The sequence below is a fragment of the Tatumella sp. UBA2305 genome, from assembly GCF_002345795.1.
Lineage (GTDB): Bacteria > Pseudomonadota > Gammaproteobacteria > Enterobacterales > Enterobacteriaceae > Tatumella > Tatumella morbirosei.
Genome location: NZ_DDVT01000018.1, coordinates 1 through 57,671, shown reverse-complemented (window position 1 = coordinate 57,671; position 57,671 = coordinate 1). Strand labels below are relative to the sequence as shown.

The 57,671-nt window shown below is 51.7% G+C and carries 47 protein-coding genes (1 of these 47 running past the window's edge); 15 read left to right on the top strand and 32 right to left on the bottom strand.

What is annotated here, in order from left to right:
• The 5 genes from fabY to B3Z23_RS11210 all read right to left on the bottom strand — a co-directional run.
• Positions 1–864: the 5' portion of a fatty acid biosynthesis protein FabY gene (fabY, locus tag B3Z23_RS11230; protein WP_294910243.1), read on the bottom strand. It extends 78 nt beyond the left edge of the window; the window shows 864 of its 942 coding nt (coding positions 1–864); its start codon is at positions 862–864; its stop codon lies beyond the left edge, outside the window.
• A gap of 59 nt (positions 865–923) precedes the next feature.
• Positions 924–1,361 carry a D-aminoacyl-tRNA deacylase gene (gene dtd, locus B3Z23_RS11225; protein ID WP_294909508.1) on the bottom strand — a complete coding sequence of 146 codons (438 nt, stop codon included), beginning with the start codon at positions 1,359–1,361 and terminating at the stop codon, positions 924–926.
• Complete coding sequence (locus tag B3Z23_RS11220) at positions 1,358–2,209, bottom strand: virulence factor BrkB family protein (RefSeq protein WP_294909506.1); 852 nt, start codon at positions 2,207–2,209, stop codon at positions 1,358–1,360. The genes dtd and B3Z23_RS11220 overlap by 4 nt, the downstream gene beginning before the upstream one ends.
• Positions 2,210–2,276: 67 nt before the next feature.
• Positions 2,277–2,882 carry a glucose-1-phosphatase gene (yihX, locus tag B3Z23_RS11215; RefSeq protein WP_294909505.1) on the bottom strand — a complete coding sequence of 202 codons (606 nt, stop codon included), beginning with the start codon at positions 2,880–2,882 and terminating at the stop codon, positions 2,277–2,279.
• A 392-nt stretch (positions 2,883–3,274) separates the two neighbouring features.
• A complete protein-coding gene (locus B3Z23_RS11210) occupies positions 3,275–4,240 on the bottom strand; it encodes a LysR family transcriptional regulator (RefSeq protein WP_294909503.1) in 966 nt (321 codons plus the stop codon).
• 108 nt (positions 4,241–4,348) lie between these two features.
• On the opposite strand from B3Z23_RS11210, the gene B3Z23_RS11205 reads away from it, so the two are divergent.
• Together B3Z23_RS11205 and B3Z23_RS11200 are read left to right on the top strand one after the other, a co-directional pair.
• A complete protein-coding gene (locus B3Z23_RS11205; RefSeq protein ID WP_294909501.1) occupies positions 4,349–5,740 on the top strand; it encodes an MFS transporter in 1,392 nt (463 codons plus the stop codon).
• Entirely contained in the window at positions 5,737–6,114 is a 378-nt protein-coding gene (locus B3Z23_RS11200; RefSeq protein ID WP_294909500.1) for a DUF4440 domain-containing protein, read from the top strand. Before B3Z23_RS11205 ends, B3Z23_RS11200 begins: the two co-directional genes overlap by 4 nt.
• A gap of 75 nt (positions 6,115–6,189) precedes the next feature.
• Here B3Z23_RS11200 and typA read toward each other — a convergent pair whose 3' ends face one another.
• On the bottom strand, positions 6,190–8,013 hold the full coding sequence (gene typA, locus B3Z23_RS11195) for a ribosome-dependent GTPase TypA (protein ID WP_294909498.1): 1,824 nt from the start codon (positions 8,011–8,013) through the stop codon (positions 6,190–6,192).
• Positions 8,014–8,467: 454 nt separating this feature from the next.
• Between typA and glnA the strand changes: the two genes are divergently transcribed.
• The 3 genes from glnA to glnG all read left to right on the top strand — a co-directional run bounded on the left by glnA (position 8,468) and on the right by glnG (position 12,558).
• Positions 8,468–9,877 (top strand): glutamate--ammonia ligase, encoded by a 1,410-nt coding sequence (gene glnA, locus B3Z23_RS11190; protein WP_038016325.1) that lies wholly within the window; start codon positions 8,468–8,470, stop codon positions 9,875–9,877.
• Between the two features lie 214 nt (positions 9,878–10,091).
• The gene (gene glnL / locus B3Z23_RS11185; protein WP_038016323.1) at positions 10,092–11,141 is read left to right on the top strand and encodes a nitrogen regulation protein NR(II); all 1,050 of its coding nucleotides are present in this window, start codon (positions 10,092–10,094) and stop codon (positions 11,139–11,141) included.
• Positions 11,142–11,148: 7 nt separating this feature from the next.
• Positions 11,149–12,558: a nitrogen regulation protein NR(I) gene (gene glnG / locus B3Z23_RS11180; RefSeq protein ID WP_294909495.1), complete on the top strand. Its 1,410-nt coding sequence runs from the start codon at positions 11,149–11,151 to the stop codon at positions 12,556–12,558.
• A 50-nt stretch (positions 12,559–12,608) separates the two neighbouring features.
• Here the strand turns inward: glnG and hemN are convergent, their stop codons facing one another.
• Both hemN and yihI read right to left on the bottom strand, forming a co-directional pair.
• A complete protein-coding gene (hemN, locus tag B3Z23_RS11175) occupies positions 12,609–13,982 on the bottom strand; it encodes an oxygen-independent coproporphyrinogen III oxidase (protein ID WP_294909493.1) in 1,374 nt (457 codons plus the stop codon).
• Between the two features lie 228 nt (positions 13,983–14,210).
• Positions 14,211–14,720 (bottom strand): Der GTPase-activating protein YihI, encoded by a 510-nt coding sequence (yihI, locus tag B3Z23_RS11170; protein ID WP_294909491.1) that lies wholly within the window; start codon positions 14,718–14,720, stop codon positions 14,211–14,213.
• Between the two features lie 508 nt (positions 14,721–15,228).
• On the opposite strand from yihI, the gene yihA reads away from it, so the two are divergent.
• The 3 genes from yihA to B3Z23_RS11155 all read left to right on the top strand — a co-directional run bounded on the left by yihA (position 15,229) and on the right by B3Z23_RS11155 (position 18,891).
• Positions 15,229–15,867, top strand: a complete 639-nt coding sequence (gene yihA, locus B3Z23_RS11165) for a ribosome biogenesis GTP-binding protein YihA/YsxC (protein WP_038016700.1) — start codon at positions 15,229–15,231, stop codon at positions 15,865–15,867.
• Between the two features lie 934 nt (positions 15,868–16,801).
• Positions 16,802–18,148, top strand: a complete 1,347-nt coding sequence (locus B3Z23_RS11160) for a carbohydrate porin (RefSeq protein WP_414716484.1) — start codon at positions 16,802–16,804, stop codon at positions 18,146–18,148.
• 158 nt (positions 18,149–18,306) lie between these two features.
• Positions 18,307–18,891, top strand: coding sequence for an NUDIX domain-containing protein (locus B3Z23_RS11155; RefSeq protein ID WP_294909488.1), 585 nt, complete (start codon positions 18,307–18,309; stop codon positions 18,889–18,891).
• Between the two features lie 58 nt (positions 18,892–18,949).
• Here B3Z23_RS11155 and B3Z23_RS11150 read toward each other — a convergent pair whose 3' ends face one another.
• The 6 genes from B3Z23_RS11150 to B3Z23_RS11125 form a co-directional block, all read right to left on the bottom strand.
• Positions 18,950–20,590 carry a GMC family oxidoreductase gene (locus tag B3Z23_RS11150; protein WP_294909486.1) on the bottom strand — a complete coding sequence of 547 codons (1,641 nt, stop codon included), beginning with the start codon at positions 20,588–20,590 and terminating at the stop codon, positions 18,950–18,952.
• Entirely contained in the window at positions 20,587–21,120 is a 534-nt protein-coding gene (locus B3Z23_RS11145; RefSeq protein WP_294909484.1) for a sugar dehydrogenase complex small subunit, read from the bottom strand. Before B3Z23_RS11145 ends, B3Z23_RS11150 begins: the two co-directional genes overlap by 4 nt.
• The gene (locus B3Z23_RS11140; RefSeq protein ID WP_294909482.1) at positions 21,117–22,523 is read right to left on the bottom strand and encodes a c-type cytochrome; all 1,407 of its coding nucleotides are present in this window, start codon (positions 22,521–22,523) and stop codon (positions 21,117–21,119) included. Before B3Z23_RS11140 ends, B3Z23_RS11145 begins: the two co-directional genes overlap by 4 nt.
• A 110-nt stretch (positions 22,524–22,633) precedes the next feature.
• A complete protein-coding gene (locus B3Z23_RS11135) occupies positions 22,634–23,074 on the bottom strand; it encodes a DUF441 domain-containing protein (protein ID WP_294910240.1) in 441 nt (146 codons plus the stop codon).
• Position 23,075: 1 nt separating this feature from the next.
• A complete protein-coding gene (gene otnK / locus B3Z23_RS11130; RefSeq protein ID WP_294909480.1) occupies positions 23,076–24,356 on the bottom strand; it encodes a 3-oxo-tetronate kinase in 1,281 nt (426 codons plus the stop codon).
• Between the two features lie 21 nt (positions 24,357–24,377).
• Positions 24,378–25,034, bottom strand: a complete 657-nt coding sequence (locus tag B3Z23_RS11125; RefSeq protein ID WP_294909478.1) for an aspartate/glutamate racemase family protein — start codon at positions 25,032–25,034, stop codon at positions 24,378–24,380.
• 240 nt (positions 25,035–25,274) lie between these two features.
• Between B3Z23_RS11125 and B3Z23_RS11120 the strand changes: the two genes are divergently transcribed.
• Positions 25,275–26,525: an alpha-hydroxy acid oxidase gene (locus tag B3Z23_RS11120; RefSeq protein WP_294909476.1), complete on the top strand. Its 1,251-nt coding sequence runs from the start codon at positions 25,275–25,277 to the stop codon at positions 26,523–26,525.
• A gap of 49 nt (positions 26,526–26,574) precedes the next feature.
• On the opposite strand, the gene B3Z23_RS11115 is transcribed toward B3Z23_RS11120, so the two are convergent.
• A complete protein-coding gene (locus B3Z23_RS11115; protein WP_294909474.1) occupies positions 26,575–27,600 on the bottom strand; it encodes a LacI family DNA-binding transcriptional regulator in 1,026 nt (341 codons plus the stop codon).
• A 269-nt stretch (positions 27,601–27,869) separates the two neighbouring features.
• Here B3Z23_RS11115 and B3Z23_RS11110 point away from each other — a divergent pair, with 269 nt between their 5' ends.
• The 3 genes from B3Z23_RS11110 (at position 27,870) to B3Z23_RS11100 (ending at position 31,262) form a co-directional block, all read left to right on the top strand.
• Entirely contained in the window at positions 27,870–29,186 is a 1,317-nt protein-coding gene (locus tag B3Z23_RS11110; RefSeq protein WP_294909472.1) for an MFS transporter, read from the top strand.
• Between the two features lie 173 nt (positions 29,187–29,359).
• Positions 29,360–30,520, top strand: coding sequence for a lactonase family protein (locus B3Z23_RS11105; protein ID WP_294909470.1), 1,161 nt, complete (start codon positions 29,360–29,362; stop codon positions 30,518–30,520).
• Positions 30,521–30,560: 40 nt separating this feature from the next.
• Entirely contained in the window at positions 30,561–31,262 is a 702-nt protein-coding gene (locus tag B3Z23_RS11100; RefSeq protein ID WP_294909469.1) for a hypothetical protein, read from the top strand.
• 45 nt (positions 31,263–31,307) lie between these two features.
• Here the strand turns inward: B3Z23_RS11100 and B3Z23_RS11095 are convergent, their stop codons facing one another.
• The 3 genes from B3Z23_RS11095 to B3Z23_RS11085 all read right to left on the bottom strand — a co-directional run bounded on the left by B3Z23_RS11095 (position 31,308) and on the right by B3Z23_RS11085 (position 34,340).
• The gene (locus tag B3Z23_RS11095) at positions 31,308–32,555 is read right to left on the bottom strand and encodes a purine-cytosine permease family protein (RefSeq protein WP_294909467.1); all 1,248 of its coding nucleotides are present in this window, start codon (positions 32,553–32,555) and stop codon (positions 31,308–31,310) included.
• Between the two features lie 138 nt (positions 32,556–32,693).
• Positions 32,694–33,440 (bottom strand): 5'-nucleotidase, lipoprotein e(P4) family, encoded by a 747-nt coding sequence (locus B3Z23_RS11090; protein WP_294909465.1) that lies wholly within the window; start codon positions 33,438–33,440, stop codon positions 32,694–32,696.
• 180 nt (positions 33,441–33,620) lie between these two features.
• Entirely contained in the window at positions 33,621–34,340 is a 720-nt protein-coding gene (locus B3Z23_RS11085) for a dienelactone hydrolase family protein (protein WP_294909463.1), read from the bottom strand.
• A gap of 400 nt (positions 34,341–34,740) precedes the next feature.
• On the opposite strand from B3Z23_RS11085, the gene B3Z23_RS11080 reads away from it, so the two are divergent.
• Together B3Z23_RS11080 and B3Z23_RS11075 are read left to right on the top strand one after the other, a co-directional pair.
• Positions 34,741–35,994, top strand: coding sequence for a dicarboxylate/amino acid:cation symporter (locus B3Z23_RS11080; protein ID WP_294909461.1), 1,254 nt, complete (start codon positions 34,741–34,743; stop codon positions 35,992–35,994).
• Positions 35,995–36,227: 233 nt separating this feature from the next.
• Positions 36,228–37,352 (top strand): ABC transporter substrate-binding protein, encoded by a 1,125-nt coding sequence (locus B3Z23_RS11075; protein ID WP_414716485.1) that lies wholly within the window; start codon positions 36,228–36,230, stop codon positions 37,350–37,352.
• Positions 37,353–37,476: 124 nt separating this feature from the next.
• Here B3Z23_RS11075 and B3Z23_RS11070 read toward each other — a convergent pair whose 3' ends face one another.
• The 6 genes from B3Z23_RS11070 to B3Z23_RS11045 all read right to left on the bottom strand — a co-directional run bounded on the left by B3Z23_RS11070 (position 37,477) and on the right by B3Z23_RS11045 (position 43,421).
• The gene (locus tag B3Z23_RS11070) at positions 37,477–38,277 is read right to left on the bottom strand and encodes a MetQ/NlpA family ABC transporter substrate-binding protein (protein ID WP_294909457.1); all 801 of its coding nucleotides are present in this window, start codon (positions 38,275–38,277) and stop codon (positions 37,477–37,479) included.
• A gap of 126 nt (positions 38,278–38,403) precedes the next feature.
• Positions 38,404–39,264, bottom strand: a complete 861-nt coding sequence (locus B3Z23_RS11065; protein ID WP_294909455.1) for an ABC transporter permease — start codon at positions 39,262–39,264, stop codon at positions 38,404–38,406.
• Complete coding sequence (locus B3Z23_RS11060; protein ID WP_038016267.1) at positions 39,224–40,078, bottom strand: ABC transporter ATP-binding protein; 855 nt, start codon at positions 40,076–40,078, stop codon at positions 39,224–39,226. The genes B3Z23_RS11065 and B3Z23_RS11060 overlap by 41 nt, the downstream gene beginning before the upstream one ends.
• A gap of 16 nt (positions 40,079–40,094) precedes the next feature.
• Positions 40,095–40,985, bottom strand: a complete 891-nt coding sequence (locus B3Z23_RS11055; RefSeq protein WP_294909450.1) for a TauD/TfdA dioxygenase family protein — start codon at positions 40,983–40,985, stop codon at positions 40,095–40,097.
• Positions 40,986–41,008: 23 nt separating this feature from the next.
• A complete protein-coding gene (locus B3Z23_RS11050; RefSeq protein WP_294909448.1) occupies positions 41,009–42,016 on the bottom strand; it encodes an ABC transporter substrate-binding protein in 1,008 nt (335 codons plus the stop codon).
• Positions 42,017–42,209: 193 nt separating this feature from the next.
• Positions 42,210–43,421: an MFS transporter gene (locus B3Z23_RS11045; RefSeq protein ID WP_294909446.1), complete on the bottom strand. Its 1,212-nt coding sequence runs from the start codon at positions 43,419–43,421 to the stop codon at positions 42,210–42,212.
• Between the two features lie 97 nt (positions 43,422–43,518).
• Here B3Z23_RS11045 and B3Z23_RS11040 point away from each other — a divergent pair, with 97 nt between their 5' ends.
• On the top strand, positions 43,519–44,484 hold the full coding sequence (locus tag B3Z23_RS11040) for an AraC family transcriptional regulator (protein WP_349677220.1): 966 nt from the start codon (positions 43,519–43,521) through the stop codon (positions 44,482–44,484).
• Here B3Z23_RS11040 and B3Z23_RS11035 read toward each other — a convergent pair.
• The 8 genes from B3Z23_RS11035 to B3Z23_RS11000 all read right to left on the bottom strand — a co-directional run.
• Positions 44,478–48,626 (bottom strand): bifunctional nitrate reductase/sulfite reductase flavoprotein subunit alpha, encoded by a 4,149-nt coding sequence (locus B3Z23_RS11035; protein ID WP_294909444.1) that lies wholly within the window; start codon positions 48,624–48,626, stop codon positions 44,478–44,480. The genes B3Z23_RS11040 and B3Z23_RS11035 overlap by 7 nt on opposite strands.
• 21 nt (positions 48,627–48,647) lie before the next feature.
• A complete protein-coding gene (cobA, locus tag B3Z23_RS11030) occupies positions 48,648–49,481 on the bottom strand; it encodes a uroporphyrinogen-III C-methyltransferase (protein ID WP_294909442.1) in 834 nt (277 codons plus the stop codon).
• A gap of 23 nt (positions 49,482–49,504) precedes the next feature.
• Positions 49,505–52,414, bottom strand: a complete 2,910-nt coding sequence (nirB, locus tag B3Z23_RS11025) for a nitrite reductase large subunit NirB (RefSeq protein ID WP_294909441.1) — start codon at positions 52,412–52,414, stop codon at positions 49,505–49,507.
• 53 nt (positions 52,415–52,467) lie between these two features.
• Positions 52,468–53,262: an ABC transporter ATP-binding protein gene (locus B3Z23_RS11020; protein ID WP_294909439.1), complete on the bottom strand. Its 795-nt coding sequence runs from the start codon at positions 53,260–53,262 to the stop codon at positions 52,468–52,470.
• A gap of 10 nt (positions 53,263–53,272) precedes the next feature.
• Positions 53,273–54,151 (bottom strand): nitrate ABC transporter permease, encoded by an 879-nt coding sequence (ntrB, locus tag B3Z23_RS11015; RefSeq protein ID WP_414716483.1) that lies wholly within the window; start codon positions 54,149–54,151, stop codon positions 53,273–53,275.
• Entirely contained in the window at positions 54,148–55,422 is a 1,275-nt protein-coding gene (locus tag B3Z23_RS11010; protein ID WP_294909437.1) for a CmpA/NrtA family ABC transporter substrate-binding protein, read from the bottom strand. Before B3Z23_RS11010 ends, ntrB begins: the two co-directional genes overlap by 4 nt.
• A gap of 361 nt (positions 55,423–55,783) precedes the next feature.
• On the bottom strand, positions 55,784–57,079 hold the full coding sequence (locus tag B3Z23_RS11005) for a nitrate- and nitrite sensing domain-containing protein (protein ID WP_414716482.1): 1,296 nt from the start codon (positions 57,077–57,079) through the stop codon (positions 55,784–55,786).
• A gap of 109 nt (positions 57,080–57,188) precedes the next feature.
• Positions 57,189–57,671: fimbrial protein (locus tag B3Z23_RS11000; RefSeq protein ID WP_294909433.1), on the bottom strand; the 483-nt coding region annotated here is incomplete at its 5' end.

The window sequence follows — 57,671 nt, the reverse complement described above, 5'->3', positions numbered from 1 at the left end:
CGCACCGGTTTCATCATCCCCGGACAGGGAAACATCCAGCCGGACTCTGGCCTTGCGACCGCGGGCCAGACGGTCCAGGTCACCACGCAATGATCCCAAATCCGCCTCAGCACCGGGACGCCCGGTAATCGGTTTACTGTAACGGATATGAGCATCCGCCAGAATAATCGTGCCTCCAAGGTGGCGTTCACGCAACAATAACCAGATCAGCCCCCAACCTGTGAGAGTTGCCAGTGAAAACAAGCTACCGGCGAATAAGGTGTGATGAGGGTTTTGATTACCCGCTTCCGGCATGGTGGTAATAAATTTCCGGCCGGTATATTGAAGTATTCGCACCCCCATCTTCTCACTGAGCGGAATATGATCATACCAGGCTTGCTGTAACTGCCCGCACCAGTCAGCACGATGCAGAATATCATCCATCGTCACTATCGGTTTAATCATCAGGAAGTGACGAATCGGGGTGGTTTGCGCCGCTGTGATCTCGCCCTGATTCACGTAGCCGAGCTTGGCAAAGAATTCGATGGCATCCTCCCTGGCACTGCAGGTCACCCGTTTTACCCCTTCCTGACGAGCGACGGATTCCAGAGTCATGATAAGCAGAGTACCGAGCCCTTTTCCTCTGACCAGCGGATCCACCGCAACAAACCGGATAGAAGCTTCATTATCGGCATTAATATACAGCCTTCCGACTGCAACCGGCTGATCATTTTCATCCACCACCATCTGATGATGTGCTGTGGCATCCCAGGCTTCACGTTCGGAGCCTTCGGGTTGTTTCAGTGGCTTACGCAGCATTTCCCAACGAAAATGAAAGTAAGTTTCCAGTTCCGGTGGCGTTTGAGGGACGCGTAAATGGTACATAAACTGATTCTCCCTGTTGCCGGATGCATTCGCCGGCGGAGCGACAGCCAGAGGTTCATTCATACCTGTAACCAGAAGGTTACCGGTCCGTCATTAACCAGGCTGACCTGCATATCTGTCGCAAACCGACCATTTTCAGTGTGTACGCCCTGCTTTCGACAACAGTCGCTGAAATATTCGTATAACTGCCGTGCCGACTCAGGGGTGGCGCCGCCTGAAAATGATGGCCGCATACCCTTTTGTGTATCCGCTGCCAGGGTAAACTGGGACACCACCAGCAGGCTGCCATTTGCCTGTTGCAGACTCAGGTTCATTTTCCCCTGGTCGTCACTAAATACCCGGTAGCCCAGAACCCGTTCAGCTAAGCGCTGTGCTTTCTTTTCATCATCATCTTTTTCAACCGCCAGCAGAACCAGCAAACCAGCAGCTATCTGCCCTGCAATTTCACCCTCTACAGTGACGCAGGCTCGGGTAACCCGCTGTATTAATGCAATCATGAAGCGTCAGACCCTTCTTTTGGAGATTGTTTTAACTGGCGATAGTGCTCAATAGAGACCGTAATCTCAGCGCCGAGTAATACAATACACCAGGTCCAATACATCCAGAGAATTAATATTGGAATTACCGCCAACACGCCATAAATCATCTGATAGGAAGGAAACATCGTGATATATAACGAAAATGCCTTCTTACCGGCTTCAAATAACACCCCGGCTACTATTGCCCCGGTCAGGGCATCCAGTGCAGCCACCTGACGAGTCGGAACTATGCTGTAAAGCAGCCAGAAAGCCAGTACCGACAGCAGTAACGGGAACACCCGTAATACCGGTTCCAGTAGACGGATAACACCGCTGTCATTGATCCACTGAGCAGAAAGCAGAATGGAGCTCAGTGCCAGGCTGGCCCCTGCCAGTAATGGCCCGAGTGTTAAAACCATCCAGTAAACGGCAAAGGAGAAAACCAAAGGCCGTTTGGTCCGGCTACGCCAGATGGTATTCAGAGCACTGTCAATGGAGTGCATTAGCAATAAAGCCGTAATAATCAGCCCGATAGCCCCGACCGCAGTCATCCGGTTCACATTACTGACAAACCTTTCCAGATAGTCTTCTACCACCGTGCCAGCTGCCGGCACAAAATTACTGAAAATGAAGTGCTTAAACTGCACACTGACTTCTGAAAACACAGGAAACGCGGCAAACAACGCAAAAACAACAGTGGCCAGCGGGACCAGGGCCAGAAGCGACACAAAGGTCAGATTACCGGCATGTACCGTCATATTATCTTCATCTATCCGTCGCCACAGAACGGCCAGCCATCGGAGTGGAATCTTCATCGGTAATCTCATGCTGTTGAGCTCGCTGCTGACTACAGAGACACAGGGTGGCCGAAAAGCCCCGGCCCCGTGAGGATTTTCAGGAATGTACTGCCGATGAGGCAAACCATTGCCCGATAGTCTCTGGTCCGGTCACCAGCACACTGTGGATTCCTGCCTGTCGGGCCGCATCGATATTGGCCTCATTATCGTCAAAGAATACGACCTCGTTGGCAGTCACCCCTTCTTTTTCCAGCACGGCCTGGTAGATCCCGGGTTCAGGTTTACGCATTTTCAACTGCTGTGAGAGATAAACTGCATCCGCGGCTGCGCTAACCTGGGGATACTGCTGAGGCCAGAATTCACAGTGCAGATTATTAGTATTCGATAAAATAACCACCCGGTGTCCCGCAGCGCGTAATGCATTCATCTGCGCCAGCGTGTCATCTCGCAGACCGACAAAAATCGCCTGCCAGCCTGCGGCAAACTGGTCATAACTCAGATTCACTTCCAGTGTTTTGCAGATGAGTTCTGCAAACTGTTGATCCGATATCTCACCACGTTCGTGCTGTTCAAAAGCTTCATCGAAGGTAAAACGATTTTGCAGCAGCGCTAAAGGCACCCCACTTAAGTGGCTCCAGACGCCCAGTGCACGATTAAAATCGATATCAACGATGACGTTACCCAAATCAAAGATGTAGAGCATAGTCGCCTCCCTGGTCACGAGTGATCTATTCAATGTAGCGGCAAATTGTCCGGGTTGACAGAAAAGACAGTCCGGAAAAAAGGTTTCAGATTTCGATAAAGAATAGGGTCCGCCAACTGAGCTGTGACCGGCCATGTAACATCCGAAAATCACACGACAAATCGGGTCACTGAAATAACCTTTTCAGGACAATAGTAGTCCATCCGGTACAATTTCAACAAAACGGGCTGCCGTAAACCGGACATATTTTCATCAACCGGTGGAGCTTGTGACCCGTATATTCTGGCCTTATGCCACCAGTCGATCACTTCAGACAATATGCATGGCAGACCGGACAAAGCATTACCTGCTGGTTTAAACAGGGATAGCAGAGGGTGGCTGACAGACTCAGGCTAATTACCAGGTGACGGCAAGCCTGTCACGTCTTTTGAGACCAACCCGGTGGGTTCATGATTTTTCCCTGCAGCAGCTGAGGCCTGAAAGTAACGTAAAAAATCGATAAATCCCCGAACACGTGCCGGAACATACCGGGTGTCAGGGTAGACAGCAAAAACCCCCTGTGCAGGAAACTGCCACTCCGGCAACACGACTGATAATTTCCTGCAAGCCAGGTCTTCTCTGACCAGCCATTCCGGCAACAACGCAATCCCGCACCCAGCCAACGCAAAAGCCCGTAAGGCAGAGGAATTATTTGCCGATAATTTTGCCGGGTTTTCAATAGTCAGCAGGACCTGTTGCCCTCCGGAACCTTCTAATGTCCAGTGCAGAGCATCCGTTAATCCGTCATGAATAATCCAGTCGGCTTTAGCCAGTGCCTCTAAGGAGTTCACTGAGTAGCGTTCCAGCCAGCATGGAGAGGCTACCGCCAGAATCGCAAAACGATCAATAAGTGCCGCACGGTAACGTGAGTCGGCCAGGGTTCCCAACCGGATAGCCACGTCGAAGCGTTCAGCAATCAGATCGGCCGGTTGCGATGAAGAGGAAAAATGTACGCGGAGCTGTGGATGCTGACTGGAGAATGCCGCCAGGGCAGGCACTACCTGCATCTGACCAAACTCAGGAGTGCTGGTGACTCGTAATTCACCACTGAAGCCGCTGTGAACCATCCGCACATCACTGGCCAGCATTTCTGCCTGCTGAAGCAGTTGCTTGCCGCGCAGATAAAAGGCATCACCGGCTTCCGTCAATGCCAGCCGGCGTGTGGTCCGCAGCAGCAATGAAACCCCCAACTCAGCTTCCAGCTGACGAATATTAAAGCTGACGACCGCTTTCGTCTGGCGCAACGTCGCCGCCGCTGCCGTAAAACTGCCGGATTCCACCACTGCAATAAACATCGCGACACGCTGCAGGCTTAGCATTTATTCCCTCATTATTGTCAAAATAATTTTGACAGTTTATCACCGCCAGCAGCATTTATCCCGTGGAGTGCAAACGGTAAATTGTCTGCTCTTCACGGAGAGACAATCATGACCTATCGCAGCAAAGTGGCAACAGTCTATTTACTGAGCCTGTTCCTTGATCTGATTAATATGTTTATTTCGGCGGTGGCCTTTCCTGACATGTCAGTCAGTCTGCAAGCCCCTGTCGCTCATCTGGCCTGGGTCAGCAATGGTTATATTATTGGTCTGACCCTGATCATGCCGCTCAGCGCCTGGCTAAGCCGACGCTTCGGCCCACGCCGTCTGTTTCTGCTGTCATTAACCATATTTAGCCTGGCAACACTGGCTACAGCCGAAGCCAACAGCCTCGGTGAACTGGTCACCTGGCGGATTTTGCAGGGTTTAGGGGGCGGAGCATTAATTCCGGTGGGCCAGGCGCTCACCTGGCATTTTTATCAGGGCAAAGAACGTACCCGCATTTCTACCCTGGTCATGATGGTCGCGTTACTTGCTCCGGCAGTGTCGCCCGCACTGGGGGGATTGCTGGTAGGCTATGCCGGCTGGCATGCGGTTTTACTGGCCGGTCTGCCGGTATCCTTACTGACCCTGTGCTTTGCTTTTTGCTGGTTACTGAAAGACGAACGACACAGCCGTCAGTCACTGCCTGCGCCGGATACAACAGCAATACTGACCAGTGGCGGCGGATTGATCTGCCTGCTTCTGAGCCTCACCCTGTTGAGTGACAAAGACCATCTGTTGAGCGGTCTGCTGTGGCTGGTTCCGGCCATCATGCTGACCTTGCTGTTTGTCCGTCGTAACCGCCGCCAGACGAATCCGCTACTGGCACTGCATTTATTGTCCAGCCCACTGCTGCGGTTTTCGATGCTGGTCTATCTTTGCACCCCCGGTTTTTTTATTGGCGTCAGCATCATTGCCGTATTCTGGCTGCAACAAATAGCCGGACTGAGCGCAGCGCAGAATGGTGCCCTGATGATGGCCTGGTCTGTGGCTGCTTTTTTCGCTATCCATACCAGCGGTAAGCTATTTCAGCGTTACGGACCCGCGCTGTTAATCATTACCGGCTGTCTGATTCAGGCCACAGGTATTGTCTGGCTGGCGGGTATTAGTCAGGCTACCTCACCTCTGCTCCTCAGTGTGTGCTATGCATTGATGGGATTTGGTGGGTCGTTGTGTAGTTCGACTGCACAAAACAGTGCTATGCAGGAGATTGACAGCCCGGAGTTGGCGGATGCCAGCGCGCTGTGGAACATCAATCGCCAGCTGAGTTTTTGTTTTGGCGTTGCCCTGCTGAGTCTGTTGCTGAGCCTGTTACTGCAAACAGTGAGTCTGCTGGCTGCCTACAGAGCCTGTTTTATCGTGGCCGCCTGCGTGACCTGTATACCCGTGCTGGCCAGCCTGAGACTGGGTTTCCGTCCGGTCCCCACTGATACTGATTCACTAAGAGAACCGAAACTATGAATGACTATATAAATAAAGTGGAACATACCCTGAAATCCCTTGAACTCTGGCTGGGTCTGGGTGAAGGAAATCTCGCCAGTTTAACCGACTGTTTTGCTGACGGATTTACCATGATTACCCCGGCAGGAAGCTCTCTGGATAAAACGGGACTGAGGAATTTCCTTCAGACACAACAGGCCAGCCGCCGCGGGCTACGGATTACTTTCGATCAGCTAAAGATAATCCATGAATGGTCGCAGGGGGCTGTCGTCTATTACCGGGAACAACAGAGCCAACAGGATGCTCCGGAAAATATTCGTTGGGCGACAGCCGTGTTCAGTCGTGAAGGAGAAATAGTTCGCTGGTTACATCTTCAGGAAACCCTGCAAAGCTAAACCACGAGTAAAAAAAAGCCGCCCCGGAAGGGCGGCTTTTTAATCAGTATCACTGCTTAGCTAAGTCGCTGTCAGTTAAGACTCTTTGCTGCCACGTGAAGCACGTTTACGATCATTCTCAGTCAAATGACGTTTACGGATACGTACAGACTGAGGAGTCACTTCTACCAGTTCGTCATCATCGATGAATTCCAGAGCTTGCTCCAGAGTCATTTTGATTGCAGGAACCAGAGTGGTGGCTTCATCAGTCCCGGAAGCACGCATGTTGGTCAGTTTCTTACCAGTCAGGCAGTTCACGGTCAGGTCGTTAGAACGTGAGTGAATACCGATGATCTGGCCTTCATAAACTTCAGCACCGTGACCCAGGAACAGCTTACCGCGGTCCTGCAGGCTGTACAGTGCGAAAGCAACCGCTTTACCCTGACCGTTAGAGATCAGTACACCGTTCTGACGCTGACCCACTTCACCCTGACGCAGATCACCGTAGTGGCTGAAGGTAGAGTAAAGTAAACCCGTACCTGAAGTCATCGTCATGAATTCGTTACGGAAACCAATCAGACCACGGCTTGGGATTTCGTAATCCAGACGCACACGACCTTTACCATCCGGGTCCATGTTTTTCATGTCGCCTTTACGCTCACCCATCGCCTGCATCACCGCACCCTGGTGCTGTTCTTCAATATCAAGAGTAACGTTTTCGTAAGGTTCCTGTTTACGTCCGTCAATTTCACGGAAGATAACTTTCGGGCGGGAAACCGCCAGTTCAAAACCTTCACGACGCATGTTTTCGATAAGCACAGATAAGTGCAGCTCACCACGACCAGACACACGGAAAGCATCCGCGTCTTCGGTCTCTTCAACACGCAGTGCCACGTTATGCACCAGTTCTTTCTTCAGGCGATCAAGGATCTGACGCGAAGTGACGTATTTACCTTCTTTACCACAGAATGGTGAGGTATTTACGCAGAAGAACATGCTCACGGTAGGCTCATCAACAGACAATGGAGTCAGCGCTTCCACGTTCTGTGGGTCACACAGGGTGTCAGAGATGTTCAGTTCACCCAGACCGGTGATAGCAATGATGTCGCCAGCTTCAGCTTCAGTGCTCTCGATACGCTCCAGACCCAAGTGGCCCAGTACTTTACCGACTTTACCATTACGGGTTTTGCCTTCAGCATCAATCACAGTGACCTGCTGGTTCGGTTTGACTTTACCGCGTTTGATACGGCCAATCCCGATAACACCCAGGTAGTTGTTGTAATCCAACTGAGAGATCTGCATCTGTAACGGACCATTTAGGTCAACGTTTGGTGCAGGAACATGCTTGATGATAGCTTCGTACAGTGGCGTCATATCTTCCGCCATATCTGCATGGTCATCACCCGCGATCCCCTGAATTGCCGATGCATAGATGATCGGGAAATCCAGTTGCTCGTCGGTCGCATCCAGGTTAACAAACAGATCAAAAACCTGATCTACGACCCAGTCAGGGCGTGCGCCCGGACGGTCGATTTTGTTAATAACAACAATAGGCTTCAGACCATGAGCAAATGCTTTTTTGGTTACGAAGCGCGTCTGTGGCATTGGGCCATCAATCGCATCCACTACCAGCAGAACCGAGTCTACCATCGACATGACACGCTCAACTTCTCCACCGAAGTCGGCGTGTCCCGGAGTATCGACGATATTAATTCGATAGTCGTTCCACTTAATTGCAGTGTTTTTAGCGAGAATAGTAATCCCACGCTCTTTCTCCAAATCGTTGGAGTCCATCACACGCTCAGTTGCTTCGGTACGGGCGTCAAAAGTACCAGACTGTTGTAACAGCTTATCAACCAGGGTCGTTTTTCCATGGTCAACGTGCGCGATGATGGCGATATTACGCAAATTTTCGATCACAGCTTTGCCTCAGGCATTAGAAATAGCGCGCTATTGTACACGGATTAGTCGAAAGACTGAATATGTTCACAGTATTCCTTGAAACTTTCTCAGTGACTTTTTGCTCCCGCTGATTATCAAGGCAGACTACGTTCATTTTTAGTGCAATATTATCGTTATTCCGGCGACATGCACCATAATGGTGCTATATGATGGCAGGGTTTGGATCATTATGGTGCATCACTCCGGTTCGGTGCCTCCCCTTAACGGGGCACAAAGGCCGCTATAACACCGTTTTCAGACAAAATAAAAAGTTGGCACAGATTTCGCTTTATATTATCTAAGCAAAAACGACAGTTTGAAACGGTTGGAAGCTTGTCGGGAACATTGACCGGAAAATGCGCGGCGCCTCGTGATCCTTTACCAGTACAGGTTCTCTACCCACGACAACAATGAATATTTCAGGAGAGTTAGTATGTCCGTTGAACACGTTCTCTCATTGATGAACGAACATGAAGTTAAGTTTGTTGATCTGCGTTTTACCGACAGTAAAGGTAAAGAACAGCATGTAACCATCCCTGCTCACCAGGTTAACGAAGACTTCTTTGAAGAAGGTAAAATGTTCGATGGTTCTTCCATCGGTGGCTGGAAAGGCATTAACGAATCAGACATGGTGCTGATGCCGGATGCAACTACCGCTGTTCTGGACCCATTCTTCGAAGATCCAACCCTGATCATTCGTTGTGATATCCTGGAACCAGGTACACTGCAAGGTTACGACCGTGACCCGCGTTCAATCGCGAAACGCGCTGAAGATTTCCTGCGTTCTTCAGGCATTGCTGACACTGTACTGTTCGGACCTGAACCTGAATTCTTCCTGTTCGACGATGTGCGTTTTGGCGCTACCATGTCTGGTTCTCATGTGGCTATCGACGATATCGAAGCGGCATGGAACACTGGTAAAGCCTACGAAGGCGGTAACAAAGGTCACCGTCCGGGCGTTAAAGGCGGCTACTTCCCAGTGCCTCCGGTCGACTCAGCTCAGGACATCCGTTCTGCTATGTGTCTGACTATGGAGCAGATGGGCCTGGTAGTTGAAGCTCACCACCACGAAGTGGCTACTGCTGGCCAGAACGAAGTGGCAACCCGCTTTAACACCATGGTGAAAAAAGCTGACGAAATTCAGATTTATAAGTATGTGGTACATAACGTAGCGCACGCTTACGGCAAAACTGCCACCTTTATGCCAAAACCAATGTTTGGTGATAATGGTTCAGGTATGCACTGCCACATGTCACTGTCGAAAGACGGTACTAACCTGTTCTCTGGCGACAAATACGGCGGCCTGTCTGAAACTGCTCTGTTCTACATCGGCGGTATCATCAAACATGCTAAAGCGATTAATGCCCTGACTAACCCAACCACCAACTCTTATAAGCGTCTGGTCCCGGGTTATGAAGCACCGGTCATGCTGGCTTACTCTGCCCGTAACCGTTCTGCGTCAATCCGTATCCCTGTGGTTGCCAGCCCGAAAGCACGTCGTATCGAAGCTCGCTTCCCGGATCCAGCGGCTAACCCATACCTGGCGTTTGCGGCACTGCTGATGGCCGGCCTTGACGGTATCATCAACAAAATCCATCCTGGCGATGCGATGGATAAGAACCTGTATGACCTGCCTCCGGAAGAAGAAGCTGAGATTCCAAAAGTAGCAGGATCTCTGGAAGAAGCGCTGAATGCACTGAACGAAGACCGCAGCTTCCTGACCCGTGGTGGTGTTTTCACTGACGATACTATCGATGCTTATATCGCACTGCGCAAAGAAGATGATGACCGCGTACGTATGACTCCGCATCCGGTGGAATTCGAACTTTACTACAGCGTTTAATCTCTCTTGTAGTTTTGTTGCCGTGGAAAATTTTAGCCCATCTCCGGATGGGCTTTTTTCTCCGCAAATTCAGCATTCAGAGGGATATTTCGGTCAGTCAGCTCAGATTTACTGCCTGTTTATTGTCCGAACACAGCGAAAAACACCAGCGAGTCGCCCGCTTATTTCACAGTCAACAGCAGCGTATTTCACTGGTAAACGCGGAGAATTAAACATGATATCCAACACACAGCCCGATGCAGTGCAGATCTTAAACTCTCTCATCAATAGTGTGTTAGTCGTCGATAACAACCTGGTGATCCATTACGCGAACCCGGCAGCACAGCAATTGCTGGCTCAGAGTTCCCGTAAACTGTTTGGTACGCCGCTCCCGGAACTCACCGGCTATTTTTCCTTAAATATTGAGGTGATGCTGGAAAGCCTGCAAGCCGGTCTGGGCTTTACCGACAGTGAAGTGACCATTGTGGTTGATGGCCGGGCGCATATCATGTCTCTTACCGCTCAGCAGTATCCTGACCAACAGATTCTGCTGGAAATGGCGCCGATGGATAACCAACGTCGTCTTAGCCAGGAACAGATTCAGCACGCACAGCAGGTTGCCGCCCGTGATTTAGTGCGCGGTCTGGCTCATGAAATTAAAAATCCGCTCGGCGGATTACGCGGTGCCGCCCAGCTGCTCTCCAGAGCGCTGCCGGATCCGTCATTAAATGAATATACCAAAGTGATTATCGAACAGGCCGACCGGTTACGTAATCTGGTCGACCGGCTGCTGGGGCCTCAACAACCCGGCATGCACGTTACCCAGAGCATTCACCAGGTCGCGGAACGAATTGTTAACCTGGTGTCGATGGAGCTACCGGATAACGTCACTCTGGTCAGAGATTACGATCCCAGTCTGCCTGAATTGCCGCATGACCCGGATCAGATTGAACAGGTTTTACTGAACGTAGTACGTAATGCATTACAGGCGTTGGGCGAAGCTGGAGGCACAATCACCCTGCGGACCCGTACCGCATTTCAGCTAACGCTGCATGGTGTTCGCTACCGTCTGGTGGCGCGGATTGATGTGGAAGATGACGGACCGGGGATCCCCCAGCAGCTGCAGGATACTTTGTTTTATCCCATGGTCAGCGGGCGGGAAGGTGGTACCGGTCTGGGCTTATCCATTGCCCGTAGCCTGATTGACCAACATTCAGGAAAAATAGAATTTAACAGTTGGCCAGGACATACCGAATTTTCGGTGTTCCTGCCTATTCGCCAGTGAGGTTTCCATGCAACGAGGGATAGTCTGGATCGTCGATGACGATAGCTCCATCCGCTGGGTGCTTGAACGCGCGCTCACTGGAGCCGGTTTGAGTTGTACCGCGTTTGATAACGGGGATGATGTGCTGGAGGCTTTAGCCAGCAAAACACCGGATGTATTACTGTCAGATATCCGCATGCCCGGGATGGACGGGCTGGCGTTGCTTAAACAAATTAAGAAACGCCACCCCATGCTGCCGGTTATCATTATGACTGCACATTCCGATCTGGATGCCGCGGTCAGTGCTTACCAGCAAGGCGCGTTTGATTATCTGCCAAAACCTTTTGATATAGATGAAGCGGTCGCTCTGGTAGAACGAGCCATCAGCCATTATCAGGAACAGCAGCAACCGCGCAACCAGCCGGCCAGCGGGCCAACCACCGATATTATTGGTGAAGCGCCGGCAATGCAGGATGTCTTCCGGATTATTGGCCGTCTGTCACGTTCCTCGATCAGTGTGCTAATTAACGGGGAATCAGGAACCGGTAAAGAGCTGGTCGCCCATGCTTTGCACCGCCATAGTCCGCGGGCCAAGTCACCGTTTATTGCCCTGAATATGGCGGCGATCCCCAAAGACCTGATTGAATCTGAGCTGTTTGGTCATGAAAAAGGGGCATTTACCGGGGCTAACTCGGTGCGTCAGGGGCGGTTTGAACAGGCCGATGGCGGCACACTGTTTCTGGATGAAATTGGCGATATGCCACTGGATGTACAGACCCGGCTGCTGCGTGTACTGGCCGACGGACAGTTCTACCGTGTCGGTGGCTATGCTCCGGTGAAAGTGGATGTCCGGATCATTGCAGCGACTCACCAGAACCTGGAATTACGGGTGCAGGAGGGTAAATTCCGTGAGGACTTGTTCCACCGTCTGAACGTTATTCGAATTCATCTGCCTCCGCTGCGTGAACGCCGCGAAGATATCCCACGGCTGGCCCACTATTTCCTGCAGATTGCGGCGCGGGAACTGGGGGTGGAAACCAAGATATTACATCCGGAAACCGAAGCTGCGCTGACTCGTCTGCACTGGTCTGGTAATGTCCGACAGTTAGAAAATACCTGCCGCTGGCTGACAGTCATGGCAGCCGGTCAGGAAGTTCTGATTCAGGACCTTCCACCGGAGCTGTTTGAAACCAGCCCCCCGGAAACCCCGGTACAGTCATCCCCCGATAGCTGGGCCACGCTGCTGGCGCAATGGGCTGACAGAGCATTACGTTCCGGTCATCAGAATCTGTTGTCCGAAGCGCAACCCGAGATGGAAAGAACACTACTGACTACTGCCCTACGTTATACCCAGGGGCATAAACAGGAAGCAGCCCGTCTGTTGGGCTGGGGAAGGAATACGCTAACCCGTAAACTTAAAGAACTGGGCATGGAATAGCAAATTGCTGGTGCTTTACTGGTCCGCAGACAGTGTCTGCGGACCTTTTATTATATGACCCGTGAAAACTGCTGCTGTCGGCTGGCAGCCCGCAGATAGTGGTCAAAGCACATGCAGATATTTCGGATTAACAACCTGCCACGAGCCGTCACCTGTAACCGGCGTAGTTCAAGCGTCACCAGGCCATCCTCAATAAATGGCCTGAGCAGTCGCAGGTCCTCTGCAAAATATTCTTCAAAAACTATCCCCCACTGTTGTTCCGTCGTCGCAAAATCCAGTCTGAACTGGCAAATCAGCGCCTTAATCACATCGCGCCTCAGACAGTCATCCTGACTCAGGCTGACCCCACGCCACAACCCTCTGCCATTGGCCGTCACACTCTCCTGCCACTGATTAAGCACTTTGTGATTCTGGGAATAGCTGTCACCGATCATACTAATGGCTGAAACACCCAATCCCAGTAAATCTGTGTTTCCGTGGGTCGTATACCCCTGAAAATTACGGTGCAGCACCCCGTTCTGCTGGGCTACTGCCAGTTCATCGTCTGGCAGGGCAAAATGATCCATACCGATAAACTGGTATCCTCCACCGGTCAGTGTGGCGATGGTATCCTGCAGAATCATCAGTTTCTGCCGGGCATCCGGCAAATCCGCCGCATTAATTTTACGCTGGGCAGCAAACATCTCCGGCATATGGGCATAATTAAACACGCTGAGACGATCAGGGCGCAGGGAGAGAATTTTCTGCAGGGTGAAAGCAAAACTTTCCGGTGTCTGCTTTGGCAGCCCATAAATCAGGTCAATATTCCCCGAAGTAAAACCCAGTGATTTCGCCCGATCCATCAGTGCAAAGATAAATTCTTCGTCCTGTTCCCGGTTCACCAGTCGCTGGACCTGCTTATTAAAATCCTGCACTCCCATACTTAGCCGGTTAAATCCTTCGCTTTTCAGGTGGTCAAGGACATCCAGTTCAATTTCCCGGGGGTCCAGTTCCAGCGACATCCCGGCATCGGCAGCGAAAGTAAAATGTTGCCTGAGAATCCCTGTCAGCCGGGATATTTGAGCTGTCGTCAGAAATGTCGGAGTTCCGCCTCCCCAGTGCATCTGAACGACGGTACGCTGACGAAACAGCGGCGCTCTGTGGCGAATTTCTGCCTCCAGTGCATCCAGATAACGATCCGCTTTGTGTGCCTGGCGTGTCACCTGCTTATTACAGCCACAGAAGTAGCAGAGCCGATGGCAAAACGGGATATGCAGATAAAGGGACAGAGGCCGGTGAGGATAACGGTGAACCGCTGTCAGGAAATGATTTTCGCTAAAGCGCTCATCGAATTCCAACGCTGTAGGATAAGAGGTATAACGCGGTCCGGAGTAATTATATTTTTCGATTAATGACTGGTCCCACTCGATACGTGGTAATGACATGTTCACTCCTTCCGCTGACGGGGTCTGAAAGAAGTTCGCGATACTCCGGATAACGGTAAGTTTTTTTTGCGACGCAACCGCGATTTCAATCGTGACAGACGACGTAGTTTAGCGAATAACAACAGCAGAAAACACGCATACAGCAGCGCTAAAATTGATCCTGGCCAAAACATAATGAAATATTCCCGGCTGGGGCACAACATTATACACTGTGCCCGGCCATTAAGGTTAGTTACCCTTCAGTAAGCGGTACATATCCTCTTCTGCTTCGGTATCTTCAGCATCGCTGTCATCATCAAGATCGATACCGAGTTTTTCCATCAGTACTTCAATACGATCCAGGGTGCTGTCCAGCCAGGCCTGATCTTCAGCAGGCAATTTCTCACCGTTTTCCAGTCGATCGAGCAGTGCATCAAGACGTTCACTATTTTCGAGAGCAGACAGTTCCTCACGGGCACTTAATACCGGCGCTGCTTCACGACGTTTCACCGCCGGTTTTGCCGCAACGGCTCCCTCGGCCACTAATGGAACGGGTTTTTTACTGCCCAGCCGCGGATCGGCTGCGTCTTTCGTGCCACGGTTGCCCTGGCCCTGTTTTACTTCAGGGTTGCTGCGGTTACCCGTGGCAAGGCCTTTGTGTTTTTTCTGACGCTGGCGTTCACGGCCTTCGATATTGAGTTCGGCACGGGTTTTGCGTTTTGCAGGCTTGGCGCGCGGGGCTTTGGCAGGTTGTTTCATGGTGTTCAGCCTCAACTGTTTTTCTTTAGTATAGAATTGCGGCGAAATCTAGCAGAAACCAGCACAAGAAAAAAGCGACAGCTTACGCTGTCGCTCATTTCATACTTTCTGTCATTCAGAAAGTCATGTATCTCACATCCGGTTAAGATACTCATCTTATCCATCAGATTCATTCCGTCCTGCTGCCTGTTCCCTGGCAGGGTCTGCTCTGTGTCCTTCCCTGAGCCTGATTTTCCCTGAACCTCTCCCTGAGTGACGTGTAATGTAGTTGATTCTGACAATTCTGCAAGGCAGAAAAAGCAGCAAAAATGCATTCTTTTTCACAAGTTGATTTAGAGTGATGATATTTAAAATAAATTTTAATAGTTGTCATTTTTTTTCAGCCATTGTCTGAGATGACAATAGCTGATCTCTTACAGAGTCTGCTGATGCTCAGGGCACAGGCACTTTCGCTCTATAACAGGTATACTGCGGGTATTATCCTGAAATTTACCTGTGGAGCTCGACCTTGTCTGGATGGAATTATCACGTCACCCATTTTGTCACCAGCGCCCCGGACATTCGCCATCTGCCCACAGACAGTGGAGTAGAAGTGGCGTTTGCCGGGCGTTCGAATGCCGGAAAATCAAGTGCATTAAACACATTAACCAACCAGAAGTCACTGGCACGTACCAGTAAGACACCAGGCCGTACTCAGCTGATTAACTTGTTTGAGGTCACTGAGGGAATCCGGCTGGTAGACCTGCCTGGTTATGGTTATGCAGAAGTCCCTGAAGAGATGAAGCTTAAATGGCAGCGGGCATTAGCAGAATACCTGCAAATGCGGGACTCTCTGAAAGGGCTGGTTATTCTGATGGATATTCGCCATCCGATGAAAGATCTGGACCAGCAGATGGTGCAATGGGCAGTCACCAGCCATATCCCGGTGCTGGTGCTACTGACTAAAGCCGATAAGCTGGCGTCAGGCGCCCGGAAAAAACAACTGAATATGGTTCGTGAAATGAGCCAGGCTTTTGAAGGTGATATTCAGGTCGAGTATTTCTCATCCCTGAAGAAGATGGGAGTGGATAAACTCAGCCAGAAACTTGATGACTGGTTCAGCACTTATTCCACCACGGTCGAAGATTCGGCGCCAGAAGAGTCGTAACCTGAGTAAATCATCCGGTTAATTCTGACATAAATATTTACCATAAAAAACGCCCCGTTCACCTGAATGAACGGGGCGGCTAACATTCAGCCAAATCCGATTACGTGAAGTAAAAGGTCTGAAAGATAGAACATCTTACCTCTGTACCCTACGTCTGAAAATGTACCTGATTTTCACCGGTCAATAAAGCCTTTTCTCAGCATTTTTTTAGTAATTTTGATGTTTTATTTCTATGTAAATCACAAAAAAACATTTAGCTTCTTGTCAAAGACCATAATAAATGCTTATACCTCGTAAAAAACAATAATTTCACCAATCTCAGTCAGAAAATCTTTCTAAAATAAATATTTATCACCTTTACGCTGCCCACTTAAGATTAAAATGCGCCTCATCCCTTTGAAATAAAAAAAACCAACATAATGAAACAAAAGGAATTATTTAAACCAACCCCAAAAAATTACGTCAGATGAACCAATTTATTCAGAGAAAATTAATTTTTAATTAAAATAACTGCTCACCCCTGGTTAAAGGTAAAGTGTTATTTTTGAATAAAAAGTAACAATAAATTAACGTTTATGTTTTTTATTATCTGTTTTGTTGTATAGTGCAGTCTGTTTCGATAATGCCTCGTGATTAAAATGTATCCTGTTGATTATAAAATAATTAAAACCCCCTCTCTCTCCCGGGAAATTTCTGGTCAATGATTAAACAGGGGGAAGATATGCTCATTTATTCGGCAGTAACGCAGCATTCAATAATAATGAAAACCGTCAGACAGGGAGGGTGTATAAAAGAAAACTTTAATCACGGGCATGATTTTGTGGGCTAGCTCTAAAATTTGAATAATTAAATTAATCTGAGCACGATATTCCAAAACAATTTTCTGCATCACTCATAGAGTAAAATCCCCTTACATCTAATAAGAATAATTATCATGAAAAAAAATAAAGCAGTGCGCAATAACCCCAAAAAGACACTCGTCATGAGTCTCTTCCTCCTTGGGGCTTCCGCTTATCCGGCCGTCAGCCAGTCTGCGGATGCCTTAAGCTACGACTCCCCCTGGATGTTTGGCGACTGGGGCGGTACCCGTTCACAACTCAAAGATGAAGGTATCGATTTTCAGGTCAATTATACAATGGAGTCTGCGTCGAATCTGGCGGGGGGTTACGATAAATCGACCACGGCCCGCTACAGCGATCAGTGGGCTTTTGGGGTCAATCTGGACCTTGAAAAACTGCTGAACTGGAACGACGCCGAGTTCCAGATGACCATCACCAACCGTGACGGTCGAAATGTTTCTGATCAGGTAGGCGATCCACGGGCCCCGATGTTGTCTTCCGTTCAGGAAGTTTATGGCCGTGGGCAGACCTGGCGTCTGACACAATTCTGGTTAAGAAAAGGTTTCTTTGATCACACCCTGGACGTTAAAGCTGGTCGTGTTACCGTGGGCGAAGACTTTGATACCATTGACAGCAAATTCCAGAACCTTGCATTTGGCAATGGCCAGGCCGGTAACTGGCGTGGCGATCACTGGTATAACTGGCCGGTCTCTCAGTGGGGTGGTCGGGTAAAACTCTATTTTACTCCTGAAGTCTTTATGCAGGTCGGTTTCTACAACCAGAACCCGTACAACTATGATCGTGGCGATGGCTTCCGCTTCGAATTTAGCCCGACTTCCGGCAACCTGGTTCCGGTCGAACTGGGCTGGACCCCAAAACTTGGGCCTGAGGGTCTGCCGGGTAACTATCGTATTGGTTATTACTATTCCTCAACACATGATGATGTGTATGGTTCATGGCGTAATGGTGGCTATAACGATACCGCACATTCCTATGGCGGCTACCTGGTTGCTCAACAACAGCTGACCAGTTGGCGCGGTGATGCTAAACGTGGTCTGACACTGACAGTTCAGGCCGTGATGAATGATCACAAAACCTCAAAAACCGATAACTATCAGTCAGTCTCTCTGGTATGGAAAGGGCCGTTTGATGCCCGTCCTGACGATGAAATCGGTATTGGTGCCAGCCGTATCCACGTTAACTCCAGTTACACCCGGATGTTAACCGATGAAAACCGGTTCTACGGTGCCAACAGCTACGAGAGCCCGACTTATCTGCCGGTACAGAAAGGGGCTGAATATGACTATGAGATTTATTACAACGTTCAGGCTACCAAATGGCTGCAGGTTCGCCCAAACCTGCAGTATGTGACCTCACCGGGTGCCGTTAGCCGGGTGCAGAATGCCTTTATCGGCGGAATCGCCGCTAACGTTAATTTCTAATCCTGTCTGAACGGAAAGGCTGCTTTCGCAGCCTTTCCGTATCACTATCCTCCGCCCGGCGTTACACTGGATATCCGAAACACTTTGCTGCAGCAGGCAGATTCATTGTGCCGGTGAGCTAAAGGTAGACATCAGAACATCCCGAGGGAGGTCAGGCAGTGCAATCAGCTAACAACAGAGTCCGGATAGTCAACACACAGACACTTTCTGATGACTGGTATCTGCTCAAAAAATACACTTTTGATTTTCAGAGACGGGATGGTTCATGGCAGCGCCTGAACCGTGAAGCCTATGACCATGGAGATGGTGCAGCACTATTGTTGTACAACCGCGAACGCCAGTCGGTCGTTCTCACCCGTCAGTTCCGTCTGCCGGCGTTTGTGAACGGTAGCGATGGTATGCTGATTGAGGTGGCGGCTGGCTTACTTGAGGGCGAACAGCCGGAAGAGAGAATTCGGAAAGAGGCTGAGGAAGAAACCGGCTACCGGATAGGTAAGGTTGAGAAAGTTTTTGAAGCCTGGATGAGTCCGGGTTCTGTGACCGAAAAACTGCACCTGTTTGTGGCAGAGTATCAGCCAGCGGATCAGGTGAGTCCGGGAGGCGGATTGCAGGAAGAAGGTGAGGATCTGGAAGTGCTGGAGATGAGCTTTAGTGAAGCCTTACAGGCGATGAAAGCCGGTGCCATTAACGATGCCAAAACCATCATGCTGTTACAATACGCAGCTCTCAACCAATTGATTTAACGGTGATATTTTACATTGCCTGCCGGATAAATACTCCGGCAGACAACATTTACTCAGGTTATACCAGAACGTTTTTCAGCAGATGATCCGCCAAGCGCAGACTTAGCGCAGCCCCTGTGAGAGTAGGGTTCATACAGGATGCCGAAGGCATCACACTGGTCCCGGCAATATACAGGTTCGGATGATCATGGGTACGGCAATCAGAATTCACCACCGAATTTTTCGGGTCATCACCCATAATAGTGGTTCCCATTATATGCTGACGATCCTGATAATTGGTGTCGATTTTCAGGACATCTCCCCCCAATAATTTTGCAAAATTCGCAAAATCTTTCAGCCCTTCTTCTTTCCCTGCCTGCCAGTAATCGGTCACACTGTATGATATTTCTGGCAACGGGATTCCAATGGCATCGGTTTTGGTTTTGCTCGGGACAATCCGGTTTTCCGGCAATGGGACTGTCTCAAAATCAATGGCAAAGTTCAGTGAACGGGCTGACAGTTTACGCAACTGCTCATCCAGTTCCGAGCCTAATACCCCTTTGCTAATCAAACCGGACGCATAATCAGCTGTCGGTACGGTATTACGCACTTTGATTTTATAGCTCGGGAAAGTTTTTCTGAACTCACCATCACGATTATTAAGATAGACCAGTAATTCTGTCGGTCCCTGCCCCGGCCAGACGTCTTCCGCCATCATAAAGTTCATACTAATGCCGGTATGCCCCATCAGATTACGGCCGACCTGATCAGAGGAGTTAGCAATACCCTTCGGATATTTCTCTGAGGTAGACATCAGCAATAACTTCGGCGACTCAATCCCATAGGCAGCCACAATAAACAGGTTCGCTGTCAGAGAATGTTCGGAACCGTCGGGTTTTTTATACCAGATCCGGGTGATTTTACCGCTGTCATCTGCCTCGATTTTATACACTACCGAATTGTCGAGTAACTTAGCCCCGAGCCGTTCTGCCTCATCGATATGCATCGAACCATCGTATTTAGCGCCAATCGGGCATACCGGGTTGCAGTTATTATTACCTGCGCATACCGGACGATTTCCCCAGGGACGGGTGGCCCGGCCATTCGGTTCCAGTACGGGGTTATAGCCGCCTTTACCCAGTAATTCAGTCAGCCGGTCAAACATATAGCTGGTCGGCAAGCCTGGCATCGGGAAAGGTTTAGAGCGCGGAGGCCAGGGTTTACCCCCGTGTCCGCTCTCATCCTGTCCATCCACCCCGGACACTCCCAACGCATGCTCGGCTTCGCAATACCAGGGTTCCAGCTCGTCGTAGCCAAATGGCCAGTCTCTGCCATGCCCGTATAAGGTCTTCAATTTAAAATCATTTGGAATCATGCGCCATAAAGCAGATCCAAAGTGCCAGGTGGTACCGCCGACAACACGCAGGTATTTCGTCGGATATTTTACCGGCCCCACCTGTTGCAGGTAATTGCCATAAGTGGAAGGAACATGGGGCAAATCAGGATACGGCGAACCGACACCCTGTAATTTCATATTGGTGAGTGACATCTTGAACGGTGAGTTTCTGAACCGGTCAACAATTTGCTGGCGTGTTACCCGTGGCCCCGCCTCAACAATGATCACTGATTTTCCGGCGGCAGCAAGCTGAGTCGCTAACAGCCCCCCCATCACCCCGGAACCAATAATAATGACTTCTGCATCTACGTTATTCTGACTCATACTGCCGGCCCCTGGTATGCGGGTTTATTGTCAACGGCGGCCCAGGAAATCGGACCACTGCCATAGGTTGGAACCACAAGAATGCCTTTGGTGGGCACATACATCATCGCATCTGCATAAGCGATGAGTTCCAGTTTCTCGTCGTTGCCTACCACCCCTGTGTACCAGGCAGAAATGACCTGAGCTGCTGCCTGTCGTAAATCGCTTCCGATCGCATTTTTCTGCAGAAAATCATCGATATTTTGATATTTACCCGGTTGAATATCCTGTTTAAGCAATCCCAGCTTCTGATCAAATTTATCATCATGGCGATGCAGTGCATCGTAGTAACGCTGAGCCAGTATTGGGTTCACCCGACGATTGACTAAAAATTCAGATAACGGGATAAAACCACTGTCCTGAAGCGCCGCGGCGGCTGCACGGAAAGAAGGGAATAGTGAACCACATAATCCGGCAACCGACAGGATACCCACCCCCTGCAGCAGGCGGCGACGTGAAATCCCGGAAGAATGGCGATTATTTGCTGTCATTTTTTCCCCCTTCTGCGTACAGCAGCTACGATCAGCCCCAGAATCACCAACACAATCAATCCACCCACCGCTAACACTGCCGGATTCGACAGATAAGCGATAGCGGGTACAGGACCGCCTTCACGGACGGTTTTCACCTGATCGGCCGTGACAGTCAGTGAAGCATTTCCGTAATTTTTTAAGACATAGTTAGCCACATCAGCAATTTGCTGATCATTGAGCCTGTCGACAAAGGATGCGGCAGGTCCGAATGCCGGCATCGCCACATACTGACCGTCGGCGTGACGGCGTACACCAAACAGAATGGTCGCAATCAGGTTGTCCGGCTGAGCGGCACCGGTCGCACTGTTGTGGAATAACGACGGATAAAACTCGCTACCTTCACCGTTGGCCTGATGGCAGTTTGCACAACTGTTGCTGAAAACAACCCAGCCGGCATCCGGATGATCGGTCGCCCGCATAGCAGCCTCACTGTCTGAAGGCGCACCCTGGGTAAAACGTGATTCCGTCGCTGTAGCCCCGGAGGCAGGTACCTGTTTCAGCCAGGCGACAATGGCATGCAAATCATCATCACTCAGGTGTTGCAGGCTGTTCTCAATGGCCTCCGCCATAGGACCCGCCGCCTGTGCTTTTCCGGCAACATGACCGGTTTTCAGGTACTGAAACAGCTGGTCATCGCTCCAGCTGCCAATACCGGCAGTTTTATCCGACGTGATATTCGGGGCATACCAGCTACCTACCTGCCCGCCAGATAATGCCAGATCATTCTTCTGGCCCATCAGGAAGTTACGGGGGGTATGACAGGCATCACAGTGCTCCAGCACATTGACCAGGTAATCACCACGGTTAAGCTGAGCTGACTTCTGGCTGTCCGGAGTGAAACGCTGCTGGCTGGAAAACAGCATATTCCACAGCGCCATACTGCTGCGAATTGAGAACGGGAACGGAAGACGGGTGGCCGGTGCCGGAGTATCGACCGGTGCCACCCCGTGCATAAAATACTGATACAGTGCATGAATATCACTGTCAGTCATTTTACTGTAGGAGGTATAAGGCATTGCCGGGTAAAGGTGGTCACCCTGTGCATTAATCCCCTCCCTGACGGCCCTGGCAAATTGCTGCTCAGTGTATTTACCAATACCGGCAGTAACTGACGGGGTAATATTGCTGGCGATAATATTGCCCATCGGTGAGGCTATCGCATAGCCTCCCGCCATAGCCGCCCCACTGCCAGGGGAGTTATGACAAGCGCCACAGTCAGCAGCCACTGACAAATACTTTCCTTGCTCAATTATCGTCGATGCTGAAGGATTGTCTGCCGCCTGCACAGCCTTTCCCGAAAACACCGAGAGCCCGATAATTAAAGCCAGACTCGTTGGTCTCACTTTTACACTCCTGCTCATAGCTTCAGTTATTAATCAAAACATCCCCTTGCTGGTCACGGCTAAAGCCGTGGATCAGCGAGGCGAAAATAAAAATAATTTTTTTACGTCTTATTATTTGGAACTGCTGTTTATGATTTAAAAAACAGTAATGACACCAATCCTGCGGCGATTAATGGCCCTACCGGTACACCTTTGAAAAAAGCAACGCCGATAATGGTTCCCACCAGTAATCCCCCGACAATTCCGGGCTGGGCTGACAGGAAAGTGACACCCCGCCCACCGACCCATGAGACAAAAATACCAATCACGATGGCGGAAAGAGATTTCCAGTCCACCAGGGTACGTATCAGCGAACGAAGTGTCATATCACCACTGGCCAGGGGGGCGATCACTCCAATCGTCAGGATGATGATGCCAATGGTCACCCCCTGGGTTTCGATAAAAGGAAAGAACCGGGACAGCGGGGTAATTTTTATCAGGAAAAGGGCGACCACGGCATAAACAACCGCCATATTGTGGCCCACCATTCCCAGCACACCAATCAACAGCAGTAACAGGTATGGGAGCAAACTATTCACGCGCTTCCCCTGCCAGAACCGCCAGTGCTTTGGCAAAAAAATCCGGACTGCCAAAATTTCCTGATTTCAGGGCCAATGCCAGCGGTTGATCTCCCGTGGTCTGCAATACCGGCACGCCAGGATCTATCTCTTTTCCGACGGCCAGATGACCGAGCGATAATGCGCTGACGACCGCTCCGGAGGTTTCACCACCGCCCACCACCAGCCGACGAATTCCGGCTTCCACCAGTAACCTGGCGGTGTCGCCAAACAGATTTTCCAGAGCCGCAGACGTTTCCTGCTGACCATATTTTTGCTGGCTGACAGCTACTTCTTCAGGTGTTCCGGAAGAATAAATGAGTGGTGCCTGCCCCTGGTGGCTGAGAATAAATTCCACCAGGCTTTTGGCACTCACCTGCCCTTCCATCACCTGTTCCACAGATACCGCAAGCACCGCCGCCTGCCGGCGATGATTTTCAATCTGTCCCAGTGTTGCACCGGAACAACTGCCCACCAGAATAGCTTCCGGTCCGTGAATTGCGGGCAATGAACCGTCAGACGGTTTCGCCTTCCCCCCGCGAATAAAATTATGCGGTAACCCGGAGGCAATCGCCGATCCCCCGGATAACAGCGGTAAACCGGCACAGGCCAGACCGATCTCTGCCAGATCATGGTCGGTTATCGCATCGGTCACGATCAGCCGGGGGCCTTCCGCTGCCAGACTGGCCAGTTGAGATTTTATCTCTGCCGCCCCTGAACAGACGGTCTGCCAGGGAATATGACTGACCGGGATGGTTGCCTGAGCACTCAGCAACCGACGAACATCGGCATCTTTCATTGGAGTCACCGGATGATGCTGCATCCCCGATTCATTGAGCAGTTTGTCGTGGACAAACAAATGTCCCTGGTACAGCGTGCGGCCCAGGGCGGGAAATGAAGGACACACCACAATACTTTTTGCCGATAAATGGCGGGCAAGGGCATCCAGTACCGGACCAATATTCCCCTGAGCGGTAGAGTCAAAGGTCGAACAATACTTAAAGATAATTTGCTGACATCCCTGGGCCTGTAACCAACGACAGGCCGCCAGTGACTGACTCACTGCCAGTTCTGCCGCCACTGAACGACTTTTCAGGGCAACCACCCCGGCATCAATGGACGAGTCAGCCGGGCCTGTCGGCACTCCCAGATATTGCGCAGTTTTCAGGCCGCCTTCGCCCTTTAAGCCACGGGCCAGAGTGACTGCAATATCACTCGCTCCGGTAAAATCATCCGCGATTACCCCAATCAACATGCCTGCTACCCTCAGAGAAAATTAGCCATAGAATTGTTTTTTTAATGCGTTTACTGCGGCATGTGGTGCGGCCAGTACACGGGTGTTGACCTTAGCACTGACAGCCTCCAGCGCCCGTGACGTCGAGAAATGGGCCAGCATAATGGCATCACACTCTGCCAGTTCAGGTGCGCGTTCAGCCACCAAACGGTTATGCTGGTCTGCCTCTCCCTGACGTAACAGATCTATGGCATCGGCCACCACCAGCGTTTTCAGTGTGGCATTGCTGTTTTGCTGCCTGGCATATTCCGCAAATTCTGCTTCCATCGTGATAACCGACGGCGCAAATGTCGCCAGCATGCCAATGTTTTTCCCCGCCTGCAGGGCCTCTGCGAACATCGCCTCATTGGGCTTCAGTACCGGAATCGGCAATTCCCGGGCCATCTGTTCGATGGCCGGACCAAATGCTGAGCAAGTGACCAGTATCGCAGATGCACCGCAGGCATGACCGTACCGACCAAATTTAACAAACCTATCACATAGCTCCGCAGAGAGTTCCTTTTCTTTCGCCCGGTCAATGGTCAGACCATCATCCAGCAGATTGACCAGTTCAGCTTCCGGCCATAACTCTTTAAATGCACTGTGAACCGGCGCCATTGCTACAGGGGTGGCATGAAGTAAAACGATCCGATGCGTCATTAACTCCTCCGTCATCCGGGTTTCATCAACAGATTGCTGATAATTTAGCGGTCAATAGTACTGTAAAGACGGAATGTAATGGCTTACAAAATAGTTATTATAGTGACGAGCTTCACAAAAATATATGAACAGGATGTTAATTTATCATTAAACAGCACAGATTATAAGCATTCAATTGTAACCGCTTACATTTCGGGTGACCCCCGGAAAGCTGTTGTCTTTAAGGATGAACATTTCACTATGACGGTATCTCTTACTCCCGCGCCTCAGGAAAAATCAACAGAGATTCCTGTGAGCCAGTCCCGCCCGGCCAGCACTGTACCGCACCAGTTTCGCGATCTGCTGGCTCTGGATGATTTTGAACGTCACGCCAGACGCCGTTTGCCACCGATGATTTACCAGTATGTGGCTGGCGGTGTGGAAACCGGACGCGGTATTACCGCGAATTTCGAAGCCTATCAGCAATATACCTTTCTGCCGCGGATGTTCCGTGACGTCTCCGGTCGCGACCAGGGGACCGAACTATTTGGCAAGCGCTGGCGTCACCCGTTTGGTATAGCGCCACTGGGCGGTGCTTCTTTTGTCTCTTACCGGGCAGACATCAGTCTGGCCCGGGCCGCCAAAGCCATGGATGTTCCGATGATCCTCAGTGCCTCTTCGCTGATTCGTCTGGAAGATGTGATTGCCGAAAACCCGGATGCCTGGTTTCAGGCTTACCTGGCCGGCGATCAGCCCCGTATCGACCGGTTGCTCGACAGGGTAGAACAGGCGGGATACCGGACACTGGTGGTCACCGGAGATACCCCGATGCTGGGTAACCGCGAACACAACACCCGTAGCGGCTTTAGTATGCCGATTAAAATTACGCCCAAAGTCATGTGGCAGAGTGCCACCAGCCCTCGCTGGCTGCTGGGTACCGTGGCGCAAACTTACCTTCGCCACGGGGCTCCGCATTTTGAAAATACCGATGCTGAGCGCGGCCCACCGATGATGTCTAACAAAGTCCGCAATACCAATGCCCGTGACAAGCTCAGCTGGACGCATGTTGAAGCAATCCGCCGACGCTGGAAGGGAAATCTGGTGATTAAAGGGCTGATGACACCAGCAGACGTATTTATGGCCAGAGACTGTGGTGCCGATGCTGTCATCCTGTCTAACCACGGAGGCCGACAGTTGGATTACACCGTACCGCCGCTACATACTTTACCGGAAATTGCGGCAGGGAAAGGCCAGATGAAGGTGATTATCGACAGTGGTATTCGTCGCGGTACCGATGTGATGAAAGCCATGGCTCTGGGCGCGGATTTTGTGTTTCTCGGCCGACCATTCTTATACGCCAGCGTTATCGGTGCAGCACCCTGTATTGAGCATGCGATGCATATTTTGCGCGATGAGATTGACCGTGATATGGCGTTAATAGGCGTCAGAAATCCTGCAGAACTGGATAAAAGCTATCTGAGACGCGGCCCATGGTTTGATAAAGATTTGTAACTGCCCGGAATCTGCCTGACACCTGACACGGCATGCTCTGCATGCCGTGTTATTTTTGTGGAGCACTACCGGTACTGCCACGGATAATCAACTGTGGGGTGACACAGGTCAACGGCTCAGTACGGACATCCTGTAGTGATGACAGTAAATATTCTGCGGCCAGTCTGCCAATTTCCGCCAGATCCACCCGCATGGTGGTGAGTGGATGCTCAAGATGCTCGGCATATTCATAATCATTAAATCCGGTAATCGAAATATCATTAGGAATACGCAGATAGCGTTCTCTGGCTGCCCGCATCGCACCAAACGCCAGTAAATCATTGCCGCAAATTACCGCCGTTGGCGGATTAGGACCATCCAGCAAACGGAACATTGCTTGTCGGGCATCATTCATCGTGAAAGCACTGCCGACACAGTTTTCAGGAGCCAGAGATAACCCTGCATCATGTAACCCCTGACGAATACCCTCCAGTCGCTCAGACAACCGGTCGTTGGACGGAGGGCTGCCAAAGATCACGGCAAATTCACGATGCTGCAGATCCAACAGGTGCTGCAACAGCTGCCGTGATGCCAGGATACTGTCATAACCGACACTTGGCCGGTGCTGGTCGATAGAGAAAGTCTGGATGTAAGGAATTTGCTGCTGTTCCAGTCGTTCCCATAACCGCGGATGATGAGTATGTCCGACCAGCATTAATGCATCGATACCATACTCAAGCAGCTTATTGACTTCGTTCAGCTCAATATCCATATCGAAGCCTGAATTTGCCAACAGCAGAGTATATCCTTGCTTGTGTATCATCTTTTGAAACGCATCAATCGGCCGGGAAAAGGTTTCTATTGCCAACGTAGGTACCACTGCACCAATCGTCATACTTTTGCGTGATGCCAGAGTTCTCGCGGCACGGTTAATCACATACCCGAGTTCTTTGCAGGCTCTTTCAACTGCTTCTCTGCGTGATTCCCTGACCGTAGCACTACCATTCAGTACCCGGGACACGGTCGCCGTGGATACCCCGGACAACCGGGCTACGTCTTCCAGAGAGACACGTGTCGTATTCGGTTTATCAGCCATGATAAATCTCCTAAAAGGTGATGCTCGCCACAAAATTAACACAGAAACCGGCTATCACTTTGAAAGCGCTTACTTTCATCTTGACTGATTCTTGTAATCGCTTACTTTTACGCAATGTTAATAGTGTAGATGAATGTTGTAGATCACTGTTACTAAAATTTACCATTGATTAACATAATTGTGGTGACATACCACGGCCTGTACCCCTGCATATATAAGCCACACCACGGCAGACAAACTGACGGGTGATAATTCTAAAGGAAAATCGCATGCGCAAGTACCCAAAAATACGCTGGCTGATGATACTTTTCTGCTTCTTTGCCATCGCCATCAACTATATCGATCGCATTAATCTGGCCATTGCCGCACCACATATCAAAAAAGATCTTGGTCTGGATGATGCTTCAATGGGACTAATCCTCGGTGCATTTTTCTGGACCTATGCGTTAATGCAAATTCCGGCCGGCCGTATTATTGACCGGCTGGGGACCCGGATTGGTCTGGCCGTCGCCGTCGGCTGGTGGTCTCTGTTCACCGTGTTCACTGCCTTTGGCCGTGGATTTACCTCCATCTTCATCTCTCGTCTGTTACTCGGTGTCGGTGAATCCGGCGGTAATCCGGGTTGTGCGAAAGTCGTAGCTTCCTGGTTTGCTAAAAAAGAACGCGCCACCGCCAGCGGTATTTTTGACGCCGGTCCACGTGCCGGTAGTGCGCTGGCGTTACCCCTGGTGGCCTGGCTTATCAGCACCTGGGACTGGGAAACTTCATTTGTAGTTACCGGAGCTATCGGGCTGGTCTGGGTGGTAGTCTGGTTGATGTTTTACCGTGATCCTGAAACTAAAAAAGGGCTGGATGAAACTGAGCGTCAGAATCTGCTCGAAGACCGTAAAATGGTGGTTTCCCGTCCGGATGAAAAAATCAAACTCTGGTCGTTATTTCGCCATCGCACCGTCTGGGGCATGATGATTGGTTTCTTCTGCATGAACTTTGCCACCTACTTCTTTGTGACCTGGTTCCCGACATATCTGACAATGTCGCAAGGTTTTTCGTTAAAAGAACTGGGTACGCTGGGAGCTATTCCTGCATTGATGGGAATACCTGGCAGCCTGTTGGGTGGGCTGACCTCTGACTGGTTGTATAAAAAAGGTCTGAGCCTGACGGCAGCACGTAAGACCTGCCTGATCGCAGGGATGTTGCTCTCTTCAGTGATCGCCTTTGCCGCCTTCACTTCGAGCATTACGGTGATTCTGACGCTGTTTTCACTGACTTATGCCGGACTGGCGTTCACCGCCTCAAATATCTGGACGTTACCTGCAGATGTGGCACCGGCTTCCGGTTATGTGGCGACTCTGGGCGGGATCCAGAATTTCGCCGGAAACCTGGCGGGGATTGTCACAGCATCATTCACCGGATTTATGCTGAGTATCAGCCACGGTTCATTTGTGGTGCCATTAGTCGTTGCCGGCGGTATATGCCTGTTTGGTGCGCTCACATTTATGTTCATTATGGGTAAAGTAGAACCACTGAACATTGATACAAAAGATCAGTCACCATTGCAGGTTTCTCAGCCAGGAAATTGCCCCTGAATTGTCACGTATCCGCGATATGCCGCACTCTGCGGCATATACGGTTTCATGCAGGCCCTGATTTTCCCGGTTCCGGCCAGTGCCGACGGGAGCTGAGCCAGCCCAGTAGCCGGTAACAGTCAGCGAGTTTTGCCTGTCACCCTCAGTATCGTTAACCTGTTTTGAGGTTTTGAATGAAAAAGATGTTATTCACTGCGGCCCTGCTCGGCCTGTGTTCCGCGTCCGCCAGCGTGTTTGCACAACAACAGGATTATGTTTACATCTCTAACGCTGACAGTGGCACTGTCTCTGGCTGGTCTCTGGACAAAAACAGCCAAAAAATGCAACCCGTCGGTACCTGGACGGCGGCAAAGAAAGTCATGCCGCTGGTAGTTTCTCCGGACAAAAAGACACTCTATGCCGCGATTCGCAGCAAGCCCTATCGGGTGATGAGCTGGCATATTGAGCCAGACGGAAAACTGACTCCTGCCGGTGAAAGCCCACTTCAGGAAAGCATGGCCTATATCTCGCTGGATAAAACCGGCCGCTTTTTACTGTCAGCCTCCTATGGCGGAGACCTTTTCACCATAAACCGTATCAATGATCAGGGAAAGGTAGAGACTCCGCCAGTACAGATTGTCCATACCGGTAAACGTGCACACTGTATTCAGACTGACCCGACAAATCATTTTTTATATGTCTCACTGTTGGGCGCCGATCAGTTCCTGCAGTTTCATTTCGACCCACAGAGTGGCAAGGTTACTCCGGCCACCCCACCGGCCGTGAATATTCAGCATGAAGCCGCTATTGGTCCACGCCATTTTGTATTCGCCCCCCATACGTCTGCCGATGGTAACCGTTATATTTATCTGCTAACCGAAATGGCCGGCAATATCCAGAAATTGAAAATTAATAAAGACGGTACCGTCACCCCGGAAGAAGCTACACCTTCTATTGCCCCGGACATTGCGGCAACCATGCAGAAAGGTGAAGCCCGGCCACTGACTGGCGATTTTGATCTGCCAGCAACACCAAAACCCCGTATCTGGCAGGCCGATATTCATATCACCCCTGACGGTAAGTTCCTTTACTCCACCGAACGCACCAACAGCCTGCTGACCGCCTTTTCGGTCTCCGAAAAAGATGGCAGTCTGCACTTACTGCGTAGTATTAAAACCGAGAAGCTGCCACGCGGTTTTGCCATTGATAACAGTGGGCATTTCCTGATTGAAACCGGCCTGCAGTCCGACCATTTTTCACTCTACAGCATCAACCCGCAGAGTGGTGAGCTGTCACTGTTGTCCCGCTATCCTTCGGGAGCTGGCGCTAACTGGGTCGCTATGGTCGAACGTTAATGCCCACGACTGCACCAAAACTATTCTGACAGGAGTTAGCATGTTAAAAAATAAAGCGACTTTATTCAGCCTGATTGCTGTGATGCTGGCAGCCCCCTCAGCCAGTCAGGCAGCAGAAAAAGTTGTTCCGACGAACCTTGAACCATTACATCATGTGATTCTGGAAAACCAGTACGTCACGGTAATGCGGGTGATGATTCCCCCCGGAGTCTCTACCCTCTTCCATGAGCAGCACCTCGATTATGTGAATACTCATATTGATGGCAGTCCGGTGACTATCTCCTATCCGGATAAACCGGCGGTGAACACGGTGATGGCCAGCGGCAACGTGAAATTCGGTGCTCATCAGGGTAAATCTGAGACGGATAAAGTTACCAATACGGGACAGACCGTGAATCAACAGGTTGCTTTTGAAATCCGCCAGCATGGCCCACTGCACTTTCCTGAAGCACGGCGTCCTGATTTGCCGGTATTTCATGAAGTACTGGATAAACCCACGGTGAGAGGCTGGAAGGTTACCTTACAGCCCGGAGAAAGCACGACGACTTATCAGCAGAACGGGCCAGGAGTCAGGGTCTTTTTCACCGAAGGCCGTGTACTTATCAGCGAGCCAGATAAACCAAATCGTACCCGCCAGTTGTGGGTGCATAAGGGAGATGCGTTCCTCACCTCACCAGGTAAGGTAGAGATTATTGATGGTGGCGACACGCCCATGATCTTTAATGATTATGAGCTGCGCTGACAGCACAACAACTGCCGGTCCCGCGATGGCGGGGCCGGCAATTCATCAGGCGTTGTCCTGACGGGCGGCACTGGTTTGTCTGGCAAACGGCAATGCACATAAGCAGAACAGCACGGCAGACAGAATGGATACCACTGCGACAGAATACTGGGGTGCATGCAGATAACAGAAGGTACTGCAGATTATAGAAAAACCCCAGCCGGCAATCAGATAGCCCGGTGCATAACGCCCCTTTCCGGCAATCATCCAGCCAATAATCGCACCGCCAATTCCTGGCACAATAATCCCCAGTAAACTCAGCCAGTTCACCAGCCAGTTACTGATGCCTGCCAGTGCCAGCCCGGTGCCGACAATACCCAGTAGCACCACCAGATGACGGAAGCTCAAAGGGATCACCGAACTCCAGCCAGAAGCGGCATTGTACAGTCCATGAGTGGCCACTGAAGCACAGTTGATCACAAAGAATATTGCGGCAAATACACCAAAATACGGCCCCAATTGTGTCAGTAAGTGAGCAAAATCACCGTCCGTCGCTTCTCCGGTAGCAGCCACTAACCCGCCAAGTAACATCGGCAGGGTGTTTGCCACAGGAAACGCTGCCAGTGAGGCGATAACCGCCTGGGAAGGTGTTTTAGACCAGCGGGTAAAATCTGCCGTCAGGGTCCCGGAATCCACAAATACCGAAATGGCCATTGTGACACCAATGCCCAGCGCCAGGCTGTGGCCGGAAGACGGAGTAAAATCCACCACCTGCTGCCAGCTGTGATGGCGGAAATTCAGTACCACACTGATGATACCGGTAATAATAAACAGGCAGATTGATATAATACTTATTGGTTTCAGCATCTGCATACCTGCCATCGACAGCAGCGTAAATGCCACACCGACCACCCCCACTGACCAGCCCAATGGCAGACCCAGCAACGTATTCAACCCATGCCCCGCCAGCCCGGTCTGGACTGCAAACCAGCCGACAACCAGCCCGGAAAGAAATACCGCAATCAACTTCGCCCCTGCCGGACTGAAAATTTCCCGGCAACTCAGCGCAAAGGTTTTGCCCTGTCTGGCCGCAAGGGCGCTCAGACAGGCAACATACACGGCCAGTACAATATTACCGGTGATGATAGCCAGCATACCGCGGGTAAAGCCCAGACTGGTCACAATCTGCGCTCCGACAAAAGCGCCGACCATCACCATCGGGAAACCCGCCCAGACTACGGCGACGGAAAATAAACTTTTACGAGCGGAGTCGGGGACTGACTCGTGTTCGTATTCATTCAGTGCTTGAGACACGTTAAAAGCTACCTTACAAAATGAGGACCTGTAAGGGATGATGCAAAACCTGAGCCAGTTATCAGAGGCTGCCCGCAATGGACTGTTGCACAGGCATCGCGGGCACTGCACCAGAACGACGCACTATCAACAGGCAGTCTAAGGCTTCCAGGGGGTTAGCTGTGCATCAGACCAGGAGCCATAAGCAGCATTAGGTAGAACAATCCAGTCATCGGCAAAATGTGCTTCACTGTCGCGCACCAGCTGACGTTGCTGATCGGTGGTTTTTTTATTTTTAAACTGAGCAGCAAGGTCCGGCAGACTGTCACCGAATAACATAATAATGTGGTAATGCTGTCGGATGCTCTCGCGACGCACCTGTTTGGAAGCCGTATCCAGCAATACATTCTCTGCGGAGACCTGGGGCAAACCTAATGCACGCAGTGTTGCCAGTGTCTGTTGTTTATTGGCTTCAGAGCGGTCAGACACATAGAAAATATGCACTTTTTTATCGCTTACGGTTTGCAGAAACGCTTTGGCTCCCGGGATTAACCCCGGATGACCCGCCTTTTCCCAGGCATCCCAGGTATCCCATTGCGTGTAGTCATGGCAGTTTTCCATATCCCGGACCAGCAAAGGTGAGTTATCCAGTACGGTTTCATCAAGATCCATTACTACTGCTGCCTTTTCCGGCGATGCTAAGTGTGCCACCTTCTGCAAAAAGTCCTGACGGGCAAATTTATAGGTCTGTAACTGCAGAGCCATAATTTCTGCCGATTTTTGCTGGTAACGTAATGCCATTTCATAGGCTTTGGGTGCACAAATTCCGGGTGCATCGGCCGCATAAGCAGTGATACTGATGACCGGAAGTATCAGTAACGGCAGAGTTTTTAACAGGTTTTTCATCGGGTTCGCTCGCAGATTAGTCTGACAGGCATACTATGGAGCGAACATGACAGACATATGATAATGATGAGCGAGGGAAATCAGCTCTGAGAGCGAGACAGAATCACCAGGGTGGCTAAGTACATGACTGACAGTCGTCACAAAAATATCCGGCCATCCTTTGCTGATGGCCGGACATCATCAGAAAACTTCGTCTAACAAAGTAAACATCGCAGAAAAGGCACGGGCACTGACATCGGCATTATATTCCGCCACACCTTTCACATTGGCATGCACATCGGTGAAGGAGTGTACTGCGCCGGTGTAGCTGTGAAGTTTCCAGTCTACCTTTGCAGTGGTCATCTCACGGGCAAACTCAGGGAGTTGCTCACGAACCACCAGCGGATCCTCTGCACCATCCAGAACCAGGACGGAACCTTTAATATCTTTAGCGTCATAGCGACCACAGGTATCCAGCCCTCCGTGGAAAGAAACGGCCGCTTTGATGGCTGCGCCACTACGGGCATATTCCAGAGCACAATGGCCACCAAAACAGAAACCGATAGCAGCCACTTTATCAGCAACAACCGGAGCATCAGTCTGAGCAGTTAATGCCTGAACTGCAACAGCCATACGTCCGGCTTCTTCCGGAGTATTTTTTACGGTCATCATGATTGAGCCGGCTTCCTCAGCAGATGACGGACGAATCCCTTTACCGTAAAGGTCAGCCACCAGCACCACATAACCCTGAGCAACCGTCTTTTCCGCCAGTTCAACGGCCGCATCGGTCACACCCATCCAGTTAGGCGCCATAACAACCCCTGGCACCGGTTTTTTCAGGCTGGCATCGAACACCAGTACTCCTTCCAGTTCAGTACTGCCGGAATGGTAGGTGATTTTTTTCGATTGGAACTGGCCCATAAATTCTCCTGACTCTGTTTAGATGAAATTGAAAAAATAAAAATCCGGCCCCGCTAACCGCAGACGAAGATATTATTCATTGTTTAAGCTGATAGCTGCCAGCATAGAGTGACTTTACTCAGCTTCAATAGCTTTTTAGTCACAGGGCACTTACTGCCATGTCAGATTTTGTTTCTGTATATTTTTTATTCTCATATCCGGTTTTAAGCATTTCATAAAAAGAAAAATCGCCAGATGGTTGAAAAACACTCATTAACTGAAGCGAGTCAGTTCATAAAACTACCAATTCATCATTCAACTCTGTGATGTTATTTGATTTTAATTAACATGCTGTTACTTTTTAGCGTGTAGTTGACTGAGACTATAAAAATAAACGCTATCTTCTCTGACTGGGATCATTATGAAAAAATCGCTGTTCCGCAGCCTTTACATCCAGGTACTTATTGCCATCGCAATCGGGGTATTTCTTGGACACTTCTACCCTGAGATTGGAACTCAGATGAAACCGTTAGGTGACGGTTTTATCAAACTGATAAAAATGGTTATTGCTCCGGTGATTTTCTGCACAGTGGTGACAGGGATTGCCGGTATGGAAAGCATGAAAGCGGTAGGACGCACCGGTGCCATTGCCCTGCTGTATTTTGAGATTGTCAGTACTCTTGCCCTGATTATTGGGCTGATTGTGGTGAATATCGCGCAGCCCGGCGCAGGGATGAACATTGACCCGGCCAGTCTGGATGCGTCCGCCATTACCACTTACGCGAACCAGGCGAAACAACAGGGAATTGTGTCTTTCATTATGGACATTATCCCGAACAGTGTGATTGGTGCCTTTGCCAGCGGCAATATTCTGCAGGTACTGATGTTCGCTATCCTGTTTGGCTTTGCACTACATCGACTGGGCAATACCGGCACGCTGATTTTCAACGTGATCGAAAATTTCTCACAGGTCATCTTTGGCATCATCAATATGATCATGCGACTGGCGCCCCTCGGCGCCTTCGGTGCCATGGCCTTTACTATCGGTAAATACGGCGTCGGCTCACTGGTACAACTCGGTCAGCTCATCGTCTGTTTCTATATCACCTGTGTGTTATTTGTGGTGATTGTTCTCGGTGTGGTCTCCCGTTACATCGGCTTCAACATTTTCAAATTTATTGGCTACATCAAAGAGGAATTGCTGATTGTTCTCGGAACCTCCTCCTCTGAATCCGTATTGCCGCGGATGCTGAAAAAAATGGAAGATGTCGGCTGTAAAAAATCGGTAGTCGGGCTGGTCATCCCCACCGGCTATTCCTTTAACCTGGACGGGACCTCGATTTATCTGACGATGGCGGCGGTATTTATTGCCCAGGCGACCAACAGCCATATGGATATTTGGCATCAGGTGACTCTGCTGGTGGTGCTGCTGCTCTCTTCAAAAGGGGCTGCGGGTGTGACAGGCAGTGGATTTATCGTCCTGGCGGCCACCCTGTCGGCGGTCGGTACGCTGCCGGTCACCGGGCTGGCGTTAATCCTGGGTATTGACCGCTTTATGTCAGAAGCCCGTGCCCTGACTAACCTGGTCGGAAACGGTGTCGCTACCCTGTTTGTCGCCAAACGGGTGGGTGAACTTGATGAGCAACAGATGAAAAAGGTGCTGGGCGGGAAATAACCGCCATTCCCCGGTTAACCGCCAGCGGAAGGCGGAAAACCGGGGGACAACCCTGTTATTAACCTGCAGACGGCCCTCAGGTCGTCTGCCGGCAAGTTCCCCGACAAAATACACTCCGTAACAACCCTGCACCCCGCAATACAGTTTCTGATGGTATATTTTGTGGCTTAACCCCTTGTTCTGGCTAACAAGCCTGAATGGCAGTGACCCATGAAATAACCGGCAGGCAAACAATACCCATGAAAATTGCGACCAGACTCATTTACCTCCTTACTCTGTTAATCACGCTTGGGCACCAGGTACAGGCCGATACAGTCACGGATGTGCTGGGCAGGAAAGTTAATCTGCCACAGGTGCCGCATCATGTGATGCTGGCAGATGCCCGTGCAATTGAAGCGATGAGCATTGTGTTTAACGGCGATCCTTCAGCCAGTATTGCGGCATGGGATAACTCCCTGCAAAAGAAATCACCGGATATCATGGCCGCATTTGCCGGAAACTTTCCGGCACTAAAAAAAATTCCGACCTTCTCTAATCCCTATACCACCACCTTTGATGCTGAAAATGCCGTCGCCATGCATGCCGATCTGGTGATTTTCGATATAGGTCTGCTGGAGAAGCTGAAAGATGAAGGGGTTCTTAGCCGGCTGGATAACCTTCATATCCCGTATATTTTTATCGATTTTCGGCAAAAACCACTGCAAAACAGTGCACGAAGTATCGAATTACTGGGACAGGTTTTTCATCAGCAAGCCAATACCCGCCAGTTTCTGAATTTTTACCGACAACGGGCCGTCCTGATAAGCCAGCGGGTTGCCACTCTCAGCCCGCAACAAATTCCTACGGTGTTTATTGAGCGCAGTGCCGGAATTCAGGGTGATTTTTGTTGCAGCACCTTTGGCCAGGGAAGCCTGGGAGAATTTGTTCAGGCGGCCGGGGGCAATAATCTGGGCGGAGCATTGTTTAGCGGTATGGGGGGAGATGTTAGTCTGGAAAAAATTATCACCCTGAATCCTGATTATTACCTGCTGACAGGTGCTGACTGGAAGAACGACCGTAAGGCATCGGCCTCTGTACCTCTCGGTTATCTGCAGGATCCTGTTCTGGCACATAAAAAGCTGGCAGCCCTGATGAATCGTACTGGCTTCAACGTTCTTCAGGCGGTACAAAAACATCAGGTCATGGCTCTCTATCACCAGTTCTATGATCTGCCTTCCAATATCATTGCGGTGGAAGAAATTGCTAAGTTCCTGCATCCGCAATTGTTCAAAGATATTGACCCGGATGCTGACCTGGCCTATGTCCATCAACATTTTATGGGATTAAAAACATCCGGAATATTCTGGATCACTCAGTGATGAACCGGCGAGAATGCGGAGGCTGGTAAACCCGGACCGGAAGCTCCGGAAACCGGAATTGCGATAAACAGAGGTGAATACGGACATTCTGGCCGGCAGCAGTTCCGCTGCCGGCAGCCCCGAATCACCAGGCTTTTATGATATCGCCTTTATAGATTTGATTTGCTTTATCAAGCACTTCCTGCGACTGGAAGGCTTGTTTCAGTTCCTGAAGCTTTTTCTCTCCGGCATTGTCTTTACGGGCAACCAACACGTTCAGATACGGAGAGGCTTTACCTTCCATAAATAATCCGTCTTTAGAAGCAGATAACCCGGCCTGAGAGGCAAAATTATTATTGATGACCGACAGGTAAACTTTAGGATCATCCAGGATCCGTGTCAGCTGTGGAGTATCCACCAGCACGAAGTTCAGCTTCTTCGGATTCGCCGTAATATCCAGTACCGTGGGCAGCAGACCGGCCTCAGGTTTCACCTTAATCAGGCCCTGAGACTGCAACAGCAGCAGGCTACGGCCAAGTGTCGTCGCTTCATTGGAGATAGTGACCGTCGCGCCGTCCGGTAACTCCTGAATATTTTTAATTTTCGAGGAATACGCAGCAATCGGGAAGATAAAGGTATTGCCAAGGATTACAAACGGATAACCCCGCTCTTTCTCCTGCATTTCCAGATAAGGCACACTCTGGAAGGCATTGGCATCAACATCTTTATTCAGCAGTGCCTCATTCGGTTGCACATAGTCATTAAACGTAATGACATTCACATCCAGATGATATTTGTCTTTCGCGACCTGCTTCACCGTATCCCAAATCTGCTGATCCGGGCCAGCATTAATCGCGACCTTAACACTGTTCTGGTCGTCCTGCTTACAGGCACTGAGTAATAAGGCTGACGCAATAAGAGCCGAAGACAGTAGTATTTTTTTCACAGCAAACTCTCCCTGAGTTAATTTCCCGAGACTATAACGGAAGTCTGGACGTCTGTACATCCTAGAATGAAGAATCTGCAACCTTGCCAGCACAGGCCCCTGTCAGAGACCTGTGCTGGCCAGTCTTTATATTTTCCAGCGTCGTACCGTCAGTTTTTCGATGCCGGAAAATATCACCGCTTCGACCAGCAGACCGATAATCACTACCGTCAGTAATCCGGCAAATACATGATCGGTATAGAGTTCATTCCGGTTCTGGAAAATATACCATCCCAGACCGCCACTGCCGCTGGAGGCCCCGAATACCAGTTCAGCAGCAATCAGTGTTCTCCAGGCAAACGCCCAGCCAATCTTGAGTCCGGCCAGAATCGAGGGTAAGGCTGCCGGCATCAGGATATGCACCACATAGCGTGGCCCCGACAGACCGTAATTTTTCCCTGTCATGCGTAGCGTCTCAGAAACACTGTTGAATCCTGAACTGGTGTTCAGGGCAATCGGCCACAGCACGGAGTGAACTATCACAAAAATAAGGCTGCCGCTGCCAAGCCCAAACCAGAGGAGTGCCAGAGGTAACAAAGCAATGGCCGGCAGCGGATTAAACATTGCAGTCAGTGTGTTGAGCAGATCCCGGCCAATCCGACTGCTGACTGCCAGCGCACTAAACACCAGTGATAAAACCGCGCCAATCAGATACCCTTTAATCAATAAACTCAGTGAGTTATATATTTTCCCGGGTAATTCTCCGCTCAGCATATCTTCGGTGAAAGCCCGCAGAGTATCGATAACCCCCGGGAACATCAGGCTGTTATTCTGCCAGCGGGCGATCAGCTCCCAGACCACCAGCAGAATCAGAACCAGCACTGATTTCCTGATCCAGGCCTGATTCCACAACCGCCGACCTGTCGGTAAGGGAGTTTCAGTCTGCAACGCGCCGGGAACTGTAACCTCACGCAGATAGCCGGGTCGAAGATAAGGCTGTGGCGCCATAATGACTCTCCTTGTTGGATGGTGTGACCGGAGAGGGTTCCGGAAACAACAGTTGGTGAATTTCCCTGGCGGCCTGTCGAAACTCTTCGTTACCGTAATTGTGCCGGGTAAACTGATGGCAGTTACGTTCGGCACGAACCTGCCCCGGATGAGCTGAAAGAATCAAAATCCGGCTGCCAATCAGCAAGGCTTCATCAATGGAATGGGTGACAAATACCAGTGTTGACCCCACTTCTTCCCAGAGTTCCAGCAATTCGTCCTGCATTTGTCGCCGGGTCAGTGCATCCAGGGAGGCAAAAGGTTCATCCATCAACAACACCCCGGGTTTCATGGCCATCGCCCTGGCAATAGCCACCCGTTGTTTCATTCCCCCGGAGAGCATATGCGGATAGACATCGGCAAAGCGCGACAGCCCGACTTTATTCAGGTAGTAGCTCGCTATTTCCCTCGCCTGCTTTTTGTCATAGCGCCCCGTTACCCGTAGCGGAAAAATAATGTTATTGATCACGGTCTTCCACGGAGCCAGTTGATCAAACTCCTGGAAAACCGTCATCCGGTCAGGACCAGGAGCGGTAACCCGCTGACCTTGCAGCAGGATTTCTCCGCTGGCCGGCTGAATAAATCCGCCAATCGCTTTTAACAGGCTGGATTTACCACACCCGGATGGACCGAGTAAAACAAACCGGTCAGCAGCATAAACATCAAAGCTCACTTCATGCACCGCGCGTACCCGGTGCTGAGGAGTCTGGTATTCGAGGCTGATATTATTCAGCGATAAAAGTGGCGCTGGTGGTTGCGTCGCGGGCTGAGTCATTACTGTCATATCCTGTTCAGAACGGGGCGTCACCTTCGATGGTGGTTCGGTACAACTGACGGGGGCATTCTGCCGGGCATCCGGTAGCAAGATGAATCAACGACCGGTTGTCCCAGAACAGCAGGTCTCCCGGTTGCCAGCGGTGGGTATAGACATTTTCCTCACGAATACTGTGATCATACAGCGCCTGCAGAAGCTGGCTGCTTTCCTGTTCCGGCAGGCCTTCAATGTGTGTGGTGAAGCCTTCACTGACAAACAGCGCTTTATTACCGGTTTCAGGGTGAGTTCTGACAACAGGATGGCTGACAGCTTTCACTTCACTGAGCTGTTTTTCTGTCAGCGTCGGACGCCACTGGGTGCCAAACTTCGGTTTACTGTAGGTTGCGGTATAGGAGTGAACGGCACGCTTACCTTCAATCGCCTGTCGCAGATCCAACGGTAAGGTTTCCCAGGCCTTATGCATATTAGCAAAACGGGTATCCCCACCAATCTCCGGCAGAATTTTGGCATACAACATTGACCCGAGGCTTGGAACCTCTTTATACGACAGGTCTGAATGCCAGTATTTCCCGGCATCTCCCAGTCCGACCGGCTGACCATCGCGAATAATATTCGACACAATCAGAATTTCCGGATGCCCTTCCAGCAGAAACTGTTTCAGCACATGAATCTGCAAAGGCCCGAAACGACGGCTGAATGCAATCTGCTGTTCCGGGGTCAGGGTCTGTTGACGGAATACCAGGACATGATACTGGAGATGTGCCTGATGAATGCGCCGGAAATCGGCGCTGTTCAGTGGCTGACGCAGATCCAGTCCGATAATTTCGGCCCCGGCGCCCGCCAGAGGGCGAATCTCAAACTGCTGAGAATGTTCTGCGGGTGTAACTATTTCGGTTAATTCGCTCATAAGATTACTCTCTTAGCCAGCCATCAGCTGCCGGGGTTGACCCAGGCTTCCGGGAAGAAATAGTCTTTCCAGCTGGCAGCGTGGTGTTTCAATACACCGAGCTGATATAACTTGTCGGCATAGACGTAGGTTCGTTCCGGAGAAACGGTGAAATGATTTTCCGGGTCATTAATGATTTTTTCGATTAATGATAACGGCAGGTGTGACTTCTCCTGGCGGACATAAATTTTCGCCGCATCCTCTTTATGTTTTTCAACATAATCCGCCGCCTGCGCTAATGCGTTATAAAATGCCTGATAGGTTTTGGGATTTTCGTCATGGAATTTTTGTGTGGTATACAGTGCATTAAATGATCCCGGCCCACCCAGCACATCATAAGAGCTGAGTATTTTATGAATCGACGGATGTTCTAATTCCTGATACTGGAATGGTGGGCTGGAGAAATGCGCCGTGACCTCTGATTTACCGGAAATTAATGCTACCGTGGCATCAGGGTGCGGCAAACTGACGGTAATATTATCGAACTTTTTATATTCACTGTTTCCGTAAACCTCGGCGGTCGCTATCTGTAATGTCCGGGACTGAAAACCGACCCCGGCCGCCGGCGCAGCAATCCGGTCTTTATCTGTCAGGTCTTTAATACTTTTGACAGCCGGATTGTTACTCAACAGGTAACCCGGCATGGATCCGAGCGAGGCAATGGCTTTTACATCCTGATGCCCGTAAGTCCGGTCCCACACAGTCAGCATCGCCGGGACGCCTGCCGCAGCCACATCCAGTGCTCCGGTGAGTACTCCTTCATTCATGGCGGTGGCACCGGATAAGGTTCGCCATTCGACTTTAATATCGAGACCTTCTTTTTTGCCCTGCTGCTCAATCAGATGCTGGTCCCGCACCACATCCAGCAATAAATAGCCAATACCAAATTGCTGGGCAATGCTGATGGTTCCCTCAGCACTCGCCGTCACCGGCACCGTCAGTGCGCCTGCCAGTAACCCGGCAATGACTACCGACACGGTTTTCTTTTTCATTACAGCCTCAGAGAATTCATTATTAATGAGTTCATACTGAAGCCTGTATTTTTAAAGATGAAATTATTTATCCGGCAAAAGTATAGCTGATAATCAGATATGCTTTTTTGTGTTTATCTTCAGAACAATAATCGCTAGCTGCGTGGATAAATTAGCAGTCACGGGTCGGTCACTGCTTCGGCCCATGTCGTTGTTAGCTGGCCGGGGGAACAATATCCCCCTTCACCCGCAGCGCGACAAATAATGCCGCTATTAGTAAAACGCACCCGGCACTGGCAAAGACGCCGGTAATACCACTATGGCTGAACATCAGTCCGCCAGCGGCTGCGCCGGCGGCAATTGAGGACTGAACGGCCGCCACCACCATCCCACCAGCACTTTCTGCCTGGTCCGGGATTGAACGGGCAATCCAGTTGGACCAGGCAACAGGGATAGCACCAAAGGCCATACCCCAGAGAGCAACCAGCAGGACCTGACCTGGCAACGTCGCGGGCAACAGCACCAATGCCAGTGCGCTCAATCCGACTACTGCCGGCATCATCACCAGCGTTCCCAGCGGCATTTTTGACAGTAAATAACCGGCCAGTACCGTGCCTGCAAAATTAGCCACCCCGAATCCCAGCAGAACCAATGCCAGGCCGTCCTCTCCCATAGCCGTAGTCGACTCCAGCATCGGCCGGATATAGGTAAACAATGCAAAGTGTCCGCCATGGATCAAAATACATCCCAGTAACCCGGCCCCAATCCCCGGGCGCGTGGCAACGCTGAAGATCATGCCCAGTGTCACACCCTGCCTGGGTGCCATCCGCGGCAAAGTAAAAAACTGAAACAGGAAGGTGATCATCCCGATAATTGCAGCCGCGACAAAAGTACTGCGCCAGCCAACAACCCCTCCCAGATAGCTGCCAAGAGGGACGGCCACCACAGTACCGACCGAAATACCGCTGAAAATTATCGATAATGCCCGCGGCAACAATTCATCCGGCACCAGCCGCATGGCCACCGCGGCCACCATGCTCCAGAATCCGCCAATCGCAATCCCCAGTAATACCCGCATCAGCAATAACACTGTCAGATTCGGTGATAAAGCCACCAGCAGATTAGAAGCGATCATCAGTAAGGTAAAACCCAGTAGCACCGTACGTCGGTCCATATTACGTGTCAGCCCTGGTACCAACAGGCCGGAAAACAGTGCCACGATGGCGGTGACGGTCACGGACTGGCCCGCTAACGCTTCACTCACCCCCAGGCTGTCAGCCATGGGTGATAACAGACTGGCAGGCAGGTATTCCGCCGTCAGTAAACCAAATACACCGACAGCCAGTGAAAATACCGCCAACCAGGCCGCAGAAACGCCAGCGTCATCCTGAGATGGCAGGCTACATTGCTCAGTACAATGGCTCATTAATTTCCTCCGATAATGTTAATCACCTGATTCTGGAGATAAACACCAGGAGGGTCTATGATAGTAAGTCTGTTATTTTTGACTAAAACTCCTGAAAATGAGCAAAGCAGCCCTTTCTGAATTACCTTCTGATCTGATAAGCGAACTGCTGACAGGAATGCGGTTGCGTGGCGTGAAGTATCGACAAATTAAAGCCGGTAGCCGGTTTGGTTTTAATTTCCCGGCAAGGCCCGGTTATGCCTGTTTCCATTTTATTGCCTCCGGCAGTGCTCTGTTACGTAAAGCAGATGGTACGATTCAAACGCTACCGGCGGGTTATGCGGTATTTATGCCACATGCCCCCCACCATCAGTTGCTGTCTGATTCCGATGCTGCAATACAGGATATTGATACCTCTGAAACTATCCCGTTGGGTGATTCGGTGAGTGCTATTAATACCTGCTGTAAAATCACCAACCCTGAAAAAACAATTATTTTTCATGGCTGCATGGCCTTTGACGCTGGCGGGATGCAGGGTCTTATCAGGTTAATGCCGGATGAGTTGCTGGCAGATACACTCAGTGACCGTTATCCGGGCTTACTGCCAATCCTTTCGTCAATGAAACGGGAAGTCTGTTCAGGCCGAATTGGCTACCCCGGAATTATGGCCAGGCTTGCTGAAGTGGTGGCCGCCATGCTGATACGGGGTTGGGTAGAATGTGGCTGTGGTAATGGAAGTGGTCTGGTGGCTGCACTTAACGATCCCCGGCTGGCGCAAGCATTACTGGCTTTGCACCGCAACCCCGGAAAGGAGTGGACCGTGGCGGAACTGGCCGCCGAGTGCCACAGTTCCCGATCGGTATTTGCCGGACGTTTTCGCCAGACTATCGGCATATCACCACTACGTTATGCCGCTGAGTTACGTATGCAGCTCGCCAGCCAGTGGCTGAATTTTGAACGTCTGCCGATAGAAACCGTGGCTCAGCGGCTGGGCTATACCTCCCAGGCCGCCTTTAGCCGGGCTTTTAAACGGATCACCGGTCTGCCGCCGGGAGCCAGCCGCAAGGCCAGGAATCATCAGTAAACATCACGCAGGTAGCGTTTCTGCCGGGTCAGCGCCGACAGCCACTGTTCAGCTTCGCCGGCACTCATCCGGCCATGGTCACGGATGATCTGCAGTAACGCCTGATGGACATCTTTCGCCATTCTGCTGGCATCGCCACACACACAGACGGTTGCGCCTTTCGTCAGCCATTGCCAGAGAATACTGCCTTGTTCCAGCATCCGGTGCTGGACGTAAATTTTATCTGGTTGATCACGGGAGAAAGCCGTATCCAGCCGGTGCAGTACTCCGTCACGACGGAAGTCTTCCAGCTCCTGACGATAATAAAAATCACCGTCAGCATGCTGTTCACCAAAGAACAACCAGTTATGACCCCGGGCGCCACTGGCCTGGCGCTGTTGCAGGAAAGCACGGAAAGGGGCAATTCCTGTACCGGGACCAATCATAATCAGTGGTAATGTATCGTCCTTCGGTATCCGGAAACTGACCTGAGGTTTTACAAATACCTGAATACTGTCACCGACAGCGCTGTCGGCCAGAAATGACGAACAGACACCATCCCGCATCCCGTGAATACCCTCACGTATCACCGATACTGTCAGATGTATTTCGTCCGGAGTCAGCAACGGACTGGACGAAACAGAATATAGCCGTGGTCGCATTGGTCGCAGATAGCGGATAAATTCATCGGCCCGAACTCTGGCAGGGAATGCTTCCAGCAGATCCACCACCCGCTGCTGCTGTTGCCAGCCGGTAAAATCACCTGCCAGCACCTTCTGTAGTGGAGGAGGGAATTCACCGCTGACAGAATGGTTGCCGAGGTATTCTGCCAGCTCACGGCTCACCACCGATAAATCCAGGTAATCCGTCAACGCATCCTTCAGACTGACCGTCTGCCCGGAACTGACCGTCACCGGCTGCTGTGGATCAAGCTGCAGAGCATTAAGTACGGAGTCTACGCACTGCGGTTTATTTTGTGGCCAGACCCCCAGGGCATCTCCGGCCTGATAACTGAGCTCAGTCCCCTTTACTGACAATATTATCTGGCGGGTCTCCTTCTGTGATCCCTCCTGGTTCAGTCGCTGACAGGACAACAGCGTGGCGCGGTAAGGCTTGTCACGATGGTACTTTGCAGGAGCTGCGGGCTCAGTCTCTTGCCGGATAACCTGCGTGGGTTTAGCCATGATATTTACCGGAGCAGAACTGCTGCGTAGCAGCCCGGTCATATTTTCCAGCCATAACCTGGCCGGTTGTAGATCCTCCGCTTCGCATTCGGCCCTGGGAGAAAGCCGTGTCGCTCCCAGTTCACTCAGCCGGGTATCGAGACGCCGGCCAAAGCCACAATACTGGTCATAGCTGCTGTCACCGAACGCCAGTACCGAAAAACTGACCGATGAGAGCGACGGAGCAGACTCTGCCGTCAGCATTTGCCAGAAACTGAGACCGTTATCCGGCGGATCGCCATCACCAAAAGTACTGACCACCAGTAAAATTTTCCCGGCGCTGGCCAGTTCTGCCGCCCCGTGGTCGGAGATACAGCCGGATTGGGCGGTTATCCCCGCCTGTTCCAGCTGGCTGACACATTCGGCGGCAAAAGATTCTGCATTACCGGTGGTTGAGCTCCACAACACCCATACCGGAGCCGCAGTTTCGGCAGCAAAGCTGATGGCCGGCTGCCCGTCCGCGAGCGTGGACGGTATGCCAGCTGCCAGCGGAGTACGGGCATACAATCCCGCCAGCAGCCCGTCGACCCACAGGCGCATATCATTCCCCAGCGGTGCGGTAGCTGGTAACACAGGAACACCGCCGCAGTTATCGGGAGGGCTTAAACGCAAACCCGCCAGATATCCTTGCAGATAACGCTGTTCTTCCGCGTTAAGCATTTCAGACAGGCTGGCCCCCGGGACCAGCTGCCCGGCGAACAGGTCTGCTGCTGTGGTGGCAGGGTTTTCTGTCATTACGGCCTCCGCAACGGGCTGAGCGTTGATAAGCTCAGCATCCGCAATTTTTGGGGTTACTATCGGGGTCAGAGAAACCGCACAATATTTCAGCGCCGGTTGTAGCGACTGCGGATCAACCGCGTCGCTGGTCAGTGAATTGACCGACAGGTTCTCACCGAACACGTCATTCCAGTGAAATGGCGCAAAACAGTGGCCAGGTAACACCCTGTTGCTGATTTGCGCCGGCAGGATCGCCTTCCCGCGCCGGGAACGCAGTTCAACCGGTTGTTCCGGTTGAATTTTCAACCGTTGAGCGTCCTCAGGATGAATCTCAACAAATGGGTTCGGGTTTAACTGGTTCAGCTCGGCAATATGGCCGGTTTTGGTCATGGTATGCCACTGGTGTTGCAGACGACCGGTATTCATCACAAACGGGGAGTCATCATCCGGCGGATCTGCCGGAGATAGCGGCAGGCAACAATGGAATTGCGCCCGACCACTGGCGGTTGGGAAAATAATGACCGGAGCACTGGCGGGTTTATCCGTGAAAATTATCTCCTGTGACAGATAGCGTATCGGATGGCGCGATTGCTGATCGTCCGGCGGGCTGGGCCACTGTACCGGAGAATCGTACAGCCGCGGGTAGCTGATACCTCGCAGGTCGTAGCCGGTCTGCGGATTATGAAATTGCTGAATTTCGCGAAATACTTCACTGGCATAACGATAACTAAAATCCTGACGAAAACCCATTTCACAGGCCACACTGGCAATAATCTGCCAGTCAGCCATTGCATCACCAGGCGGGTTAACGGCTTGCTTCATCAGGGTCACATTACGTTCGGAATTTATCATTATCCCTTCGGCCTCTGCCCATAAGGCGCCTGGTAACAGAATGTCGGCATAACGGTTAGTTTCGGTATCGAGAAAAGCATCCTGAGTGATAACCAGCTCCGCCTGCTGCAGCCCCCGGATAACCTGTTGCCGGTTCGCCATACTGGCGACAGGATTAGTGCAGATGATCCAGCAGGCTTTGATGGTGCCTGCCTCCATCTGTTGAAACATATCAACAGTGCCGTGGCCGCCATGATCCGGTAAAGTGCCGGAGGGCAGTCCCCAGAGATTCTCGGTGAAACGGCGATCCTCTTCCGACAGCAAAGAACGCTGCCCGGGAAGCCCCGGTCCCATATAGCCCATCTCCCTGCCCCCCATCGCATTGGGCTGGCCGGTCAGAGAAAAAGGGCCGCAACCGGGCTTGCATATCGTTCCGGTGGCCAGATGCAGATTACACAGCGCACTGGTGTTAAGCGTCCCCTGAATACTCTGGTTAAGCCCCATAGTCCAGCAGCTCATCCAGGCGGGAGACTCCCCTATCCATTCAGCGGCACGACGGATATCCTGCTCTGCCAGACCGGTAGCCTCCGCCACCTTATCGAGGGTGTAGTCCGCCAGAAATTCCGGCATCTGTTCCCAGCCCCGGGTATAACGGGCAATAAAATCGTTGTCGGTTTTTCCCTGACTGACCAGCAATTGCAGCAGCCCGTTCATCAGCATCAGGTCACTGCCAGATTTCACCTGTAAAAACAGGCTGGCTTTCTCCGCAGTAGCTGTACGTCTCGTATCCACCACAATCAGTCTGGCACCGGCATTTACCCGGGCCATCATGCGCAGAAACAGAATCGGATGGCAGTCGGCCATATTGGCCCCAATCACCAGGAACAAATCTGCATGCTCAAAGTCTTCGTAGGAACCTGGAGGTCCGTCAGCACCCAGCGACTGCCTGTAACCGCTGCCGGCACTGGCCATACATAGCCGGGAGTTAGATTCGATATTCGGGGTGGCAATAAACCCTTTTGCCAGTTTGTTGGCCAAATATTGAGCCTCCAGCGACATCTGCCCGGAGACATACAGTGCCACGGCCTCCGGTCCATGCTGCTGAATAATGGCCTTCAGGCGGTTCGCGGTTTCCCGGATTGCGGCCGTCATCTCCGCCTGCACCGGGTCCAGGTGACGCTGTTTACGCAGGAAAGCCCGGTCCAGACGGCCAGGAGCCGTAATGGCTTTGGCGCAGGTCAGTCCTTTGGTACACAATTTGCCACGATTGGCAGGGTGCTGTTTATCGCCGGTCACTTTGACCACCCGGTTGTCTGCCACCTGCATTACAATGCCGCAACCGACCCCGCAATAAGGACAAACGCTGTTAACCTGCTGTGTCTGTTCCGCCATCAATATCTCTCCCCGTGATGCTCAGGCTGCGACGTACTTAACCACCGCACCACTCTGCTCAGGCATCGCCACCCGTAAGGCCGGCATCCGGCAATAATTCACGACCTCACCGACAATCAGCAAACCTGGAGATTGTGGCTGATAACGTGCCAGCAACTCCGGCAATGTGTTGAGAGTAGCAATCAGCAACCGTTGCTCCGGACGGGTCCCGTTTTCGATGATTGCCAGCGGGGTCTCCCCCGCTAACCCTAGTCCGGTCAGCCGCTGGCACAGCCGGGAGCTGTGACTCAGTCCCATGTAAAACACCAGCGTTTGTCCCCCCGTGGCCAGCGACACATCGTCACACAACTCTTCCCCCGAACGGGTATGGGCGGTGATAAAACGCAGTGACTGGGCACAATCCCGATGGGTTAACGGCAATCCGGCGGCGGCGGCACACCCGATCGCGGCAGTAATCCCCGGCACGATATGACAGGCAATACCGGCCTGTTGCAGCGACTCCATCTCTTCGCCGCCCCGGCCAAACACAAAAGGATCTCCGCCTTTCAGCCGCACTACCCGTTGGCCGGCCTGTGCCAGCTCCCCCAATAACTGATTGATTTGTGACTGATTCAGCCGGTGATCACCCCGGGATTTACCGACATCAATGCACAAGGCCTGCTCAGGGACCAGAGCCATAATCTGTTCTGAGACCAGGCGGTCATAGACCACCACATCGGCCTGCTGAATCACCCGCAGTGCTTTCAGGGTCAGTAGCTCAACATCGCCCGGCCCTGCTCCGACCAGCCAGACTTCACCCGCAGTCACCGGCTGACGCAGGTCGGCCACAGAAAAGAGTTGCTTAAGAATATTCATCGGTTATCTCCGCTTCAGGGGGCTCAGGACGCCACCGCAATAATTTGCGGGTCAGAGACAGGCAACGGCTGACGGTTCACCCGAATAGCACCGTTCTCCAGTCTGACCGGCCAGCAACGTACTCTGACTGAGGCATCATCCGGACTAATGCCATCAGACAGCCGCAGGCGTTTTTTGTAGAGCGGAGAGATGACCAGTGGTTCTCCGGCTTCATCCCCCACCAGCCCACGGGCCAGTACATTGGCGCCTGTACCCGGCTCCTGATTATCGAGGGCGTAAACCGCAGGCTGATCCCCCCCCAGACGGAACAGGGCGATTTGCCGGGAGCCTAACCGGGCGGCAATACCGGTATTCACCGGGATATCTTCCAGTTGCCCGACGGTCACCCATTCGTCGCTGACATCCGGAACCTCCGCCAGGGGGATTTTTTCTTCTGCCAGCGCCGGACGAATCTGTCCGCGCTCCGGAACCATCACCACTGCCTCATCCGGCTGATCACTGTTGATAAAGGCCCGGAATAATTTCAGGTGCTGAGGGTGACTGAGGGTGGTTTTCCACTCACACTGATACGTTGCCACGATATGCTGCATCTCACTGTCCAGTGAGGTCCCCAGCCCAAGACTGTCTTCCAGGATCACCGATTTCAGGTAACCTATTCCCCCCTCCAGGTTATCCAGCCAGTTACTGGTTCGCTGTAAACGATCCGCAGTACGCACATAAAACATCAGCACCCTGTCGATCGTTCTGATCAGCGTTTCGGTATCCAGATCGGCAGCAAACAGATCCGCGTGGCGGGGTTTCATACCGCCGTTACCGCAGACATACAGATTCCAGCCTTTATCGGTGGCAATCACACCAATGTCTTTACCCTGGGCTTCGGCACACTCACGGGTACAACCAGAGACCGCCATTTTGATTTTATGCGGCGAACGCAGCCCCTTATAACGTTCCTCCAGACGGATGGCTAAGGCGGTGGAATCCTGTACCCCGTAGCGGCACCAGGTAGAACCCACACAGGACTTGACGGTACGCAGTGATTTTCCGTAGGCATGACCGGTTTCAAAGCCCGCCGCCAGTAATTCACTCCAGATATCTGGTAACTGTTCAAGCCGGGCGCCGAATAAATCTACCCGTTGTCCGCCGGTGATTTTGGTATACAGGTTGTAGCGTTCAGCCACCTGTCCCAGGGTGATCAGGCCCTGTGGGGTGATTTCACCGGCAGGGATACGAGGTACCACCGAATAGGTCCCGTCTTTCTGAATATTGCCAAAGAAACGATCATTGGTATCCTGCAAAGAGATATGCTCCGGTTCCAGCAGATAGTCATTCCAGCAGGAGGCCAGCAGAGAACCCACCAGCGGCTTACAGATTTCGCAGCCGTGTCCCTGTCCGTGCTGACGGATCAACTCGTCAAACGAACGAATGTTATTAACCCGGATCAGGTGATAGAGTTCCTGGCGTGAATAGGCAAAGTGGCTGCAGACATCCTTTTTCACTTCAACGCCCAGCGCGGTCAGTTCATGTTCCATCACCTGTTTGAGTAACGGGACACAGCCGCCACAACCAGTTCCGGCTTTGGTACAGGTTTTCAGCCCGTTGAGTTCGGTACAGCCCCCGGCCACCGCCTGAGAAATATCCCCTTTAGTGACATTATGGCAGGAACAGATTTGTGCGGTTTCCGGCAGCAGAGCCACTCCTAAACCACCACTACTTTCGCCGGCCGCCGCCGGCAGAATCAGACTTTCCGGATGTTCAGGCAGCGGAATACCATTCAGCATACGTTGCAGTAGCTGGCTATAGTCTGAACTGTCGCCAATCAGTACCGCTCCCAGCAGGGATTTGCGGTCTTCGGAGACCACAATTTTCTTATAAACCCGGGCCGGACCATCGGTCCACTGATAACTCAGGCTGCCCGGAGTGGTTCCATGGGCATCCCCGACCGAGGCAACCTCCACCCCCAGTAGTTTCAGTTTGGTACTCATGTCTGCACCACTGAACGGGTTGTTCAGTGTAGCCAGTCGATCGGCCAGACATCGCGCCATCTGATAACCCGGAGCCACCAGGCCAAAAATTTTGCCCTGCCAGAGCGCACATTCACCAATGGCCGAGATGGCCGGATCAGAAGTCTGGCAGAAATCATCGATGACAATCCCACCGCGTGGCCCTTTTTGCAGACCCGCGCTGTCCGCCAGTTCATCACGCGGCCGGATACCGGCAGAAAACAGCACAAGATCGGTTTCCAGTTCTGTGCCATCGGCAAACCGTAACTGATGTTGCGCATGTTTCCCCTGGGTGATTTCCACGGTCTGGCGGGAGGTATGTACCTGTACCCCGAGAGCAACAATCTTCTTCTGCAACATCCGCGCGCCGTCATCATCCAGCTGTAGGGCCATCAGTCGCGGAGAAAACTCCACCACATGGGTCTCCAGGCCGGACTGTAACAGGGCATTCGCCGCTTCCAGACCCAGCAGCCCGCCACCGATAACCACTCCGCTTTTAGCCTGCGCGGAGTGTGCGGCAATCGCATCCAGGTCCTCCAGTGTCCGGTACACCAGGCAACCTTCACGGTCATGTCCCGGCACCGGCGGCACAAACGCGTAGGACCCGGTCGCCAGCACCAGCTGATCATAAGCCAGCTGATGACCTCCGCTGTCGGTCACCACCCGGGCCTGTGCATCGATATGTGCTACCTGACTGCGGGTACGTAATTCTATGCCGGTCTGTGCGAAGAAATTGTCTTTCACCAGCGACAATGATTCGGCACTGCGCCCCGAGAAGTATTCTGACAGGTGAACGCGGTCATAGGCCGGATGCTGCTCTTCGCCAAATACCACGACCTGATACTGTTGGTGCAGCTGGCGTTCGGCCAGTTGCTCCAGAAAGTAGTGACCCACCATGCCATGCCCGACAACCACTAATACCGGCTTACTCATATTCCGCTCCCCCGCAGCCTCAGGCTGCTGTTATCAACATTGCATGCCACGGCTCAGGCGGCTTTCGGTTGTTTCTCATACAGAAAATGCAATACCTGTTGCCGGTATTGCTGATATCGGCGGTCATCTGCCAGCGCCACTCTGGAGCGCGGACGCTCCAGGGCAACGTCCATCACTTCTCCGACGGTCGCCGCCGGGCCGTTGGTCATCATAAATACGCGATCTGACAGCAAAACCGCCTCATCAACGTCATGGGTGATCAAAACAATAGTGGTCCGAAGCTGTTGCTGAATATCCATCACCGCATCCTGCAGATGCGCTCTGGTCAGCGCATCCAGTGCGCCAAAGGGCTCATCCATCAGCAGAACCGACGGTTTCATCGCCAGCGCCCGGGCAATTCCGACCCGCTGCTTCATGCCTCCGGAGATCTCATCAGGCCGCTTAGCGGCGGCATGTTCCATATGCACCAGTTGCAGGTTATGCATGATCCAGTCTTTCATTTCGGCTTTGGTCATCTGACCACGGAACACCTGATTTACCGCCAGGGCGACATTTTCGTAAGCCGTCAGCCAGGGTAATAAAGAGTGGTTCTGAAATACCACCGCCCGCTCCGGACCGGGGCCATCAATTTCACGGTTGTTGCATAACAATCCGCCACGAGTCGGGAAGGTGAGTCCGGCGATCAGATTGAGCAGCGTTGATTTACCACAGCCGGAATGACCGATCAGGCTAATGCATTCACCCTCTGCGATATCAAAACTGACATTGTCCAGGGCCAGAAAATCACCGCTGGCCGTCGAAAACTGCTGACTGATTTGTTGTACCTGGATTATCGGGTTGGCAGACATAACTCTCTCCTTAACGCTTTTCATAGCTGAAACGCCGGGCGACCCACATCAACAGTTGCTCAAGCAACAGCCCCACGACTCCGATAACAAAAATAGCGATGATGATGTGTTCCACATTCAGGTTGTTCCATTCATTCCAGATCCAGAACCCAATCCCCATCCCGCCGGTCAGCATTTCCGCAGCCACAATCACCAGCCAGGCAATCCCTATCGACAAACGCATACCCGTCAGGATGTTGGGCAGTACCGCCGGAAACAGAATTTTGCGCATGACAGTAAATTCCGACAGGCGCAGCACTCTGGCGACATTCAGGTAATCATCCGGAATACGCCGGACACCTTCCGCGGTATTCAGAATCATCGGCCAGACTGAACAGATAAAAATGGTCCAGTAAGAAGCCGGATCCGCACGCTGGAAAATAAGCAGCCCTATCGGCAGCCAGGCCAGCGGACTGACCGGTCGCAGTAACGAAATCACCGGATTAAACATGTCGGCGATAAAACGAAAACGACCAATCAAAAAGCCCACCGGAATCCCCACCAGCGCAGCAAGTCCAAACCCGATGGCAACCCGTTGCAGCGAAGCCAGCACATTCCAGCCGATTCCCTGATCATTAGGCCCGGCCACATAGAACGGATGAGCGAAAATGGGGATGGCTGACTGCCAGGTTTGCCAGGGGGTCGGGAAACCGTGGCTGTACAGAGCCACCATCTGCCAGCCTCCCAGCAATAACAGCACCCCGAGCAGTCCAGCAAACAACTGGCGGAATACCCGACGAAACATGGCATTAGGACGCCGGGTCACGGGCGCCGGGGCTGTCGCGCCGGAAACAGTAGTAGAGGCGGAAAGCGTCGCCACTGCCGGAGTTACTTCAGACTGTTGTGTCATGCTGGCCTCACTGGTTGTTGAATACTGAAACTCCTGAGATAGCCGGCAGGATCGCTGCCATCCCAGCGTTTGCCATCCATCAGTACGCTGCTGCGCATCTCACTGTCGGGCAGCGGTACATTTCCTACCGCGGCTGCCGCCTGTTTATAAATATCGGTACGGTTGATTTTCCGGGCGACGGCCAGGTAATCAGGGTCGGTTTTTAATAATCCCCAACGGCGGTGCTGAGTCAGAAACCACATCCCGTCAGAGAGCCACGGGAAGCTAACTTCGCCATCGTGATAGAAGCGCATCGGATGGGTATCCTGCCATGTCTGACCCAGGCCATTTTCATAACGACCCAGCATGCGCCCGGCAATGGCATGCACATCGGTATTGATCACCGCGCGGCCTGCGATAATGTTGGCAGTCTCCAGCCGGTTAGCCTCGCTGGCATCAATCCAGCGGCCAGCTTCCAGCACAGCGGCGGTCAATGCCCGGGCTGTATTAGGATGAGCGGTAACCCAGTCGCCCCGGGTACCAAGGATTTTTTCCGGATGATCCGGCCAGATTTGCTGTGACGTTGCTGCAGTAAAACCCACCTTCTCGCTAATCGCCCGCTGGTTCCAGGGCTCTCCGACGCAGCAACCCTGCATATTGCCGATTTTCATATTGACCACCATCTGCGGAGGCGGTACCACCAGGCTGCGAATTTGCTGTAACGGATGAATGCCGGCGGTTGCCAGCCAGTAGTACAGCCACATGGCATGTGTTCCGGTAGGGAAAGTCTGTGCGAAGGTATAGGTGCCAGGCGGGTTTGCATCGATATGCCGTTGCAGAGCTGCCAGGTCGGTAATCCCGGCCTCCCGTAGCTGGTTTGCCAGGGTAATCCCCTGGCCGTTCTGATTAATGGTCAGCAGGTTAGCCATCGGCGTTGCCGGGCCCGCCAGCCCCATATGCAATCCATACAGTTCGCCGTAAAGGATGTGGGCGGCATCCAGCTCACCGGATAACAGTTTGTCGCGAACCGTCGCCCAACTGGCCTGTTTTTGCGGCATAATGCGGATGCCGTACTTTTTATCAAACCCCTTCGCCGCAGCCATCACTACCGACGCACAATCCGTGAGGGGGATAAACCCGACCTGTACGGTTTTCAGCTCCGGCGCGTCAGAACCGGCTGCCCATACACTGTTCATCAGTCCGGGGACCAGCAGGCTGCCGGTTATCGCGGCGCTCCCTTGCAGAAATCTGCGTCGGGAAAAAGTCCGGTCTGTTTTTGTCTGTTGGCTCATTCACCCTGTCCTTCTGTGCCCGGTCAGTTTCGGCAAAAAAAAAGCGCCCACCGCTGCATCGTGAATATGCAGTGATGGACGCCATTATCCGTAACCTGTGTTCTCAGCCGCCGTTGGCCGGGCCCACAGGTTTAATCAGTTTAGAGTTTACTGAAGCAAGAGCCATGCCATCGGCACAACCTTCCGGAAGGTCCGGTCATAAAATGGGTAATAAACCCTTTATTTAGCAGGGGAAAAATAATCCGTTGCAGAAGGAATAACTGACAGAATCACAGAGCGCTGGCAGGCAGGGATCACAGGGGAATAAATGTGACCTGCACCACAAAAGAACAATACCCGCACCCTTGATGTGCATATTTCTTTAGCCGGGATGATCGAATACCCCGGCGACTGACAGTAACGCAGCGGCAATATCTGAGATCTTTTTGTTCTGATCCATCGCCATCTGGCGCAGCGTTTTATAGGCTTCATCTTCGGTCAGTTGGCGATGCTGCATCAGCAATCTCTTGGCGCTGTCCACAGTTTTTCTCTGATGAAGGACCTCGCGCAAATCAGTGAGCTCCTGATTCTGCGCATCCAGTCGCTGTGATTGTTGGCGTAACAGAGAAAGCAGCGACTGCCCAAGTTGTGGCTGAACGCCTTCACTTTGTAGCCAACCGCCCTGACGGTGAACGCCCGCGGAAGAGTGTTCCATAAATACCGAATAACCGCTATAACCGTCCGACATCGTCGTTTTCAGGCTGTTGATATCAGCCTGCTGTTCATCACAGGCCCGCTGAGTACTGAAGATCCGTTCACGGCATAACTGCATCAGGGTATGCTGCAAGTGGTCTTCCAGCTGTTTCATGGTATCAATACGCCGGGTGGCCAGCAGAAACCAGTGCTGGCTGACATCAGGATTCCCCGACAAACTGCTACGGGTACAGGCAATCCGCCTTAGCCGTTCAAACTCGCTGTCGGGCACCATCTCCAGCCAACGACGCCGGTTGTCCGGATCACTAAATTCAATGAATGTGGCAAAGTAGTGTTCCTGGCGTTCGATCAGGCTGATGATCTGCCCGGCAGGATGATCATCTTCATCTTCCGGCATATGCCCGCTGAAGATACGCACTCCAATCGCCCTTTCCTGCCCTGCCAGCTCTTTGCCCTGCATAAAACTAAACATAGCAATCAGGGCCCGCGAGATGGCCGGATCAGCAGAGGCATCTGAGACCGCAAACACCAGTGACAGCAGATGTCGGATAGTATCATTGAAGACTTCAACCGCGGCCACCAACGAGGCGACCCTGCCGTTGATTTGCTGTCGGGTTTCCTGTAATACGCCCAGCGCATACACGGCTCGTGCAGCACAGTGAAATAACCGGCTGGCCTGTGGCTGACCCGGGTCCAGCGCCTGAGTATTATCCAGATAGTGCATCAGCTCTTGTTGGGACAACAATGAATCCTGCTCACGGTGGCGCAAATCTGCAGCGGTCTGTCGCCCTTCACTGCACAGAAACAGATTGACCGTACCCCGTTCGCGCTGCAGATGATGGATAAGCACGCTGACTTTCCCCACCAACTCACCACTGTCCAGCAGACAACTCAGACTGTTAAGTTCACACTGTCTGGAGGCCAGCAAAAAACGAAGGGTTGTCGGTATGTAGTCAGTCATCATCAGTCCCCTGCAAAAGAACAATTTATGCAAAGTACACGCCAGGGCCGACCAAAAGGCAAAAAAAACCCCGTCTGGTCACGGGGATAAAACACAACGATACCGCAAATTTTTACTGGTAAACGAAGGTCACTCCGACTATCGACTGCACGTTACCGGCCACCACCTGACCGGAGGTCCGGGCATAAGAAGCTGTGAGCCCCAGACTCACAGGCGAGGTACCCACATTACCTAACGAAACATTCTGGTTAGTCGCCAGAACGCCGCTGCTGTTAGATAACTGCACACCGACTCCCTGAGCCGGCGAGGTCGAAGAAGTATTAGTAAAAATCGTTGACGCAGTGTCTGTTGTTGTTCCTGACAGATAATAAGACAGTGCTTTAGTTGCCGCACAATGCACCGTTAATGGTATGGTCTGCGTTCCCGGGTAATTCGGTAATGTCACCGTGACGTCACGCGACGACACATCACAACCTCCTGTCGGAACAACCACATCATTATTGGCATAAATGCTCCAGACATAGGACGCTGAATCACCAAAGTTGTTGGTCTGATGTAACACCAGCCGGGCAATCAGTGAACCACTGGTAATCAC

What these genes read in the sequence shown, in the direction of transcription:
- dtd (WP_294909508.1), bottom strand. Translation starts at nt 1,361, where the DNA reads ATGATTGCATTAATACAGCGGGTTACCCGAGCCTGCGTCACTGTAGAG.
- B3Z23_RS11220 (WP_294909506.1), bottom strand. Translation starts at nt 2,209, where the DNA reads ATGAGATTACCGATGAAGATTCCACTCCGATGGCTGGCCGTTCTGTGG.
- yihX (WP_294909505.1), bottom strand. Translation starts at nt 2,882, where the DNA reads ATGCTCTACATCTTTGATTTGGGTAACGTCATCGTTGATATCGATTTT.
- B3Z23_RS11210 (WP_294909503.1), bottom strand. Translation starts at nt 4,240, where the DNA reads ATGCTAAGCCTGCAGCGTGTCGCGATGTTTATTGCAGTGGTGGAATCC.
- B3Z23_RS11205 (WP_294909501.1), top strand. Translation starts at nt 4,349, where the DNA reads ATGACCTATCGCAGCAAAGTGGCAACAGTCTATTTACTGAGCCTGTTC.
- B3Z23_RS11200 (WP_294909500.1), top strand. Translation starts at nt 5,737, where the DNA reads ATGAATGACTATATAAATAAAGTGGAACATACCCTGAAATCCCTTGAA.
- glnA (WP_038016325.1), top strand. Translation starts at nt 8,468, where the DNA reads ATGTCCGTTGAACACGTTCTCTCATTGATGAACGAACATGAAGTTAAG.
- glnL (WP_038016323.1), top strand. Translation starts at nt 10,092, where the DNA reads ATGATATCCAACACACAGCCCGATGCAGTGCAGATCTTAAACTCTCTC.
- glnG (WP_294909495.1), top strand. Translation starts at nt 11,149, where the DNA reads ATGCAACGAGGGATAGTCTGGATCGTCGATGACGATAGCTCCATCCGC.
- hemN (WP_294909493.1), bottom strand. Translation starts at nt 13,982, where the DNA reads ATGTCATTACCACGTATCGAGTGGGACCAGTCATTAATCGAAAAATAT.
- yihI (WP_294909491.1), bottom strand. Translation starts at nt 14,720, where the DNA reads ATGAAACAACCTGCCAAAGCCCCGCGCGCCAAGCCTGCAAAACGCAAA.
- B3Z23_RS11160 (WP_414716484.1), top strand. Translation starts at nt 16,802, where the DNA reads ATGAAAAAAAATAAAGCAGTGCGCAATAACCCCAAAAAGACACTCGTC.
- B3Z23_RS11150 (WP_294909486.1), bottom strand. Translation starts at nt 20,590, where the DNA reads ATGAGTCAGAATAACGTAGATGCAGAAGTCATTATTATTGGTTCCGGG.
- B3Z23_RS11145 (WP_294909484.1), bottom strand. Translation starts at nt 21,120, where the DNA reads ATGACAGCAAATAATCGCCATTCTTCCGGGATTTCACGTCGCCGCCTG.
- B3Z23_RS11140 (WP_294909482.1), bottom strand. Translation starts at nt 22,523, where the DNA reads ATGAGCAGGAGTGTAAAAGTGAGACCAACGAGTCTGGCTTTAATTATC.
- otnK (WP_294909480.1), bottom strand. Translation starts at nt 24,356, where the DNA reads ATGTTGATTGGGGTAATCGCGGATGATTTTACCGGAGCGAGTGATATT.
- B3Z23_RS11125 (WP_294909478.1), bottom strand. Translation starts at nt 25,034, where the DNA reads ATGACGCATCGGATCGTTTTACTTCATGCCACCCCTGTAGCAATGGCG.
- B3Z23_RS11120 (WP_294909476.1), top strand. Translation starts at nt 25,275, where the DNA reads ATGACGGTATCTCTTACTCCCGCGCCTCAGGAAAAATCAACAGAGATT.
- B3Z23_RS11115 (WP_294909474.1), bottom strand. Translation starts at nt 27,600, where the DNA reads ATGGCTGATAAACCGAATACGACACGTGTCTCTCTGGAAGACGTAGCC.
- B3Z23_RS11110 (WP_294909472.1), top strand. Translation starts at nt 27,870, where the DNA reads ATGCGCAAGTACCCAAAAATACGCTGGCTGATGATACTTTTCTGCTTC.
- B3Z23_RS11105 (WP_294909470.1), top strand. Translation starts at nt 29,360, where the DNA reads ATGAAAAAGATGTTATTCACTGCGGCCCTGCTCGGCCTGTGTTCCGCG.
- B3Z23_RS11100 (WP_294909469.1), top strand. Translation starts at nt 30,561, where the DNA reads ATGTTAAAAAATAAAGCGACTTTATTCAGCCTGATTGCTGTGATGCTG.
- B3Z23_RS11090 (WP_294909465.1), bottom strand. Translation starts at nt 33,440, where the DNA reads ATGAAAAACCTGTTAAAAACTCTGCCGTTACTGATACTTCCGGTCATC.
- B3Z23_RS11085 (WP_294909463.1), bottom strand. Translation starts at nt 34,340, where the DNA reads ATGGGCCAGTTCCAATCGAAAAAAATCACCTACCATTCCGGCAGTACT.
- B3Z23_RS11080 (WP_294909461.1), top strand. Translation starts at nt 34,741, where the DNA reads ATGAAAAAATCGCTGTTCCGCAGCCTTTACATCCAGGTACTTATTGCC.
- B3Z23_RS11065 (WP_294909455.1), bottom strand. Translation starts at nt 39,264, where the DNA reads ATGGCGCCACAGCCTTATCTTCGACCCGGCTATCTGCGTGAGGTTACA.
- B3Z23_RS11060 (WP_038016267.1), bottom strand. Translation starts at nt 40,078, where the DNA reads ATGACTCAGCCCGCGACGCAACCACCAGCGCCACTTTTATCGCTGAAT.
- B3Z23_RS11055 (WP_294909450.1), bottom strand. Translation starts at nt 40,985, where the DNA reads ATGAGCGAATTAACCGAAATAGTTACACCCGCAGAACATTCTCAGCAG.
- B3Z23_RS11050 (WP_294909448.1), bottom strand. Translation starts at nt 42,016, where the DNA reads ATGAAAAAGAAAACCGTGTCGGTAGTCATTGCCGGGTTACTGGCAGGC.
- B3Z23_RS11045 (WP_294909446.1), bottom strand. Translation starts at nt 43,421, where the DNA reads ATGAGCCATTGTACTGAGCAATGTAGCCTGCCATCTCAGGATGACGCT.
- B3Z23_RS11040 (WP_349677220.1), top strand. Translation starts at nt 43,519, where the DNA reads ATGAGCAAAGCAGCCCTTTCTGAATTACCTTCTGATCTGATAAGCGAA.
- B3Z23_RS11035 (WP_294909444.1), bottom strand. Translation starts at nt 48,626, where the DNA reads ATGGCGGAACAGACACAGCAGGTTAACAGCGTTTGTCCTTATTGCGGG.
- cobA (WP_294909442.1), bottom strand. Translation starts at nt 49,481, where the DNA reads ATGAATATTCTTAAGCAACTCTTTTCTGTGGCCGACCTGCGTCAGCCG.
- nirB (WP_294909441.1), bottom strand. Translation starts at nt 52,414, where the DNA reads ATGAGTAAGCCGGTATTAGTGGTTGTCGGGCATGGCATGGTGGGTCAC.
- B3Z23_RS11020 (WP_294909439.1), bottom strand. Translation starts at nt 53,262, where the DNA reads ATGTCTGCCAACCCGATAATCCAGGTACAACAAATCAGTCAGCAGTTT.
- ntrB (WP_414716483.1), bottom strand. Translation starts at nt 54,151, where the DNA reads ATGACACAACAGTCTGAAGTAACTCCGGCAGTGGCGACGCTTTCCGCC.
- B3Z23_RS11010 (WP_294909437.1), bottom strand. Translation starts at nt 55,422, where the DNA reads ATGAGCCAACAGACAAAAACAGACCGGACTTTTTCCCGACGCAGATTT.
- B3Z23_RS11005 (WP_414716482.1), bottom strand. Translation starts at nt 57,079, where the DNA reads ATGATGACTGACTACATACCGACAACCCTTCGTTTTTTGCTGGCCTCC.